The following is a 57,671-nucleotide window of genomic DNA, read 5'->3' as shown; positions in this document are numbered from 1 at the left end:
GACGAGGCCACCGGGGCGATCTACTCCTTCGACGCGGCAGGCAAGCTGGTCGAGACCATCCGGGGGCGCGCCAACGGGCCGCTGGAGCTGGAGGTCCGGGAGAACCACCTGTTCATCAACTCCCCCGACGCGGCGACCGCCCGGGTGGTGGACGACAAGCACCAGGTGCGCGAGGTCAACAAGTACGCCAACGACGTGCTCGGCGGCGACCCGCCGCCGGCTCCCCCGCCGCCGCCCCCGCCGAAGAAGCCCCGGGTGGGCAAGCCGAGCGCGCCGCGCAGCGTCACCGCCGCCGCCGGCAACGCCCAGGCGCGGGTGAGTTGGCGCCCGGCCGCCGCGAACGGCGCCGAGATCATCAAGTACGTGGTGGAGGGCGCCGGCCAACGCCTACAGGTGGGCGCGAACCAGCGGGCGGTGGAGGTCAAGGGATTGACCAACGGCGAGACGTACCGGTTCGCGGTGCACGCCGTCAACGCCAAGGGCGACGGGCCTCCGCGCACCAGCAACCCGGTGACGCCGACGGCGGCGGTGCCCGACCCGCCGGCGAGCGTCACCGCCCAGGAACGCCCGGACGGCACGGTCCTGGTCAAGTGGCCGGCGGCGAACGGGCAGGGCAACACCATCGCGAGGTACGCGGTGACGGCCAGTTCGGCGGGGACGAACGCGCCGGCCGGCGAGTCGACCAAGACCGAGCTGGTGGTGCCCGCCGGTGAGCTGGAGTTCGGCACCCAGTACGCGTTCACCGTGGTGGCGGTCAACAGCAAGGGCGCCGGGTCGGCGGCGTCGCCGGTCAGCAACACGGTGGTCCCGTTCGCGGCGCCCGGTCGGCCGCTGCAACTGCGCGCCGGCACGGTCGCCAACCAGCCGGGTGCGGTGACGGTGCAGTGGGCGCCGGCCGAGGCCAACGGCCGGCCGGTGACGAAGTACCTGGTGGACGTCGGCGGGCGGGTCAGCGAGGTGACCGACACCCGCACGACCGTCACCGGGCTGGGCAACGGCCAGAACGTCACGGTGAAGGTGAAGGCGGTCAACGAGGCCAGTCCGGGCCCGGAGGCCACCGCCACCGCCCGCACGGTCGCCGAGCCACGGGTCACCGTGACCGGTTCGTCGTCGACGGCCACCGGGGCGACGGTGACGTTCACCGTGGACGCCGGCGGCGGTCAGGCCACCTGCTCGCTGAGCACGACCGGCGAGCCGGCGAAGGCCGGGGCGTGCTCCAGCATCACGATGACCGGCCTGACCCCGGGCACCAGCTACACGTTCACGGTGACGGCGAGCAACGCCGCCGGCAAGGGCACGGTGACGAGGGCCCAGAAGACTCAGCCGCTGTACGGGATCGCGACCTGCAACAACGGGCCGGACGGTGACCAGCGCACCTACTGCGACCGGGACCGGGATGGTCGCAATGGCAACGAAGTCTTCAAGGTCACCCGGCAGGACAACGACGAACAGGCCGGCTGGGCGAAGCCCGGCAGGCGGTTGCAGGCGTACTGCAAGAAGTCCGGCGAGGACGTCGACTCCTGGATCTACAACAACCAGAAGCGCAGCACCTGGTGGGTGCGGGTCGAGTTCAACGGGAAGAACTACATCCCCTGGGCCTGGCTCAACCTGGAGGGCGGCGACACCATCAACGTCCTGCCCACCTGCTGAACCCTCAGGCGAGGAGCACCACCGACCGTGAACACCCACGAGCCGCTCACCCAGCCGGAGGTGCAGGGTTTCGCCGCCCTCGCCGCCCGGCTGGCCGAGAACGTCAACGCGGTGGTGCTCGGCAAGCCGCAGGTGGTGCGGCTGGCGCTGACCGCGCTCTTCGCCCAGGGTCACGTGCTGCTGGAGGACGTGCCCGGGGTCGGTAAGACCACCCTGGCGCGGGCCATCGCCGCCACCGTGAAGGGTGAGTGGCGGCGCATCCAGTTCACCCCCGACCTGCTCCCCTCGGACGTGTCCGGCGTGACCATCTTCAACCAGGCGACCCGGGACTTCGAGTTCCACCCGGGGCCGGTCTTCGCCAACATCGTCATCGCCGACGAGATCAACCGGGCGTCGCCGAAGACCCAGTCGGCGCTGCTGGAGGTGATGGAGGAACGAACAGTCACCGTGGACGGGGTCCGGCACCCGGTGCCGTCGCCGTTCCTGGTGGTGGCCACCCAGAACCCGGTGGAGATGGACGGCACCTACCGGCTGCCCGAGGCGCAGCTGGACCGGTTCCTGGTGAAGCTCTCCGTCGGCTACCCGGACGAGGCCGTCGAGGTGGAGGTGCTGCGCGGCGCGACGGTGCGCTCCCCCGAGGCGCTCGCCCCGATCACCGACACCGCCACCGTCGGGGAGATGGTCCGGATGGCCCGGCGGGTGCACATCGCCGAGCCGCTCTACGCGTACGCGGTCCGGCTGGCCGCGGCCACCCGCACCCACCCGCAGGTACGCGTCGGGGTCAGCCCCCGGGGCGTGATCGCGTTGACCCGCGCGGCGTGCGCGTACGCGCTCATCGACGGGCGGGGCTGGATCATGCCGGAGGACCTGAAGGCGCTCGCCGAGGCGGTGTTCGCGCACCGGCTGCTGCTCACCCCGGACGCCCAGGTGCGGGGGATGACCCCCGCGGAGGTGCTCCGCCAGGCCGTCGCCTCGGTGCCGGTGCCGCTGCCGTCGGGGCAACCCGCTCCGGTGCAGGGCTGACCGGCAGCAGCGCGATGGGGATCACCGCCCGTGGAGTCGGGCTGCTCGTCGCCGCCGTCCTGCTGCTGGGGGCGGGTTTCCGGTTCGCGTACCCCGAGTTGACGCTGCTCGGCGCGGCGGCCGGCGCGGCCGTCGGCTACGCCGCGCTGGTCGCCGCCTGGCGGCCCCGGCTGACGGTGACCCGCCACGCGGACCCGGACCGGGTGGCGCGCGGAGAACCGGCGAGCATGACCCTGACCGTGCGCAACACCGGCCGGCTGCGCTCGGCGAACCTGCTCGCCGAGGACCGGTGCGGCCAGCGGAGCGTGCCGGTGCCGGTGCTACGCCTGCGACCCGGGCGCGACACCGAGGTCCGCTACGACGTGCCGACCGACCGTCGCGGGGTCGTGCCGGTCGGGCCGCTGCGGGTGACCCGACGCGACCCGCTGGGGTTGGTGGCGCTGGCCCGCCCCTACGGTGCGGCGGTGCCGGTCTGGGTGTACCCCCGCATCCACCCGCTGACGGCGGTGCCGCGCGGCGCGGGGCGCAGCCTCGACGGCCGGGTGGACGGGGTCCCGCACGGGTCGATCACCTTCGACTCGCTACGGGAGTACGTGGTCGGCGACGAGCTGCGGCGGGTGCACTGGCGCACCAGCGCGCGGGTGGGTGAGCTGATGGTCCGGGAGAACGTCGACACCAGCCTGCCGCGCCTGGTCGTCCTGCTGGACAACCGCGCCGCCGCGCACCCGCAGCGCTCCGGTGGGGTCGCGGAGTCGTTCGAGTCGGCCTGTGAGGCGGCGGCGTCGGTCGTCACCGCCGCGCACCGCGCCGACCTGCCGGTGCTGCTGCTGTCGGTCGCCGCCGAAACCGTGACGTCCGACGGCGGGGCCGACGGCCCGCTCGGGCCACTGGACCGGCTCGCCGCCGCCGACCTGTCCGACGACCGCGACGCCGTGCGGGCGGCCACCACCCGGCTGCGGCAGGAACGGCTCGGCGACACGCTGATCTTCCTGACCGGGCCGGGCGGCCGCGACGAGCTGGGCCACGTCGGCGCGCTGCGCGGGGCGTACCCGTCGGTGGTGGTCGGGGTGTTCGGCGCGGCCGAGCCGACGCCACCGGGCACCGCCGGCCTGGTGGTCGTCGACGCCGCCGACGGCGCGCAGTTCGCCGCCGAGTGGGACGGGGTACGCCGGTGGTGAGCCGCGTCGTGCGGGCGCTGCGGGCGGCGGTCCTGCCGCTGGCCCTGATCGGGCTGACGGCGCTCGCCGGGGTGGTGCTCGGCCGGGTGTACGCCGGCGGCCTGCTGACCTGGCTGGTCGCCGGCGCCGCGGCGGGTTCGGTGCTTGTCAGCGTGGCCGCCCGACGGTTGCCGTCCTGGTTGGTGGCGCCGGTGTCGGTCGCCGCGATGGCCGGCTGGACACTGTGGTCGCTGCGGCTGGCCGCCACCCACGCCGAGCTGCCCGGCGGCCTGCTGGACGTCACCGTGGACGCCGCCCGCAACGGCATCCCCCGGCTGCTCACCGCGATGATCCCGGTGCAGCCCACCCCGGACACGGTGCTGGTCCCGGTCGTCGCCGCCTGGCTGGCCGGGCTGACCGGCGCGGAGGTGGCGCTGCGCACCGGCAGGGTGCTGCTGGGGTACCTGCCGGCGGCCGGGCTCTACGCCGCCACCCTCTACGTGGTCGGCCCGAACGCCGAACCGGCGCTCGCCCCGACGGTGGCGTTCGCCGCGATCGCGGCCCTCGGCCTGGCGACCCCCGCCACCGCGTCCGGCGGCGGCGATCCGACCGCCGACCTGACCCCCCGGGTACGCGCGGCGGTGCGGCTGCGGCTGACCGCAAGCGCGGCGCTCGGGGTGGCCCTGGTGATCGGGCTGGTCGCCCTGCTCGGCCCGGTCGTCGCCGGTCAGGTCGACGGCCGGCCGGTGGACCCACGCCGGTACGTGGAACCACCACAGGTGCAGACACTCGACGAGAATCCGCTGATCCGCATCTCCGGCTGGGCGCTGCACCCGGAGCAGAAACTGCTCGAGGTGAGCACGCAACGCGCCGACGCACCGCCTGACGGCGCCGCACCGGAGGCCGACCCGCCGAAGACCGACCCGCCGGCGGCTGACCCGGCGGCGGACAGCACCCGCAGTGTGCGGATCCGGTTGGCGGTGCTCAGCGACTACGACGGGGTGACCTGGCGGGTCGGCGCGACGTACCGCAACGCCGGCCGCATCCTGCCAGCCGCAGACCCGGCCCGCGACAGCACCGTGCAGACGGTCCGGCAGCAGATCAGCGTGGCGGAGCTCAGCGGCCGGCTACTGCCCGCCGTGGCGACACCCCAGCAGGTCAGCGGCGCGCGCGTCGCGTACGACCCGGCGAGCGGGACGCTGATCCGACCGGAAGGGTTGACCCCGGGGCTGCGGTACGCGGTGACCTCCACCGAGGAACGCCCCGACTCCAACCTGCTGCCCACCGCGAACGTACCCGCCGGCGACGAGGTGGCCCGGGTGCTACGGGTCGCGGACGGGGTACCCGACCCGATGCGTCGGCTCGCCACCCAACTCGCCGAGGACAACGGCGCGCCGTACGCGCGGGCGTCGGCGATCGAGCAGTTCCTCGCCGAGCACTACCGGGTGGTGGCGGACGCACCGAGCGGGCACGCGTACCCCAATCTGGGTTTCTTCCTGTTCGGCCCCCGCAACGGCGGCGGGCAGGAGGGCACCTCCGAGCAGTTCGCGGCGGCGTTCGCGGTCCTCGGCCGACTCTCCGGGCTCCCGACGCGGGTGGTGGTGGGCTTCCGGACCAGCGGGCAGGGGCCGGTGCTTGCCGGTGACGCGTACGCCTGGCCGGAGGTGCTCTTCGACGGGCTCGGCTGGGTCGCGTTCGACCCACTGCCCCGCCCGAACGACGAGCCGCGACCCGTGGAGGAGGACTTCCGCCCGACACCGGAGGACCCGCCACCGTCGGAGGCACCGGCACCGACCGCCGAGCCCAGCGCCTCACCGGAGCCGGAGGCCGCCGCCGACGCCTCGCCCGGCACCGACGGAATCTCCACGCCGGTGCTCGTCGCCGGCGGCAGCGGCGGACTGCTACTGGTGGTGGGGGCACTCCTGCTCACCCTGCTGGCGATGCGCCGCTCCCTGACCCGCAGCCGGCTCGTGCGGGGCGACCCCGGCCAGCGCATCGCCGGCGCCTGGCGGGAGGTCACCGACGCGCTCCGGCTGGCCGGCAAACCGATCGGGGACGACCTGGCGGCCACCGAGGTCGCCGGGCACGCCCGCCGTACTCTCGCCGACGCCCGAGCGGGCACCCGCCGCGACGAAACGGCCGCCGGTGCCGCCCGAGCAAGCACCACCAGCGGCGATGAAACTCCCGCCGGTGGCACTGCACCGGCGGACCCGTCCGCCCCGGCCGTTGACGAGCTGGCCACCCTGCTCAACCAGATGGGCTTCGCCCCCGGCGCCGCGACGCCCGACCAGGCGGACCGTGCCGCCGAGGTGGCCACCGCCTACGTGACCACCCTGCGCTCCGCCCGCCCCTGGTGGCGCCGCCTGCTCTGGTCCGTGCACCCCGCACCGCTGCGCCGCGCCCGCCGATGAGCGCGAGCGCACTCCCCCACGCAGGGGAGCGCGTTCCCGTCCGTGCGGGATGAGCCCGCCCCCTGCCCCATTGAAGACTCGAAGGCCGACCGACGACCAGGCTGGAGCGCTGATGAACCCGCACTACGACGGCTTTCTCGCCGACCACTACACCTGGATGTTCGGGATGCCCCACGCAACGCTCGTCGACGAACAGCTCGGTGCGCTGCGCGACGCCGGCGTCGCGGGACCGAACGGCACCGGCCTCGCCGTCGACCTCGGCTGCGGCTCCGGTTTCCAGTCGGTCGCACTGGCCCGAATGGGATACCCGAGCGTCCTGGCCGTCGACAGCAGCGCCAAACTCGTCGCCGAACTGGAACTGCACGCCGGTGAGCACCCGGCGATCCGCGTCGTCCACGACGACCTGAGCGAGGTCGCGGCCAGGCTCCCCGCCAGCACCGTCGAGCTGGCCGTCTGCATGGGCGACACCCTCACCCACCTGCCCGACCGGCAGGCCGTCACCCGACTCTTCGCCGACCTGTACGCCGCCCTCGCGCCGGGCGGACGCCTCGTGCTCAGCTTCCGCGACCTCACCACAATCCTCACCGGGACGGACCGGTTCATCCCGGTACGCGCCGACGCCGACGCGATCCTGACCTGCTTCCTGGAGTACGAGCCCGACGTCGTCACCGTCAACGACCTGCTCCACCAACGCAACGGTCAGCACGACTGGACGCTGTCCGCCAGCTCCTACCGCAAGCTGCGCATCGCCCCGCAGTGGGTCGCCGACCACCTCGGCGAAGCCGGCTTCGCCGAGGTGCGCCAGGCACCCGCACCCCGGCGCATGGCCCTGGTGACCGCCGTACGGGCATCCGTGACAGGCGAGGCCGACGGGTGAGATTCGAGGCGTAACGACTCAGGCGGTCAACCGGCGGATGAGTTTGCGCATGCCGGCCTGCCAGCCGTCCGGGTCCTCGGCGCGGCGGCGCGCGTAGTCGGCGACCTCCGGGTGCGGCAGGATCAGGAAACGCTCCTCGGCCAGCCCCGCGACGGCCGCCGCGGCGACCTGATCCGGGGTGAGCACCGCACCGGACGCGGCGACCACGCGCGCACCCAGGTGCCCCTCGGCGAGCCCGTCAGCGAGCATCGGGGTGTCCACCCCCTGCGGGCAGAGCGCGCTGACCCGGATGCCCCGGTCCCGGTAGGTGATGGCCAACCACTCCGCGAACCCCACCGAGGCGTGCTTCGTCGCCGTGTACGCGGCGTCGCCCACCGCCGTCAGCACACCCGCCGCCGAGCAGGTGTGCAGCAGGTGCCCACCGCCGCGGGCGAGCATCCCGGGCAGCACCGCGCGGGCCGAGTAGACGTGGGCGAGCACGTTGACCCGCCACGCCCGGTCCCATCCAGCGTCGTCGACCTCCACTCCCCCGCCGGTGGTCACCCCCGCGTTGGCGCAGAACAGGTCGACCCGGCCGTACCGCTGCTCGGTGTCGGCGACAAGCGCGCGGACCTGCTCCTCGTCGGTGACGTCGACGGCGCGGGCGTGCGCGACCGGGCCGATGCCCTCGGCCACCGCGCGGGCCGCCTCGGCGTCCAGGTCGGCGACCACCACGGCGGCGGCCCCCTCCGCGGCGAACCGGCGCGACAGCGCCGCGCCGATGCCGCCGGCCCCGCCGGTGACCACGACGATGCGGTCGGTGAGGTTCACGCGGCGACCTCCACCGAGGTGGCGCCCAACCGGGTGATGAGGCCGAGCAGCGCGTCCGCGCCGCCGGCCGTGACCTCGGGGGTGGGCAGCAACGCCATGATCGGCACATCCACCCCGGCGTCGGCGTAACGGCGCACCGCGGCGCGACACCGCTCCGGTGAGCCGTGCAGCACCAGCGCGTCGACCACCTCGTCCGGGACCGCCGCGTTGGCGCCGCGCCGGTCACCAGCGGCCCACGCCGCCCACATGGGCGCGAGCGCCTCGTCGCGGCCGAGCCAGCGGTGGAACTCGGCGTACGCCGGCACGGTGAGGTAGCTGGTGATGAGCCGGCGGCCCAGCGCCCGGGCGTAGGCGGTGTCCTCGGTGGGGCAGACGAAGATCCGGGCGGCGACCTCGAAGCCGGTCCGCCGCTCGCCCAGCTCGGCGAGGGCGCGCGGCACGTCGTCGGCGCCGAGCCAGTTGAGGATGACCCCGTCGGCCTCCGCACCGGCCAGCCGGAGCATCCCCGGGCGCAGCGCGGCCAGCAGGATCGGTGGCGGCACCGCCGGCGGCCGCTCCAGGGTGAACCGGCGGACGGCGAACGTGTCGTAGACCTCGTCGACGGTCTCACCGGCCAGCGCGGCGCGCAGGAAGCGCAGCACGTCGCGGGTGCGGCGGAACGGCTCGTCGAACGGCACCGCGTTCCAGTCCCGGACGAGCACCGGTGAGGACGCGCCGATGCCGAGCGAGAACCGACCCGGCGCGGCCTCGGCAAGTGCGGCCGCGCTCATCGCCAACAGCCCGGGCCCTCGGGTGAAGACCGGCGTGATCGCGGTGCCGAGCCGCAGCCCGGGCTGCCAGGCCGCGGCGAGCGCCAGCGGGGTGAACGCGTCGGCCCCGGCGACCTCGGAGGACCACACGTCGGTGAACCCGGCCCGGTCGAGGGCCGCGTAGGCCGCGTCGTGGTGCGCCAACGCGATCCCGCCCAGCGGCACCGTCATGCCCCATCGATTCGTCACCGATCGATCGTGCCCGTTGACGCGGGCCCCGGGCAAGATCCCCGGGTTGGGCAGAATCGCCGGCTTCCGGCCGTACGGGCCGGCGGGAAGTGCTACCACTTCGAGGTGGACCGCACCGACGGCGCAGGCCGCTGACCATGGGTTCCAGGGCGGCAGGACACCTGGAGCCGGTCCCCGGGGTGGCCACCCCGGGCCGGGCCACCTTCCTGGAACTCTTCTTCGACCTGGTGTACGTCTTCGCGCTCACCCGGATCTCGGCGCGGGCGTTCGAGGACCTGACCGAGGAGTCGGGCCGAACGCACATCTGGGAGGCGGTCACCGGCAGCGGCAAGACACTGCTGTTGCTGCTCGCGCTCTGGGCGGTCTGGCAGGGCACCGCGTGGACGACAAGCCGCTACGACCCCTACCGGGTGCCGCTGCAGACCGTGGTGATCACCGCGTTGGTGTGCAGCATGCTGATGGGGGTCGCGATCCCCCGGGCGTTCACCGAGACCGCGCTGATGTTCGCCGTGGCGTACGTCATCGCGCAGGTGACCCGGCCGGTGATCCTGTCGATCGCGCTGGGCCCGCACCCGTACCGCCGGCTGAAGGTGCGCATGGCGGTGATCTTCGCGGTGAGCGGAGTCCTCTGGATCAGCGGCGCGATGCTGAGCACCAACGCGCAGGTGGCGCTCTGGTCGACGGCGCTGGCGCTGGAGTACCTGGCGGCCCGCTGCGGCTGGCCGGTGCCGGGCCTGGGCCGCTCGACGATCTCCAAGTGGGAGATCGCCGGCGAGCACCTGGCCGAGCGGTACCAGCAGTTCTTCCTCGTCGCGCTGGGCGAGACGATCCTGGTGGCCGGTTTCGCGTACAGCAAGGGCCCGTACGAGGCGGGGCACGCGTGGGCGTTCGCGCTGGCACTTGCCACTTCGATCATGCTGTGGCGGATCTACGTGCAGCGGGCCGGGAGGATCCTGGGCGAGGCGGTGACGAAGGCACGGCACCCCGCCACCATCGGCCGATCCGCCGCCGACACCCACCTGGTGATGGTGATCGGTCTCGCCTCCACCGCGATCGGATACGAGCTGATCATCGAGGATCCGCTGGAGCGCATCCCCGGGCCGTGGCTGGTCATGGTGCTCGGCGGTCCGATCCTGTTCCTGGCCGGGCGGGCCCGCCTGGAGTACGAGGTGTTCGCCCGGGTCTCCCCGTCCCGGTGGATCGCCCTGCTGGTGCTGCTGGCGTCGGCCGTACCGCTGCGGCACCTGCCCGGGGTCGCCGCGACCGCGGTCGGAGCGGTGGTGCTGGCCGCGGTCGCGGTGATCGACGCCCGCCGGGCCCGTGGCGCCCCACCGGAGGCCGCCGCGCCACCGTTCTGAGCCCCGCGTACCCGCGTCACTGCGGCGCGGAGGGCTAATCTCGGCCGGTGACCTTCTCCCTCGTCGCCCGCTCCGCCGACGGCCGCCTGCACGGCGTCGCCGTCGCCAGCAAGTTCCTCGCCGCCGGGGCGTTGGTGCCGGCCGCCGCCGCCGAGGTCGGTGCGCTGGCCACCCAGGCCCACGTCAACCTCGCCTACCGCCCGCAGGGCCTCACCCTGCTGCGCACCGGGGTGGCCCCCGCCGACGTGGTGGCCGGGCTGATCGCCGCCGACCCCGAACGGGAGCACCGCCAACTCGGCGTCGTGGGGGCCAGCGGTGCCGGTGCCACCTGGACCGGGCCGGCGTGCCACCCGTGGGCCGGCGGGCGGACCGGCGACGGGTGGGCCGCACAGGGCAACATCCTCACCGGGCCGGAGGTCGTCGACGCCCTCGGCGCGGCCTGGCAGGCGGGAGCGGCACTGCCGTTCGCCGAGCGGCTCGTCGCCGCGCTGCGGGCCGGCGACGAGGCCGGCGGCGACCGGCGGGGCCGGCAGAGCGCCGGCCTGCTGGTGGTCGAGCGCGGCGGCGGGTACGGCGGCACCAGCGACGTGGTGGTGGACCTGCGCGTGGACGACCACCCGGACCCGGTCGCCGAGCTGGGCCGGCTGCTCACGGTGCACACCATGCTGTTCGGCCGGCCCGACCCGGCCACCCTGCTCGACCTGACCGGCACGGTCGCCGACGAGGTGGCGGCGTTGCTCACCGCGCTCGGCCATCCCGTGCACGCCGACGGCACCGAAGCGGCCCTGATCTCCTGGGCCGGTCTGGAGAACCTGGAGGAGCGGCTGGTGCCGGGGCGCATCGACCCGGTGGTGCTCACCCACCTGCGCGGTGTCGCCCCGCACGTCCCCGCCCCGCGCGCCGCGAGCTGACCCGGCGGGCAGCCCGGGTCAGCGGCCGAAGGAGAGCCACCGGAAGCCCGCGGCGTCGACCACGGTCCGCTCCGGGGCGGTCAACGCCACCCGGCCGGTGACCTTGCGGATCAGGGTCAGCCGGTCCCAGCCCAACCCGGCCGGCGCCGGCTGCCCGTCGGTGAGCAGGTCGCCGACGACCACCGCCGCCGCCGCGGTGAGCCACGCGGGTCGGCCCAGCGCGGCGGCCAGATCCAACCCGTGCACACCGACCTCGACGACCCGGGTCCGCAGGAACTCGCCGAGGAGCATCGCGTCGCCGTGCCGCGTTCGCACCACCCGGTCCGGCGGCGCGGCGGCGACCGCCGCCTCGGTGGCCCGCCAGGCCCGGTCGAACTCGGTCGCCAGCGCCGCCCGGCTCACCCGCAGCGCCTCCCGCTGCCCGCCGGCGATCCGGTCGGCGTCGACCTCGGCGGTGAACTTCGCGGCGCCGAAGTAGCCGGCGGCGTCCACCTCGGCGCGGGGCGGGGCCGGCGCGGCGAGCATGCCGGCCAGCCGGCCGACCCCGGTGCGGACGTGCGCGATCAGGTCCCGAACAGTCCACGGAGGGCAGTCGGTGGGTCGGCCGAGATCATCGTCGGTCAGCTCGGACAGGACCCCGCTGAGCCGCTCGCACTCGGCCGAGAACGCCGCCCGGACCGGCTCCACCGGACGACTCAGCCCTTGACCCGGGGCACCAGCCGGTGCACCACCGTGAGCGCCAACGCCATCACCACGGCCATCGCGCCGGCGATCCCGGCGGCGCTTCCCGCATACCCGACGAACAGCGGCCGGCGGGCCAACTCCTCCGGCCCGGTGTCGCGCAGGTCGAGCAGCCAGGCCAGGGAGAACCCGCAGGCGACCAGGGCGAGCACACCGCCGAGCCCGAGCACCAGCGCCGCGACCCGGTGGGCGTCACCCCTGGCGATCTCGGCCTGCTCCCGCTGGGTGACCAACAGGAGCAGCCCGGCCAACGCCGCCCACACACCCACCACGAGGTACGCGGCGGCCGCGTCGCTGGGCCGGTGCCAACCGGCGGAGAGGGTGGCGACCCCGGCCGCCGCGGCGTAGCCGGCACCGATGAAGGCACCGGCGGCCCGCACCTTGCGCGGCAGCACGAGCATCAACGCGACCGCCACCGAGGCGGCCACCGTGGCGTGCCCGCTCGGCAGGCTGTTGCCCACCGCGGCGCGTTCCGGGTCGACGCCGTAGTCGGGCCGGTTCAGCCCGTACTTGAGCAGCTGGGTCGTCACGTTCGCGCCGGCGATCAGCAGAGTCGCGGTGATCGCCAGGGCGATCCGCCCCCGCATCAACGCGATGAACCCGATCGTCGCGGTCGCGGCCAGCAGCGAGACCACCGACATCGCGTTGAGGATCCGGTCGACCGGACCATCGATGGTGTCCTGCCCGATCCGGTTACCGGTGAGGGCGACCGTGTCCACCCACTGACCGACCTCGGAGTGCACGGCCACCCGCCACACGGCAAGGAAGGCAGCCGCCTGGACGAGGGCCAGTACGACCAACCAGACCGCGGTCCAACCCCGTGCCGTCGCGCGCATCCGCACACCGTAGCGGCAGGTGTCGGCGCTTCGATCGGTGGCCCGCCGCCAATCGCCGGTTAGGTTGTGCCGGAGGCGAGGAGGCGGTGGTGAGCGGAGCACCGGAGCGCGACAGCGGCCCGGCCGAGCCCGGTCCGGAGCGACGGACGGGTGACGGTCCGGGGCAGGCGGAGCCGGCGCGGACCAGCGCCGACACCGATCCGGCAGGGCCGGCGCGGGCCGAGTCGTTGACGGACCTGCTGGGCGGGCGACGCGGTGCCATCGACGCCACCCTGCCGCCGTTGGCGTTCGCGGTGGGCTGGCTGCTGGGCGGCGAGTCGCTGTGGGGCGGGGTCGGCGCGGCGGTGGCCGTGGGCGCGGCGGTGGCCGGCGTACGGCTGCGCCGCGGCGACCGGCCGCGCTCGGTGCTGATCGGGCTGCTCGCCGTCTGCGTCGCGGCGTTGATCGCGGTGCGCACCGGGCGGGCCGAGAACTTCTTTCTGATCCAGGTGCTGTCCAACGCCGCCAGCGCTCTGGCGTGGACGGTCAGCATCGTGGTGCGCTGGCCGCTGCTCGGTGTGCTGGTCGGCGCGGTGCTGGGCCAGCGTGCCCGGTGGCGGCGCGACCCGGCGCTGCTGCGTGGGTACGGCCGGGCCAGTTGGGTGTGGACGGCGACCTACCTGCTGCGGGTGGCCGTGTTCGTGCCGCTCTACCTGAGTGGGCAGGTGCTCGCGCTGGTGGTGGCCCGGGTGGCGCTGACCTGGCCACTGGTCGCCGCGGCGCTGGCGCTGAGCTGGGTGGTGCTGCGGCGGTCGCTGCCGGCCGGGCACCCGGGGCTGCGTCACCCGGTCGCGCCGCCCCGCTGACCGGATGGGGCACGGCCACGGTCGGGGCAAAAAAGTGGAGAGGCCGCCACGGGGGGAGCGGCCTCTCCGGTGACGTACGTTACTCCGTCACAGTCCTCGGTGTGATCCCGCGACGGCCTGAATTTCTGGGCTTTTTCGCGGCTAGCTTCAGTCCGGGCGGTGGGGTGGGCCGACCGATCCGCTGCGTCGGCCAGATGGCCGGCCCACCCCGGCCTGACCGTGGGTGTCAGGCCGTCCGCCGGCCCCGGTCCGTCGTTCCCCGGACCGGGCCGGATCCCGGGGTGGGCGGTCCACGCCACCCACCCCGGGTCGTCTCAGCCGTTCGGGAACAGGCTGCCGTAGTCGGCGTACGCCATCGCGACGTCCGCCTGAGCCCAGAACCGGTGGTAGTTGAACTCGGGTTCCGGACCGCCGTTCAGGTACGCCTGCACCTTGGGCCAGTCCGGGTCGTTCTTGTAGAAGGACCGGATGTCGAGGAAGCTCTTGCCGGCGGCGATGGCGTCACCGTTCGGCATCTTCCCGGTCCAGCCGGACGGGACGTAGAGGCCCTGCCCGGTGGACGCGTTGTAGACGTCGTCGAAGCGCCGGTAGTCGCCACGCTTCTCGGTGGTGGAGACACCCTTGGCGTCGCTCGCGGCCGACAGCGCGTCGAGCAGACCCTTCGCGGTGGTCTTCGCCGCCGCGTTGCCCGACTTGGCGGCGTAGGCGATCAGGATCCGGGCGTAGGCGGCGGTGACGCCGACGTCCTGACCCTTGGTGATCACCTCGACGTGCAGGTTGGTGTTGGGCTGCGGGTTGGACGGGTTCCAGGTGGTCGGCTGACCGGTCCACGCCATGTCCGACGGGATCGACCAGTTGGTGCCGAGCGTGGTGTTGGCGATCGCCCACGGCACCCACTTGTCCAGCAGCGCCTTGGCCTTCGCGTTGCCGGTCTGCAGGTACAGCTCGGCGATGCGCTGCATCGACCAGGCCTGCATGCCGAACCACTGGTTCGACGGCGGGTCGTTGTAGACCGGGTCGACGTCGTAGAACATGCCGTAGAAGGTGCTGGTGCCCGACGGCGGCTGTGCGTAGCTGCCGTCCCAGCTGTTGGTGGCACCGCCGGCGATGCCGCCCTCGGCGGACTGCAGCCAGGTGTAGAACTCCAGCTGCCGCTCGAAGCTCTTGGTCCAGTCGCTGGCCGCGGTCGGCGACTTCGGCGCCAGCTCCGGGGTGTTGGTCAGCGCCCAGGCCGCGAACGGGTTCTGGTAGCCGAAGTGGTTGTGGCTGGAGCCGATCCGCCAGGACCAGTTCTGGCTGGTGTCGTACGCGCCACCCCAGGCGTAGTACCAGGACAGCAGGTAGTGCGCCGAATCCCGGCCGCTGCCGGCGGGGCAGGTGCTCGCCCCGACGCAGTTGCCGATCTTCTTGAAGTACTTGTCGAACATCGCGTACCGCAGGTAGTCGCCCATCTTGGCGGCCTTGGTGATGGTCGCCGCGACGTCGGCCTGCTTGTTCTGCGCCTTGGCCCAGGTCAGCGCCCAGTACGCGGCCTGCACGGCGCGGGCGTCGGCGTCCGGGGCGTTGGTGTACTTCCACTGCTTGGCGGGGGCGCCGGTGTCCTTGACGAACAGGTCGAGGTAGCCGTACTGACCGCCGTGCTTGAAGGTGTCGCAGGAGGGCTGCGGGATGGTCTCCCACACCGACTCCTGGGTGCCCCGCTGGAAGGTGTTGATGTAGGCGGGCTTGGTGGTGCCGTCACCGCAGCGGCCGAAGCCGTAGGTGTTGTCGACGTCCATCAGCCAGTGCATGCCGTAGATGTCGCCGGTGCCGTAGGTGGACTGCAGCTCCGAGCGGAGCGGGTCCTGCCCGACGGGGACGTTCGGGTTCAGCGCCGAGGGGTACTGGCTGGGCAGGTTGTACTCCGCCGCGTACTGCGGGGTGCCCGCCGAGCCGGAGGTCGGCTGGTCGGCGTGCGTCGGGATGATGTACTTCTCCATCACCGTCCAGGCGTTGTTGAACGGGGCCCAGTTCTGGGTGACCCGCCCGTAGTTCGCCTCCAGCCAGAGCCAGAAGCTGAACGCCTCGGAGGTGGTCTCGTGACCGTGGTCGGGTGCTTCCACGATCAGCGTCTCCACCGAGTGGTACGGCACGCCCTCGGGGCTGAAGTAGCCCGAGTTCTTGATCTTGCCGTACTGCTCGAGGAACTTCGCGATGTAGGTGTTGTCGCCGCCCGGGGTGTCGTTGTCGATCTCGGTGGCGGTGACCGCGAGCGAGGCGAGACCCGTGGCGGAGGCGGTGATGGTGGCGGCACCACCGGCGGTGTCGGCGTCCTCGGCCGCGGCGACCGTGACGGTGACCCCGGTGTTCCAGTTGCTCGAGGTCAGCGTGGCGCTTGTCGGCGAGACCGTGATGTCGGAGTCGCCGGTGCGGGTGAGGGTGACCGGCACGCTCGCCGTCGGCGCGGCGCTGAGCTTGAGGTTGAAGGTGGCGGTGCCACCCTCGGCGACACTCACCGCGGACGGGGTGGCCACGAGCGTCGGGCCGGTGGCGGCGCCGACGGTGAACGCCTTCTCGTCGACCCCGATGCCGTTGGCGTTGTCGTACGCCTTGGCCTGCACGGTGTAGCTGCCGGCCGGCAGGTCCTCCTGCGTGTAGGCGTACGGCGCGCTGGTGTCGGTGTTGATCAGCAGGCCGTTGCGGTAGAACTCGACCTTGCTGATCGTCCCGTCCGGGTCACTGGCGGTGGCGGTCAGCGGCACGTCGGCCGGCGCGGTGAACGGCCCGCTCGGCAGGCCCAGCGAGACCGTGGGCGGCTGGTTGGCCGGGGTGCCGTTGCAGGGCGTGCCGTTCAGGGTGAACGCGGCGGGCTTCGGGTTGCTCCCGGTGTGGGCGCCGTTGAAGCCGATGGTGGTGGATCCCCCGGTGCCGATGGTGCCGTTGTACGACTCGTTGGTCGCGGTGACCTCGCTGCCGGACTGGCTGAACCGGGCCGACCAACCCTGCGTGACCCGCTGGCCGCTGTTCGGGAAGGTCCACTTGAGCGTCCAGTTGGTGATCGGGTCGCCCAGGTTCTTGATGGTCACGTTTGCGGTGAAGCCGGTGTTCCAGTCGTTCGTCGCGTAGACCACGTCGCAGGCGGGCGCGGCCTGTGCGGCGCCGGCGGGCAGGGTCACCCCGCCGACGGCGAGCACGGCGGCGGCGACTATCGCCACTCGACGGCGTCGTGCCAGTTGTCTCATGTGCGCGGTGTCTCCTCGGGCCAGGCCGGGATGGTCCCGGCGGGGGCGCCTGCCCGCGAGGGTGGTGGTCCGCGGGGATGTCGAGGCGCCGGGAAGGTGGTCTCCCCCGGGCCCGGCCGGGGTACGGCGGTGCAGCCCGCACGGGAGGGGGTCCCGTCGGCCGATCGGGTGACCGTGACCGGAGCTGGTGCTGCCGGCTGCCCTCGGTGGACCCGCACTCACGCGGTGTGGCTCGTGCCGCGTCGAATCGACAGTGTGCCATGGAAGCGCTCCCACAACAAGCGCACGGAGCGCCGGATCAGCTCCTTGTTTCGATCTCGTTTTGGGGCTTTCACAAAGGCGTGACGGGCGTTACAGTCGCAACATCGGTCGATGGGAGCGCTTCCATCGACAAGGTTCCAACAAGAAGATCGCTGGGGTCGTCTCTGACGAGCCCAGGGACCAGACCGAGGGCCGACGACGGGCCAGCCCGGACGCCGTCGTCAGCCATCGTCCCGCCACTGGGAGGGAGGTGGAACCAGAGCCACTCGCGTGGCCCGGCTCCCGCGCGACACGCACGGCAGGACCCAAATCTCGCCCGTGTGTGTGCAGTTACGGTGGGGACGGGGGTTGCCCTCCCCCGTCCCCACACTAAACCCCCGTACACGATAGGAAAAGAGGCCGACGGGACAGGCGCGCTGCGCCGCCCGGACGGCCTCGTTCGCTGCTCGGGGCCACACCCGCCTCTCACCCGCCAGCGCCGGCCGTTCTGACGGCCGGCTGACCGGCTGGCAGCGCCTGCCCTATCATGGGAGCGCTCCCGAATCCTTCGGCGGTGGTCCCGTATCCATGAGGAGAATCCATGTCGATACCTACTGGGCCCGCCGGCCCGCTGCGCTTCCCGGACAACTTCGGCTGGGGCGCGGCCACCTCCGCCTACCAGATCGAGGGCGCCACCAAGGAGGACGGGCGCGGCGAGTCGGTCTGGGACACCTTCAGCCGCGTCCCGGGGCGCACCCGCAACGGCGACACCGGCGACGTGGCCATCGACCACTACCACCGCTACGCCGAGGACCTCGACCTCATGCGTGACCTCGGGTTGCGCAGCTACCGCTTCTCCATCTCCTGGCCCCGGATCCAGCCCGACGGCACCGGCACGCCCAACCAACGCGGCCTCGACTTCTACCGCCGCCTCCTCGACGGCCTGCACGAGCGCGGGATCACCCCGATGGCCACCCTGTTCCACTGGGACCTCCCCCAGGCCCTACAGGACGCCGGCGGTTGGGAGTCACGCGACACCGCCCACCGCTTCGCCGACTACGCCGACGTGGTCTTCCGCGCCCTCGGCGACCGGGTGCCGGCCTGGCTCACCATCAACGAGCCCAAGACCGTCGTGCAGAACGGCTACCTCACCGGCCACCACGCCCCCGGCCGACAGGACCCCGACGCCGCCTACCTGGTCGCCCACCACCTGCAACTCGCCCACGGGCTCGCCGTCGGCGCACTACGGGCCACCGGCAGCGACAGCCGGATCGGCCCCGCGTTCAACCTGCACCCCTGCTACCCCGCCGACGACTCTCCGCAGGCCGCCGCGGCCGCCCACCTCTACGACGGCTACGAGAACCGCCTCTACCTCGACTCCGCGCTGCGGGGCAGCTACCCGGAGGACCTGCTGGCCGACCTCGGCCCGCACAGCCGGATGGCCCAGGGCATCCGCGACGGCGACCTGAAGATCATCTCCGCGCCGATCGACCTGCTGGCCGTGCAGTACTACACCCCGATCTACGTCACCGGCGACGGCGGCACCGCACACCGTTGGGCGACCTCCGAGGCCGAATGGCAGCAGATCTACCCCGAGGGGATGTACGACCTCCTGACCCGGGTCACCCGCGACTACGGCCCGATCCCGCTCACCATCACCGAGAACGGACTACCCACTCCGGACACCCTGGGCGCGGACGACACCGTCCAGGACAGCGGTCGCATCAGTTTCCTGCGCGACCACCTCACCGCCGCGCACCGGGCCATCGCCGACGGGGTGCCGCTGGAGAGCTTCCACGTCTGGTCACTGCTCGACAACTTCGAGTGGGACCAGGGCTACGACCAGCGCTGGGGCCTCGTCTACGTCGACTACGCCACCCAGCGGCGGGTGCTCAAGAACTCCGCCATCTGGTACCGGTCCGTCATCGCCGACGGCGGCTTCTGACCGCGCCGCCACCCGGACGGCCGGGCCCGGACGGCTCGGCTCGGGTGAGCCGGTGACCGTCCGGGCCTTGGCCGGCGCACTCAGCGGGGCAGCGCCTGCTGCAACTCCGCCCGCAGGGCCGGGGTGAGCATCTCCCCGGCCTGCTTCGCCAACCGGGCCATCTCGTAGCCCACCACGCCGATGTCCGCGTCACCGGCGGCCAGCGTGGCCAGAATCGACCCGTCGCGGATCTGCATCACCAGGAAGTAGCCGCGGCCCATCTCGACCACCGTCTGCTTGACGACATCGCCGTCGAACATCTGCGCCGCGCCCGCGGTGATACTCATCAGCCCGGAGGTCACCGCGGCGAGCTTGTCCGCGTTGTCACGGGGCAGGTGGTCGGAGATCGCCACCAGCAGCCCGTCGGAGGAGACCACCACCGCGTGCGCCACACCCGGCACCCGCTCCGCGAACGCGCTCACCAGCCAGCTCAGGTCACGCGCCTCCTGGCTCAACGTCGTCACTGTCGTCGTCCCCCTTCGTCGTGCCCCCCGGACGGTGGCACGGGTATCTCGGTGGTGTCCTCAGCCTCGGCGCGCCGTACCCCGCTGTAGAGCCGCGAGAGCATGCCGCCGACCGCCTCCGGGTCCGGGTCGGTGCGGGTCGGTGCCGTCATCGGTTGTGCCGAACGGGTGACCGCGCTCAACTGCGCCATGGGCACCCGCACCGGCAACCCCCGCTCATTGGTGCCAGCCGTCACCGGGATGCTCGGCGGCGCCGCCGGGGCGGGGACCACCGGCGCGCTCGGGCCCTGCCGCGAATACCAGCCCCCACCGGCACCACGAGCGGCGGGCGGGGTCAGCACGTCCTCGGCGCGCACCGGCACCGGGCGACCCTGACGCGGCACACCGACGCCCGGCGGCCGGCCGGCCACCGGCAGATCCCGCACCACGCCGGCCGGCACCGGGGCAGCGGACTGCCGCAGCGCCCCCGACGGCGGCGCCACCCCCCGCGCCGCGCTGGCCGCAAGCATCCGCGCCGACGGGGGCGCGTCCAGCTCCACGGTGCCCGCCGGAGCCAGCAACTCCGCGGGCAGGGAGAGCCGGGCGACCAGACCGTCCTCGCCGCCGGCCAACCACACCCGTACGCCCAACCGGGCCGCCAGGTGGCTGACCACGAAGAGCCCCATCCGCTCCACCGCCGCGACGTCCGCGGCCGGCGGACTGGCAAGCACCTCGTTCGCCTGGACCAGCGCGGCCGGGCTCATGCCCAGACCACGGTCGACGATCTCGATCAGCGGAGCCTCCGCCTCGACCCGGGCGGTCACCACCACCACGGTGTCCGGGCGGGAGAAGGCGGTGGCGTTCTCCAACAGCTCGGCCAGCAGGTGCACCAACTCACCCACGGCGTGCCCGACCACGTACACGTCGGCCAACGACTCGTTGCGGACCCGCTGGTACTGCTCGATCTCGGCGGCGGCGGCCAACAGCACCGCACCGAGGCCGACCGGCCGGTTCCACCGGCGGGTGGAGTCGGTGCCGGCGAGCACCAGCAGACTCTCGTCGTTACGGCGCATCCGGGCGGCCAGGTGGTCGAGCTTGAACAGGTTCTCCAACTGGTCCGGGTCGCTCTCCTCGCGCTCCAGCTCGTCAAGCAGCTCCAACTGACGCTCCACCAGCACCTGGCTGCGCCGGGCCAGGTTGACGAACATCGCGTTGACGTTGCGCCGCATGAGCGCCTGCTCGACGGCGACCGTCACCGCGCTGCGGTGCACCGCCACGAACGCCTCGGCCAACTCACCGATCTCGTCGAGCGAGCGGACCACCGCCGGCGCGACCTCGATCCGGGGCACACCACCGGTCACGGTCTTCAGGCGGTCCAGCGCGTCCGGCAACTCGACCTGGGCGATCCGCAGCGCCTGGCTGCGCAGCCTCCGCAACGACCGGGCCACCGACCGCCCGATCAGCAACGAGATCAGCAGCGCGGCCAGCAGGACCGTGACGACCCCACCGACGACCAGCAGCGTCGTCCGCAGCTGATCATCGCTGGCCTCCTCGGCCTGCCGCACGGCGTCGTCGAGCACGCCCGCCTCCAGCTGGCGCAGCAACTCCTGACGCTGCTGGCTGGCCGACCACCACTGCTCCGACGGCAGCACCTGCGGCGACGCGCCACCAGAGGACAGGCTGCGCTCCTCCAACCCGGTGGCGACCAGGAACATCGGCGACACCGAGGTCTCGTCGTAGCGTTGGATCTGCTCGCTCGTCGCGGCCACCCGGAACGCGCCGAGCGCGGTCAACTGCTGACCACGCAGGTCGGCGAGGACCACCCGGTCCTCGGTGCCGTACCCACCGGCCCGGGAGGCGGCGTAGAGCTGGGCCCGCACCCGGGAGGACAGCTCCTTGACCCGGGCGAGCTGGACGTAGCGCAGCACCGCGTCGTTCAACGCCGGCTGGTTCTGACCCGGCTTCGGCTCCGCGAGCAGATCCAGCAACGACCCGACGGCCCGGTTGTAGTTGCCCAGGATGGTCTCGTTGCTGAGCACCGCCGGCGGAATCGCCGAGCGGATGTCGACCACCTGGTCGTACGTCTCCAACGCCTCGGAGAAGGCGACCCGCCAGGACGCGTCCGCGTCCGCCAACGGCTCGGCGGCCCGGCTCAGGTCCACGATGGCCTTGTCCGTGGCCGCCTGCAACGGCTTCAGGTCGTTCGCGGTGGCCTGCCGGTCACCACCCCTACGCAGCTGGGCCAGCTCCCCCGCCGAGCGGTCCCGCTCCTGCTGGAGCTGGTGCACCGCCGCGGTGATCTGCCGGCCGATGCCGACCTGACTGGAGAAGTCGTTCAACGCGGTCGTCCGCCCCACCAGGGTGCTGGTCTGCACCCCGGCGAGCAGGAGGAACGCCATCGACGGCACCAGCAGCACGGTGGCCAGCTTCGTGCTCATCCGCCAGTCGCGCAGCCGGAACGGCGAGCGCCGTCGATGCGGAACGACTCGGACATCGAAGCGGCGTCGGCGATGGTTCGACACCGCGCCGTTCGCCGGGTCGGGACCTGCCGCCACCCTGCCTCCTCCGTCCTACCGCGTCCACCGCGGTCGGGGGAGCGCAGTCCATCCAACCAGGCTCGGTACCGCTGTCAACGGCCCGGGCGAGGCTGAGGTTCAGGAAGGATACTGCGGGTGGGAACGTCCTGCCGTGGTCGGTAAAACAAGCTCGTCCGTCCGGCCGATGTCGGCGAGGTCGATCGCGTCACCGAAGCGTCCCAACGCCACCAACGCGGCCCCGGTGGCGCCGATTTCCGGGTTGCGCTGATGCGACACCGGCCGCGGTGCGAGCGCGGTGGCGAAGGCCTGCCGCCACCACACCGAAGCGGCCACCGCCCCACCGCCCAGCACCACACCGACCGGTTTGTCGATCGTGGACTCCAACACCCCGAGATCCTCGGCCACCAGGTCACACAACCCCTGCATCAGCCCGGCCAGGATGTCGACCGCGGTGGTGCTGAAGCTGAGGCCGCGCACCTCGCCGCTGCCCGCCGGCACCAGCCCGGGCGCCCGGTCGCCGCCGAAGCGGGGGTCCGCCGGCCGGCCACCGCCCGCCGGCACCAGCGCCAACGCCGCGTCCAGCTCGGCACCCCCGGGCAACCGCAGCTCCCGGTTTGCCCAGGCGAACAGGTTGCCCCCGTTGGCGTACGCGGCCCCGGTCACCACGTGGTCGTGGTCGACCCGGTACCGCCACAACCGCTCGGGCAGGCGGGGCATCGGTTCGCCCGCCGGGATCCGCTGCATCAGCCGTACGGCCGCGGAGGTGCCCACGGTGACGGCGGCCCGGCTCGGGTCGACGCAGCCCGAGCCGACGTTCGACGCCCCACCGTCGCCGACCGGCGGTGACCACCGGGCCTGCGCCAACTGCGGCCACCGACGGGCCAGGTCGACCCGCAGCCGACCGTGCCAGTTCAGCTCACCGAGGGTCGGCAGCTCCTCCGCCCGCACCTCGGCAAGCGTCAGCGCCTCCTCGTCCCACCGCAGCGTGCGCAGGTCCAACAGGCCGGTCCCGGACGCCTGGGAGATCGACATGGGCGCGGCGTCGAGCAACTCGCCGAGCACGTACTCGGGCAGACCCACGAACCTCGCGATCGGCGTGCCGGACTGCTCCCGCAACCACGGCAACCGCATCGACCAGTACGAACGGTGCCACCAGCAGCCGGTGCGCTGGTGGAAGCCGTCCGGGTCGGACGGCCCGGAGGTGCCGCCGACCGGGACGGGCCGGGTGTCCAGCCAGGTGACCACCGGGCCCAGGGGTGCGCCGTCACGGTCCAGGGGAAGCACCGAGTGCCACTGCGCGGAGACCGCCACCAGACCGACGTCGTGCAGGTGCCCCGCCTCGGCCAGCTCGTCCAGGCACTCGACAAGACTCGCCAGGTAGTCCCGACCCGACAGCGTGCCGGTGCCGTCGTCGCCCATGACGAGGTCGACCTTGCGACGGGCCAGGGCGCCGGGCAGCGGCTGGGTGTCCGCGTCCAGCACCAGCCCGCGTACCGAGGAGGTGCCCAGGTCGAGCGCGAGAATGTTCATCGCCGGTCAAGTTACCCCGTGCCAGGCGGGCGACGGGCGCGTAGGGTGGATCACATGCTCGCGCACCTGACCAGTTGGTGGCCCGCCGACCCGGCGGCCATCCCCCGCGCGTAGCTCCATCCACGCGGCCGCCATCGAGGCGGTCGCCGGATCTCCCGGTCGCAGGGCCGCCCGACGGCGGCACCGAGCCCGACGGAGACTCCGATGACCCACCTGACCGATCTGCTCGCCGCCGTCGCCGACGGCGACGACCCCGGCCCCTTCGCGCTGCTGCGCCGCGACGGCGGCGACGACCTGGACCTGTTCACCGGCCCGGTCGAAACCGTCGAGGCGCTCACCGACCTGCCGCTGCCACCCGGCCCGCCCGGTGCACGGACGCTGGCCCTGGTGCCGTACCGGCAGATCACCGAGCGCGGCTTCGCGTGCGTCGACGACGGCGCCCCGCTGGAGTTCCTCCAGGTCCGCGAGCACCAGCGCATCCCGCTTGCCGACGTCCTCGCCGCGCTGCCCGACGAACCGGTGCACACCGTCGACGTCGGCTTCGACGTCAGCGACGAGGAGTACGCGCGGACCGTGCAGCGGGTGCTGTCCGACGAGATCGGCCGCGGCGAGGGCGCGAACTTCGTCATCCACCGCTCCCTGCACGCCCGCGTGCAGGGCTCACCGCTGCGGGCCGCGCTCGCCGCGCTGCGCCGGCTGCTTGTCGCCGAGCGCGGCGCGTACTGGACGTTCGTGGTGCACACCGGCACCCGGACGCTTGTCGGCGCGAGCCCGGAGCGGCACGTCAGCGTCGACGACGGACTGGTGCTGATGAACCCGATCAGCGGCACCTTCCGCTGCCCCGGCGGCGTCGCGGACCGGGCGGCCCTGCTGCGCTTCCTCGCCGACCCGAAGGAGATCGAAGAGCTGTACATGGTGCTCGACGAGGAGCTGAAGATGATGGCCACCGTCGCCGAGCACGGCGGCCAGGTGATCGGGCCGTACCTCAAGGAGATGTCGCACCTGGCGCACACCGAGTACCTGCTCGCCGGGCGGGGCACCCGCGACGCCCGGGAGGTGCTGCGCGAGACCATGTTCGCCCCCACCGTGACGGGCAGCCCGATCGAGAACGCCTGCCGGGTGATCGCCCGCCACGAGCGCCGGGGCCGGGGCTACTACGGGGGCGTCCTGGCGCTGCTCGGCCACGACGAGGCCGGAAGGCAGACGCTCGACGCCCCGATCCTGATCCGGACCGCCGAGATCTCCCCCACCGGCCACCTGCGGGTGCCGGTCGGCGCGACCCTGGTCCGGCACTCCACGACGGCTGGCGAGGTGGCCGAGACCCACGCCAAGGCCGCCGGTGTGCTGGCCGCGCTCGGCCTCGCGCCCGCGGCGTCCGTCGGCGGCCGCGGGCCGGTCGCACCGCTGACCGACGACCCGGCGGTACGCGACGCGCTGGCCGCGCGCAACGCCCCGCTGGCCCGGTTCTGGCTCGACCAGCGCTCACCGGACGCGCCCGGACTCCCCGGGCTGGTCGGCCGCCGGGTGCTGATCGTGGACGCCGAGGACACCTTCACCGGCATGCTCGCGCACCAACTGGGCGCGCTGGGCCTCGCGGTGACCACCCGACCGTGGCACGCGAGCGGCCCGGTCGACGACTACGACCTGGTGGTGGCCGGCCCCGGGCCCGGCGACCCCCGCCACCTGGACGAGCCGAAGATGGTGGCACTGCGCACGCTGCTGACCGGGCTGCTGGCGACCGGGCGCCCCACCCTCGCGGTCTGCCTCGGCCACCAGGTGCTGGCTGGGCTGCTCGGGCTGACCCTGCACCGCCGGGAGGCGCCCTATCAGGGGCTGCAACGGGAGGTGCCGATGTTCGGCCGAACCCGCCGGGTCGGGTTTTACTCGACGTTCACCGCCCGCGCCGACACCGACCGGCTGGCCACCCCGTACGGGCCGGTGGAGCTGGCCCGGGACCCGGACGACGCCTCCGTGCACGCCCTGCGGGGGCGCGGCTTCGCCGGGGTGCAGTTCCACGCGGAGTCGGTGCTCAGCCCCGACGGCCTCGCCGTACTCAGCGAACTGGTGACCGACCTGCTGCCCGCCAGCCGCACGGATGAGCTGTCCACCACACGCCCAGGCGCATAGTCGCCCCGGCCCGGGGGTAGGGCTGGATCGACCGGTGGTGTGGACGGGCCGAGAGCCCCCGCCCGCGCCACCGGTCACCCTCGTCCGGTCGGTCGCCCACCCGGGTCAGCCGGCCATCCCGGCCTTCAGCGCGGTCCCCAGCAGCACCGCACGACGGGCGGTCAACGCGCAGGCCCCGAGCGCCACGGCGTCCGGGGCGATCTCCCCGTTGTTGCTGGTGTGCGAGGGGCCGTACGGGTTGCCGGCGATGAACTGGCTGCTGTCGGTGTAACCGGGGGTGACCACCACACCGCCCCAGTGGTAGAAGACGTTGAAGAGCGAGGTCAGCGTGGTCTCCTGCCCGCCGTGCGAGGTCGCCGTCGAGGTGAAGGCCGAGTAGACCTTGTTGGCGAGCGCGCCCTGCGCCCAGAGCGGACCCGTGGTGTCGATGAACTGCTTGAGCTGCGCCGCGATCATGCCGTAGCGGGTCGGCGCGCCGAGAATCACCACGTCGGCCCAGGCCAGGTCGTCGATCATCGCCTCGGGCACGTCCTGGGTCTCCAGGTGGTGCGCCTGCCAGCCGGAGTTGGAGCGGATCGCCTCGTCCGGCGCCAGCTCGCGCACCTTCCGCAGACGCACGTCGGCACCGGCGTCCCCAGCGGCCTCACACACGGCCTGCGCCATCTGGTAGGTGATGCCGGTGGCGCTGTAATAGATCACCGCTACCTTGGTCTGGGCAGCCATCAGAGTGTCCCCTTCTCGTCTCGGGTCAGCTCCCGCGACTACCCGCTGCCGGCGCGGTCTAACGACGGCGCGCGGCGCAGCCGCGTGTCGATCCGCCATCTCAAGTTTTCCGCAACTTCCCGGTCGTTCCGGCCCGACGGCGGGCGCGGACGGCGATCCTGATGCCATCGGTGCCGGTGGGATCGAGCCGCCGCCCCGCACCGGGCACCTGAACGGGGGATCGCGCTCCGCCGGCAACGGCGCTGGCGTAGCGCGGTCAGGGGAGAGCGCGCACCGCCCGCGTCAGCGGACCAGAGTCTCCATCAGCCGGTCCAGTTCGGCCGCCGGGTCACCGGTGAGACCGGTGTGCACCGGCCCGGTCTGGATCATCGTGCTGCGCGGTGCGGCCAGCCAGTGGAACCGCTCACCGAGCCGCATCCGGGTCGCCGGCCCGTCGCCGGAGCAGGTCCGGTCCCAGGAGTCGAGCACCGCCGCCACCGCTGGCAGGTCGACGTCGGGTGCCAGCGCGCGAACCCGGTCGGCGTCCAGGTGCGTCCGCGCGGCCAGGAAGTCGCGCTGCTGGCAGTAGAGCAACACCCCGACGTTGATCTGCTCGCCGCGCTCGATGCGGGGCACGAGCCGGATCACCGCGTACTCGAAGGGTTGTCTCATGCCCCGCTCCCCTGCGGCAGCCAGTCGGCCGGGCGGGCGACCCGGGCCGACAGGTGCCTGAGGTACGCGGCCCGCGCCTCGTCGGCGGACTCGAAGTCGGCGGCCGTCAGCCACTCGTCCGGCACCAGGGCCAGCACCTCGGTGAGCAGCTCCGGGGTGACCCGTGGGGCCAGGTCACTGTCGGCCTCGGCGAGCCGGTCGGCGTACGGGGCGAGCACGTGGTCCTCGGCCCGGTAGGCGCGGTGCACGGCGGCCTCGGCGCGCGGCCAGTTGTGGTGGAAGTAGAGCGAGGCGCCGTGGTCGATGAGCCACAGCTCCCGGTGCCACACCAGCAGGTTCGGGTTGCGCCAGCTGCGGTCGACGTTCTCCACGTACGCGTCGAACCAGAGCACCCGAGAGGCCAGCGCCGGGTCCACGGGGTGCGCGACCGGGTCGAAGCCCAGCGCTCCGGGCAGGAAGTCCATGCCGAGGTTCGCGCCGCCGCTGTTGCGCAGCAACTCCTGCACCTCCTGGTCGGGCTCGGCCCGCCCGATGACCGGGTCGATGTCGAGGACCACGAGCGGCGGCACCCGCAACCCCAACCGGCGCGCCAGCTCACCGCAGATCACCTCGGCGATCAAAGCCTTGGGGCCCTGCCCGGCGCCCCGGAACTTCGCCACGTAGGTGCCGAGGTCGTCGGCCTCCACCACGCCCGGCAGCGACCCACCCTCGCGCAGCGGGGTGACGTAGCGGATCGCGGTGACCTGGCGGAGCACGTGGCCCACCCTACTGTGATCTCCGAGGCCGGGTCAGCGTGGTCGCTGGAGACCACGCAGGAGCAGGTCTACCAGTCGGCGGGGGTCGTACCGCGGGTCGTTGTCGCGGCCGATGCAGAGGTTGCCGATGCCGCGCATCAGCTCGTAGGGGCTGGTGCCGGGGGTGATCTCGCCCGAGTCGACCGCGGCGTCGAGCAGCTGCCCGCAGACCGGCACGAGGCGGTCGACGAAGCAGGTGTGCAGCGCGTCGAAGCCGCTGGCGTCCGACTGCAGCGCGTTGGCCAGCCCGTGCTTGGTCACCAGGAAGTCGGTGAACTGGTCGACCCACTGGCGGAGTGCGTCCAGAGGTGAGGCGGCATTCGCCAGCAGGGTCGGGCCGGCCTCGGCGCAGGCCTCCACCTGATGACGGTAGACGGCGACGACGAGGTCCGCCCGGGTCGGGAAGTGCCGGTAGATCGTCCCGATACCGACCCCGGCGCGGGCCGCGATCTCCCGGATCGGCGCCTCGACACCGGAGGTGACGAACACGGCGGCGGCAGCGGCGAGGAGTGCCTGCTGGTTGCGCAGCGCGTCGGCCCGTCTGGCGCGGGCGGGCACCTCCGGGGACTGGCTCGTCGCCGACACTGACTCTCCTTCACGGGCGATTGCAAAACGGATCAGCGTTCCGTATATTAGTGGAACGGCGATCCGATTCGACTGTAGCGCAGGCAGGGCTGCCTGCCCGCCACCAGTCGTACCGGCACGCCCGAACCCGGGCAGGGGCCAGCGACACACCTGGCCCCCGCTCACCGGGTCGGTGTCAGTCGAGCTTGTCCCGCAGATTGTCGACCTGGGTCTGCAGGCGGTCCACCGCGTTCTCGTTGTTGACGAACGTGGTGATCCCCGCAGCCAGACCGAGCCCGATCAGCACGGCCAGGATGCTGAGCACCAGGCCGCCGATCGACACGCCACGACCGGTGACCCCGGGTCGACTCGCCATCTTCAGGCCGACGATGCCCAGGATGATCCCGATGATGCCGAGCACCAGCCCCAGCCAGGCGAGGATCGCCGTCAACACGCTGAACAGACCGGCCACCCCGAACACCAGGGCGAAGGTCGCCGCAGCGCTCGTCTTGGCGCGGGCGTCCCCCCGATGGGTCCGGGACCCGGCCGTCACGCCGGCGCCCCGGGCCGGCTCGCTTGCCGCAGTCATGAGGCTCCCCTCCGTACGCGCGGCGCGCGTACTTCCGGCGCCGCTTTCCCCCGACCACAGCGGTTACGCCTCCCACCAGCAGGAGTGTCGGTGGACGACCCTAGGCTGACCGCCCGGCCACGATGAGGAGCGCCCGATGCCCGTCGACCACAGCGCCGCCGACGCGCTCACGCTGCGGATGACCAGCCTGCTACTGCGCCCACACCCGGGCACCCGACCCGACACCGTCGCCGACGTGGTCGAGTGGTTCGGCGCGATGCAGGCACAGGACCTCGCCAGCGGGCTGTGGTCGCTGGGCGCCCGGTTACCCGGTCACGGCGTCGCCGACGTACAGGCGGCGTTGGAACGACGTGAGGCGCTGCGCACCTGGCCGATGCGGGGCACCGTGCACCTCGTCCCGCCCGCCGACGCCCGCTGGATGCTGGAGCTGACCGGCGTACGCTCGCTCGCCGGCGCGGCGACCCGGCGGGCGCAGCTCGGGCTCACCGAGACCGACGCGGACCGGGCGGTGGACGTCCTCGGCGCCGCGCTGGCCGGCGGCGGTCGACTCACCCGCGCCCAGTGCCTGGCCACCCTGCGGGCAGCAGGCCTGGGCACCGACGGGCAACGCGGTTACCACCTGCTGTGGTTTGCAAGCGTTCGCGGCGTGACCTGCGTGGCACCGAACATCGGCACCGAGCAGACCTTCGCCCTGCTCGACGAGTGGGCGCCCCGGCCGCGCCGGCTGGAGCGGGACGAGGCACTGGCCCTGCTGGCCCACCGCTACGTTCGTAGCCACGGCCCCGTCACCGACCGCGAGTTCGCCGGGTGGAGCGGCCTCACCCTGACCGACGCCCGGCGCGGCCTGGCCGCCGCCGGCGACGCGCTGAGCACCGTACGCATCGACGGTACGCCGATGTACGTCGACGCGTCGCTGGCCGACGCGCTCCTGGGCGACGCGGTCCTGGACGACGTGCTGGCGCTGCCCGGCTTCGACGAGTACCTGCTCGGCTACCGGGACCGCACCTTGATGCTCGACCCCGCCCACCAGGCCGCCGTGGTGCCGGGCAACAACGGCATCTTCCAGGCCACACTGGTCCGCGCCGGTCGGGTGGTGGGCGTGTGGAAACGCAAGATCGGCCGCACCGCCGTCACCGTGACCATCCAGCCGCTCACGGCGCTCGACGCTCCCGCGCGGGCACGGGTGGAGCAGGCGCTCGGGCGCTACGCCGACTTCCTCGGGCTGCCGGCCCGCTATGACTGGCTGACCTGACCGTCGATCGGCGTCACTGCTTCGGCGGCGCCGGGTCGGCCGGTCGGGGGCGGGCGGCGCTGAGCAGATCCACGATCCGGGTCACCCGGGGGTCCGCACGGATCTGCGCCACGCTTGCCGGCAGCGGCAGCCGCCAGTTCGGATACTCGTCCACCGTGCCCGGCATGTTGGGCTGGCGTACCTCGCCCAGCACGTCGTAGAGGGAGACGCCGAGCAGCCGGGTCGGGCTGGCCGCCAGCGCGGCGTGCATCGCCACCACCACCTCGCCGTCGTCGGCGGTCGCGGTGGCGTCAGGCAGCGCCGGCTCGACATCCGTCCTTTGCTCTGCACCCGCGGAAGCGCCAGTCACAGCCGGTAGCTGCGGTGCCGGCTCGGGCAGCAGGCTCTCGGCGCGCAACATGCCCAACAGCCGTTCCCGGTCGGCGGCGGCGCGGGCCCGCTCCACCGCCACGTCGGTGCCGAGAAGCTTCAACTCGTCGCGCACCCGCACGTGCTCACCGGTCAGGAAGCCCGCCGCGGTCGGCAGGTCGTGGGTGGAGATCGTGGCGAGGGCGTTGCGTGGCCACCGCGCCGGCGCCACGAAGTCACCTGCCTCGTCACGGGCGAACCACAGCACCGTCGAGCCGAGCATGTTGCGCCCCCGCAGCCCCCGGGTCACCGCCGGCTGGACCGTGCCGAGATCCTCACCGACCACCACCGCGCCGGCCCGGTGCGCCTCCAACGCGAGGATGCCGAGCATCGCCTCCGCGTCGTAGCGCACGTAGGTGCCCTCGGCCGCACCCCCGCCCGGCGGCACCCACCACAGTCGCCACAGCCCGGCGACGTGGTCGACCCGCAGGCCACCCGCGTGCCGCAGGCCACGGCGCAGCATGTCCCGGTAGGCGGCGTAACCAGTGGCCGCGAGCCGGTCCGGACGCCACGCGGCGAGCCCCCAGTCCTGGCCGAGCTGGTTGAAGTCGTCCGGCGGCGCGCCGACCCGCACACCCTGGGCCAGCACGTCGGCGAGCTGCCACCCGTCCGCGCCGCCCGGGTCGATGCCGACGGCCAGATCGTGCACGACACCGACCGGCATTCCCGCCGAGCGGGCCGCCGCCGTGACGGCGTCGAGCTGCTCGTCGCAGAGGTGTTGCAGCCAGGCGTAGAACGCGACCCGGTCGGCGAGCTGCCGACGCTGCTCGGCGACCGCCGGGCCGTCGGGGTGGTGCAGCTCCGCCGGCCACGCACGCCAGTCGTTGCCGTGCCGCTCGGCGAGCGCGCACCAGGTGGCGAAGCTGGTCAGCGCCGGGTCCGCGGCGAGGTCCACCGGCGGGGCGTACGGGTGCAGCAACTCCAGGGCGTGCCGCTTGGCGGCCCACACCTCGTCGTAGTCGATCAGAGGCCCCCGGTCGGGACGCAACGCGTCGACCACCGCACGGGTCGCCGGGTCCGCCGCACCGTACGCGGCGGTGGCACTGACCCGCAGGTAGAGCGGGTTGACGAAGCGTCGACTGGCCGGCGAGTACGGCGAGGCTGCCACGGGGTGCGCCGGCCCGACCGCGTGCAACGGGTTGAGCAGCACCAGCCCCGCCCCGGTCGCACCGGCCCAGCCGGTGAACTCGGCGAGGTCGCCGAGGTCGCCCATGCCCCACGAGCGCTCCGAGGTGAGCGCATAGAGCTGGAGCATCCACCCCCAGGTGCGCGGAGGCACGGGCAGCCGCCGGGGCACCACCACAACTGTCACCTCGCGGTCGGCGCAGGCCAGCCGGTGCCAACCCAGCGGCAGGTCCGCCGGCAGCTCACCGTCGACCGCGCGACGACCACCGTCCTCGAGGGTCACCACCCCCGGTCCGGGGAGCACCCGGCCTCGGCCGCGGGTGAGCACGACCGTCTCCGGTAGGGCGTTCCGGTCGACGGCACGGGCGGCGGCGAGCGCGTCGTCGATGGCGGACGGACTGCTCGCATCCACGCCGAGCAACCCCAGCACGCCCACCACGGTCTCCGGTGCGACCTCGACGCGCCGGTGCCGCCAGTCCTCGTACCAGGTGGAGACACCGTGCGCAGCGGCCAACGTGGTCAGTCGTCGATTCATGTGCCCCCCGCTCCACGACGCACCCACCACAACCCTGCCACGCAAAGCCCCACCCCGCAGAAAACACCCCCACGCCCCGCCTCCCCGCCGCGCCGATCTTGCACTTTCTGTCGCGATAAAAGGCGCATCCCACCCCTATCGACAACCGAAAGTGCAAGATCGGCGCGGGCTGCGGATCAGGCCAGGCCGCGCGGGCCTGGGGCGTCAGGCCCCGAGGGCACCCGCCGAGCGGCCCTCGTGCAGGGTCAGGTTGCGGCCGGTGCCCGGGTCGAACAGGTGGATCTTCTCCAGGTTGAACCAGACCCTTCGCGTCTGCCCCTCGGCGACCGGGGACTCGGCGGACAACCGGGTCACCAGGTGGCCGCCGGCACCGGCGAAGTCGGCGCCGCCCGCGTCGGCGGCCAACTCCTCCAACTCGGCGGCGCTGGCCTTCTCACCCTCGACGGTGAAGTAGACGTACTTGTCCGAGCCCATCGACTCGACGATGTCCACCGGCGCCTCGAACTCCAGGCCCCGGCGGCGGGTGTCGTCGTCGACGAGTTCGGCGTCCTCGAAGTGCTCGGGCCGGATGCCGAGGATCAGCTCGCGCGGCGCGTCGGCCGTCTCCAACTCGCGGCGGACCCGGTCGCCGAGCGGCACCGTGCCCAGGGCGGTGTGCAGCTCGCCGTCCTGCACGGCGGCGTGCAGGAAGTTCATCGACGGTGAGCCGATGAAGCCGGCCACGAAGAGGTTGCGGGGGTGGTCGTACAGCTCCTGTGGCGGCCCGACCTGCTGCACCGCACCCCCTCGCATGATCACCACGCGGTCGCCGAGGGTCATCGCCTCGGTCTGGTCGTGGGTGACGTAGACGGTGGTGGTGCCGAGCTGCTTCTGCAGGCGGGACACCACGGTGCGCATCTGCACCCGCAGCTTGGCGTCGAGGTTGGACAACGGCTCGTCCATCAGGAACGCCTTCGGTTGGCGGACGATCGCCCGGCCCATCGCCACCCGCTGACGCTGGCCACCGGAGAGATTGGCCGGCTTGCGGTCCAGCAGCGAGGTCAGCTCCAGCACCTTCGCCGCCTCGTCGACCTTGCGGTTGATGGTCTCCTTGTCGAGCTTCGCCAGCCGCAGCGGGAACGCCATGTTCTCCCGCACGGTCATGTTCGGGTACAGCGCGTACGACTGGAACACCATGGCGATGTCCCGGTCCCGGGGAGCCTTGTCGTTGACCCGCTGCCCGGCGATGCGCAGCTCACCGGAGCTGATGTCCTCCAGCCCGGCGATCATGTTGAGGGTGGTGGACTTGCCGCAGCCCGAGGGTCCGACCAAGATCACGAACTCGCCGTCGGCGATCTCCAGGTCGACGTCCTGCACGGCGACGGTCCCGTCCGGGAAGCTCTTGCTCACCTTGTCCAGCACGATGTCAGCCATGACTACCCACCTATCCCTTGACTGCGCCGGAGGTCAGACCGGACACGATGCGACGCTGGAAGAAGAGAACGAACAGGATGATCGGTACGGTGATGACCACGGCGGCGGCGCAGATCGCCCCGGTGGGGTCTTCGAACTGCGACGCGCCGGTGAAGAACGACAGCGCGGCCGGCACCGTGCGGGACCGCTCGGTCGAGGTCAGCGAGATGGCGAACAGGAAGTCGTTCCAGCAGAAGATGAAGACCAGGATCGCCGTGGTGAACAGCCCGGGTGCGGCCAGTGGCGCGATCACCCGCCGGAACGCCTGCCCCTGGGTGGCGCCGTCCATCTTCGCGGCCTTCTCCAGATCCCACGGGATCTGCTTGAAGAACGCCGACAGCGTGTAGATCGCCAACGGCAGCGCGAACGTGATGTACGGCAGGATCAGCCCCGGCCAGGTGTCGAAGATCTTGAGCTGGCGCTCGATCTCGAACAGCGGCGACACCAGTGACACCTGCGGGAACATCGCGATCAGCAGGGACACACCGACAAGCGCCTTCTTGCCGGGGAAGTCCAGCCGACTGATCGCGTACGCGGCCATCGCACCGAGCACCACCGCGATCAGCGTGGCGATCAGCGCGATGCCGATCGAGTTGATCAACGCCCGGACGAACTGGTCGGTGTCGAAGATGGTCCGGTAGTTGTCGAGCGTCCACTCCCGGGGGATGAAGTTCCCGTCGGTGAGGGTGGCCGGCGTCTTGAACGACAGCGACGCGATCCACAGCACCGGGACCAGCGCGAAGACGACCACGAGGACGTCGAGCAGACCCCAGCGCAGCTTTGCCCTGGTCGTGGTTTCGACAGCCATGTCAGCGCCTCTCCCCGTCGTCGCTGCCCGGAGCAGCGGTGCCGAACAGCTTCACGAAGACGAAGGCGATGATCGCCACGGTGATGAAGATCAGCACCGACATCGTCGAGCCGATGCCGAGGTTGAGACCCCGGATCAGGTTGTTGTAGGCGAGCATCGACACCGACGAGGTCTCGTTGCCCCCGGCGGTCAACACGAAGATGTTGTCGAAGACCCGGAACGCGTCCAGGGTGCGGAACAGCAACGCGACCAGGATCGCCGGCTTCATCACCGGCAGCATCACCTTCGTGAACTTCTGCCAGGCCGTCGCGCCGTCGGTGGAGGCCGCCTTGAGCAGGTCCTCCGGCACCAGCGCCAGCCCGGCCATCAGCAGCAGCGCCATGAACGGGGTGGTCTTCCAGATCTCCGCCAGCATGATGATCGCCAGGGAGCTGGCCCGCTCGGTGAGGGGCGCGCCGTCGCTGAACAGGTCGGCCAGGTAGCCGGTGCCGGGCGTCCAGGCGTACCGCCAGGAGAACGCCGCGACCACGGTGACGATCCCGTACGGGATCAGCGCCGAGGTCCGGACCAGCCCTCGGCCGACCAGGGTGCGGTGCATGATGATCGCCAGGCCCATGCCGAGCACCAGCTCGACGGCCACGGTGACCACCGTGATCAGCGCGGTCACCCCGAACGCCGTCCACCAGAACTCGTTGGTGAGCACGGTGACGTAGTTCTCCAGCCCGATGAACTCGCGCTGGTCGGGGAAGCGCAGATCGTAGCGCTGCAACGACAGCCAGACCGAGTAGATGATCGGGTACGCGGTCACCGCGACCATGACCAGCGCGGCCGGCGCGCAGAGCAGCAGACCGAGCCGGCGTTCGGCCTTCTTGTTCTCGCTCAGCGGAGCCTTGGCACGGCCGCCACGCTGGGTGGGCACGCTCGCGCGCTGACCATCGGTCTTCTCCGGTGTCTCAGTGGTGGCGGGCCGGGTCACGGTGCCACCTCCTCTCGCGACTGCGGGGCTCGCAAAACCGGCTCACTCCTCGCGCTCATGGCAGGACCCCCTTCGACTGGAGGGCGTCGGCGATGGCGTCGCGCAGCTCGTCGGCGGTCTGCTGCGGACGGATCCCGGACGGCGGCGACAGGATCGCCGACATCACGGTGGAGATGCTCTGGTAGGCGGGGGTCAGCGGACGCGTCGCCGGCTCCTTCAGCTCCTCCAGGATGGTGTCCTTCATCGGGTACGCCTCGGTCATCTCCGGGTCGTCGAAGACGGCCTCGATGGTGGGTGGCACGCCGTCGTTGATTGCGGAGAACTTCTGGTGCTCGGCGCTGCGGATGCACCGGGCCGCCTCGAAGGACTGCTCCGGGTGCTTGGAGTAGGAGCTGACGGCGAGGTTGACCCCGCCGATGGTGACCTTGCTGGGGGTGCCCTCGTCGATGCCCGGAATCCGGGCCCAGCCGACCTGCTTGGCCAGCTCCGGGTTCGCCTCCTGTAGGGCCGGGTAGACGAACGGCCAGTTCACCTGGAACGCGCCCGCACCGGACTGGAACTCCAACCGGACCGGGTCCTCGGTGGCGTTGCTGAACGACGGCGAGGTCACACCCGACGTGGCGAACGTCTTCAGCTGCTCCAACGCACGGACTGTGCCCTCGTCCATCACGGCCTTCGTACCGTCGTCGTTGAGGATCTTGCCACCGGCGCTCTCGGCCAGGGTGTTGTAGAGGACGACAAGGCCCTCGTACTGGGCACCCATGGTGAGCACCTGGTACGGCTTGCCCTGGTCCTTGAGCTGCTGCGCCGCGCTGATCATCTGGTCCCAGGTGGTCGGCGGCTGCGGCACCAGATCCTTGCGGTACCAGAGCAGTTGGACGTTCGTGTTCTTCGGCGCCGCGTACAGCTTGTCCTCGTAGCGGGCGGTGTCCAGCGGCCCGGCGAGGGTTCCCTGCTCGACCTCGGCCTTGTCCTGGCCGGTCCACTCGCGGATCCAGTCGGCGCTTGCGAACTCCTGGGTCCAGGTGACGTCCAACCCGAGCAGGTCCATCCCGCTGTCCTCGGCGGCCAGTCGGCGCACCATCTGCACACGCTGGTCGTCGGCCTGCCGGGGCAGCACCCGGTAGGCGATCTCGTACCGTCCCTGGGCCTGCGCGTTGCAGTCGTCGACGACCTTCTGCAGGTTCTGCTCGGGCGGGTAGTACAGGTTGATCGTCGGTGGGCCGCCGGCGTCGTCCGCGCCGCACGCGGCCAGCGGCGCGACGAGTGCCAGCGCGGCGGCCGCCGCCCCCAGCCGCGCAACCGGCCGGCGTCGGTGTCGAGCCGTTTCGGGGTCCGTCATCGCCCTCCCCCTCTCCTCGGCGAAAGACCGGGGAGGGCATCCGTGCCCCGGCGCACGGCGAGTCGACTCCGAGCCGGCAAGCTGCGCAAACGCCGGCCCGGATGCCTCTGTGCGGCTACTCTGCCCCACCCGTGGAGCCGCGAAACCTGACTGTCACAGCGAGCGTGCGCGCAGCGACCGGCAGTCGTCGCCCGGCGACCAACGCCTCCACTCGGCTTCCGGGAAGTCGTGCTGTCACCCCGCCGTGGGCTGGTGCGCGACGATTGCGGCCAGGCCAGGTCAAGGCCCGGTCGATCATGGAGTTGTGGTGCCGGGTTTGGTGTCCCGCGAGGACTTTGTCACCCACCACAACTCCTTGATCGACGAGGCGTCGGGCGGGACTGACTCCGCAACGTGCGCGGGCGCCCGCCCGGACCAGGCATGCTGGAGCCATGATCGCGCGCTTCAAGGACCTCTGCCTGGACGCCCCCGACCCGCTCACCCTCGGCGCCTTCTGGGCCCGGATGCTCGACGGTGACGTGGCCGACGCCGGCGACGGCGACACCCGGGTGGACCCCCGTTCGGCGCGCTCCAACGCCGAGTCGATCTGGGTGAACAAGGTGCCGGAGCCGCGGGTCGGCCGGACCCGCGTACACCTGGATCTGCGGTTGCCCGGCGCGGACCCGGCGCCGCTGCTCGCGGACGGCGCCCGGCTGGTCCGCGAGCCGAACGACGACGGCCGGTGGGTGCTGGCCGACCCCGACGGCAACGAGTTCTGCGCGCTCGCGGCCGACGCCGACAGCCGCCCGGGGCCGTTCCAACTGGTGGTGGACGCGCTCGACCCGCCCGCCCAGGCGACGTGGTGGGCCGGCGTGCTCGGCGGCACCGCCGAGCACGGATCGACCGACGCGTCAGTTGTCGGCGCGGCCGGTCTCCCGTGGCAGTACTGGGTGTTCGACGGGGTGACCGAACCCAAGACGGTCAAGAACCGCATGCACTGGGACGTCGAGTTGGCCGACCCGGAGCCGATGGCGCTGATCGCGGCGGGTGCGACGCTGCTGCGCGAGCCGCTCGACGAGGCGCACTGGTGGTGGGTGCTGGCCGACCCCGAGGGCAACGAGTTCTGCGCCTTCGCACCACGCCCCACCGGGTGAACGACCGACTACCGAGCGCGGGCGTCGTCGGCTAGCGTTTCCGTAGCGCCGTAGCTGGCGCGTTCGCCACCGCCGTCGACACGCCTCCGGCCGACCCCACGCCTGCCCGAACGGTTGGTAATCGCGGGAACGTCCCACCGCCGCTCCCCCGGTTCGGCAGGATCGTCCCAACGAGGAGGTGCCGACGTGCAGGACACCCGCGCTCTCGCCCTGACGTTCGAGGTGAGCGGCCTGCCACCGGTCAAGACCGAAGCGTTGTCCATCTTCGCCGCCGGGCACCGGCAGGCGACGAGGGTCCGCACCCTGCTCCAGGCTGCCCTCATCGCGGCCCAGCGCACCGGCTGGACGCCGTTGCCCGGGCCGATCGAGGTCGACCTGGTGCTGCGCTGCCCGCCCGGGCACCGTACGTCCGACGCCAGCACCCTGCTCGGCGGCGTCTGCGCCGTGTTGCAGGACAAGAAACGGGTGTCGAGCATCGGCCTCGCCCACCTCGGCGTGCTGGTGGACGTCGCTCTCTACGACGACGACCGGCAGATCCGCCGGCTGTCCTACCACGAGGAGCCGGCCGAGGACTTCTCGTACCAGGTGCGGGTCGCCGCCGTACCGACCGGGGTTTGACCGACGTCCGCGGTGGGGTATCGCGGACGCCGACGAAGGGAGCACCGATGTCGGAGCCACATGTCACGCTCGACCCCCGCGGGCTCGACCCCGTGCAGCAGAAGCTGCGCGGCCCGTTGGAGGAACAGCTGACCTCGGCGCTTCAGGCGGCCACCGACCGGGTCCGCGCCGACTACGCCGGCGAACCGGTCGAGCAGGTCTGCCAACGACTGTTGGAGGAGACCCGCTCCGGGTTGCACCCCGACATCGCCGCCGGGTTCAACCCGGACATGGACGAGTTCTGCCGGGTGGCAGTGGCGATCGTCCGGCGCGAGGCCAGCTGAGGCAAGGCCGCCTCAGTATCGACCAAGCTCGGCGTACGGGCTGAGCACGATCCTCGGTGACAGCGCCGGGTCCAGCCAGTTGAGCACGTCGACCAGGTGATTGTGGGCGAGGGAGACACAGCCGGCGGTGGCGTTGCCGGCGCTGGTGCTGAACTGGTGCAGGAAGATCCCGCTGCCCGCGTTCGGCACCGGCTTCGGCACGTTCGGCGGCATGTTGTAGGTGATCACCGCGAAGTGCGTGTACGCCGGGACCTCCTTCCACAGCGCCTCGCTCGCCCCGCCCGGGTTTGTCGCACTGTGCTGGAAGGTGTTGTACAGCGCCGACGACGGGTTCTCGTTCCACCAGTCACCGCTGACCAACCGGTGGTAGGGGAACCGCACGCCCGGGTTGGCGTCGATCCCGTACATGGTGGGGCCGATCGAGTAGACGCCTGTCGGCGTCGTCGGCACACCCTCCACGTGGTTGTCGCTGAAGCCCTTCGAGCCGATCCGGGCGGGCAACGTCGCCGCGGCCGGCTGCCAGCCGTTGCGCACCCGCACGTACGCCTCCAGCGTCGCGTACGTGGTGGTGTAGCTGGTGGCGCCGACGATGATCACTTGCTTCGTCTCCGGCGGTAGCGTCCGCAGTTCACTCGCCCGGTTGTGGCGCGGCAGCGCCGACCAGGAACCGGGCACGGGGGCCGTGCCCCAGGCCGGCCGCAGCGGCCCGCTCGCACCGAGTGCGGGCGCGGCCGGAGTGAGCACGGCCGGGGCGGCCAGACCCGCCGCCGCACCGAGCAGGAGAGATCTGCGCTTCATGCCGCCATCCTGACAGTCGATCTGACGTGCGGTCTGCCCCGCTCGCCACGGTGGGACGATTCACCGGCCGGGTCAGGACCGGGTCCGCAACTACCCGGCCCTGACCCTCGGCCGTCCGACAGGGGAGCGGACAGCTCCGGGCACCCCGCGGCGCGGGCATGCACGATGCCACGCGCCGTCATGGGATGAGCGGCCGCTCCGCACTCAGCTCCACGGTGCTCACCCGCCGAACGCCGACGCGCCCCGACACACCCCGAAGGGCCGTGAGCGCCGGCCCAGGCTAGGCGGGCTCCGACCGGCCGGACAAGCCGCGACGGCCGGGCGGCGGCAGAATGATCCCACGCTGAAAAACAGCCATCTCGGCGTAACGCGACCATGATCGCCGACGCTGTTTGCCTTCGGTACGGTCAGAAGTGCCCCAGCAGGTCACGGAACGCGGCGAGCCGCAGCACCCCGTCGTCGGTCGGGTCCAGCTCGTCGTCCTCGAGCACCCACGTGTTCGCGTTCGGGATGAACACCGCGTTCAACCCGGCCGCCCGCGCCGGCAGGATGTCGGACTTCGGAGAGTTGCCGATCATCCACGCGCCGGCCGGCGCGAAACCGTGCTGCCGGGTGAGCCACCGGTACGTGTCGACGTTCTTCTCGGCGACGATGTGTGCCGCCCCGAAGTGGTGCAGCAGGCCGCAGGCGTCCAGCTTGCGCTGCTGCTCCTCTTGGTCGCCCTTGGTGAGCAGCAGCAGTTCGTGCCGTCCGGCCAGCTCGTCGAGCGCGTCGGCCACCCCGGGCATCAGCTCCACCTGGTGCTCGACGAGGGCCAGTGCCAACCTGTCGATCTCCTGACGTTCGGAGTCGGTGGCCGGCCGCTCGCGCAGCCGCTCCAGGCACTCCGCCAGGCTCCGCAGGAAGACCTTGCTGCCGTACCCGTGCGCCACGGCGTTGGCCCGCTCGATGTCGTCGAGGACGGCCCGCAGCTCGACCCGGTCCAGGGTGGGGTGGTCCAGCCAGCCCAGGAAGTCGTCGATCACCCGCTCGAAGACCACGTTGTTCTCCCACAACGTGTCGTCCGCATCGAAGATCAACACTTGCGCCTGCCGCCGCGCCGCCACGCCGACCGTCATGCCGCCCCCTCCCCGCGCCCACCGCCCGGCGGGCAAGGAGACAGGATAGGCGGGGTACAAACGGCAGGGCCCATGATTTTCTCCGCTCGACAGGGTCCGGCACGGCTTTCGAGGAGTACGGCATGGTCACCATGAAGTGGGTCACCGGCGCGGCGATGCTTGCCTGCGCCAGCGCGCTGGTGGCGTGCCAGGGCGGTGCCGACAAGGCGCCGGGCACCGCGGCGGGCACGCCGACCCCGACGGGTGCGGTCACGAGCACGCCGACGCCGACGGGTGCGGTGACGAACACGCCGACGCCCACCGCGACCGACCCCCTGCTGTCCGGCAAGCGCGAGGTCACGATCACCCGGGTGCAGGGTTCGGGAGACGCGCTCGAGATCAGCGGGCGGCTCGAGGAGGGCGGTGACACCGGCGGTCGCACCCTGTTCGTGCCCACCCCGATCGGCGGAGACCAGTACGTGATCAGGGCATTCGGCGTGAAGGACGGCCACCCCGCCAACGACGACCCGTCCTGCTGGCAGGTGAACGGCCTGGACATCGAGCCCGAGCTGACCATCCGGGCCGTCGTCTGCGACGAGGACGACCCGATCCAGCGGTTCACCATCATCCCGAAGGGCAACGGCACGTACGCGATCGGCAGCGAGACCCGGTTCCTCCAGCACCTCCCCGGCAACGGCCTCGTCCTCAAGGAGTTGGGCAACGCCAAGCTGAACACCACGTTCCGCTTCACGGACAAGGGCGCGGCCGACCGCGAGCCCGTCAACTGACCACGATCACCGGCCGACGGCGCGGTGCTCAGGGCCACCGCAGCAACCCTTGCGCGATCAACGCCTCGCGCTCGTCCTGACCCTCCGGTCGGAGCCGACCACCACGGGTGAGCATCACCACGCCGTGCAGCAGGCTCCAACCCACCTCGGCGAGGGTGTCCGGGTCCCGACCCTCGGCCAGCGGCGTCAACGCCGCCCGCAACTCGGCGAAGACCGCCCGCGGCGCGGCCGGCACGCCATCCACGCCGAGGGCCAGGTCGGGGGTCAGCGCGAGCATCGCGTCATAGACCTCCGGATTCGTGTACGCGAAGTCGAGGTACGCGCTCGCGACCGCCGGCCAGACCCCCTCGGGGCTGCCGACGCTCTCCGCGTGCGCCTCGGCGAGATCGGCGGCCAGGTCGGCGAAAGCACACACCGCCACGGCGGCGATCAGCGCCTCCAGGTCAGGGAAGTGCCGATAGATGTCGCCCATGTCGATCTCGGTGCGTTCGGCGAGCCGGCGGGTGGTCAGACCCGCCCAACCCTCCGTCTCGGCCAACTCTCGCGCGACCGTGACGATGAGGTCACGCCGGTCCTGTTCAGTGGCCTTCTCGGCAGGTCCGGGCACGTCCACGAGCGTAAGGGCGTACACCTGCCGTAGCTGCCAGGTGACAGATTGGTGACTGATGTCGGTGGCCCGCCGCCCTCCCCACGTGCCGCCACCGCCCCCTGCCTCGTTAGGCGAGCGGATCACCACGACGGGAGGGCACGTGGTCGTTCGGCGGCACCGGCGCCTGGCGGGCCGATGAGCAGCACCCACGACGGGCTGGTGCGCGGCGACACGACCCGCCAACGGGCCACCTTCCTGGAACTCTTCCTGGACCTGGTCTTCGTCTTCGCCCTCACTCGGATCTCCGCGCGGCTGATCGTCGACTTCACCGACGGCCCACGCGGCGTGTACGCGGGCCTCGGACAGGCCCTGCTGCTGTTCCTGGCGCTCTGGGCGGTCTGGTCGGTGACGGTCTGGTCGACGAGTTGGCTGGACCCGGACGCGCCGATCGTCCAGACCGTCATCATCATGACGCTCGGCGGCTCCATGACGATGGCCGTCGCCGTGCCCGACGCCTTCGGTGAACGGGCCGCGCTCTTCGCCATCACGTTGGTGACCCTCCAGATCGGCCGAGTGCTCTACTTCCACATCGCCGGGCACGGCCGGCCGGACCCGCAACAGTCCATCCGGATCCTGTGTTGGTTCGGCTTGAGCGCGCCGCTCTGGGTCGTCGGTGGGCTGCTCGACGACAGCACCGTCCGTGGGGCACTCTGGACCCTCGCCGTGCTGACCGACTACAGCGGGCTGCTCCTCGGTTGGCCGACCCCCCGACTCGGCGCGCAACGGATCGGGGTCCAGATGCTCGCCGCCGAGCACCTGGCCGAGCGGTACCAACAGTTCTTTCTCATCGCTCTCGGCGAGGCGATCTTCGTCATCGGGCTCGCCTTCAGCGGCAGCGAGTTCCACGCCGACCAGACGGCCGGGTTCGTCCTGGCGCTGGCGTCCACAGTCCTGATCTGGCGGATCTACTTCCACCTGGCGGGAGGGCTGCTGGACATGGCCGTCGACCGCGCCCGCAACGCGGCCCGGCTCGCCTCCGACATGGCGATCGCCCACATGGTCATGATCGCGGGGATCGTACTGACCGGCGTCGGCTTCGAGCTGTTCATCACCGAGCCGCTCGGTCACCTCCCGGGGACCTGGCTCATCGCCATCGTCGGCGGCCCGGTGCTCTTCCTCGCCGGCCGAGCGGCGCTCGAGTACCAGGTCTTCGCCCGGGTCTCCCGGTCCCGGCTGGTCGGTCTGCTGGCCCTCGGTCTGTTGACCCTCGGCCTGCTGACGCCGGTGGGCCTGCACGTCGACCCGCTCACCGCAGGCGCGGCCGCCGCCCTGGTCCTGCTCGGCGTCGCCGGCGCGGACACCCGACGCGCGCACCGGCACCCATCGGAGACACCGTCGCCGCCGTACTAGGCCGCGCGGTCAGCGGCGCAGGGCTGTCGCGTGCCGCAGGTGCGACAACTTCTCCGGGTTGCGCTACGAGGACCTGAGCCTGCCTCCGACCCTCTTCGACCCCGCGTCCGTCTACGTGGGCGCCGACCCCAGAGCGGGCAAGCTGATCATCCACGTCGGCTACCAGTGAGCGCCGGGGCGGCGTCGCTGTCGCCGAGGGGCAAGGGGCCGACACGCAGCGCCAATCACTGAGGCCAACCAGCTGGCGAGGGGCGGCTCGCTGTCGTGACAGCACGACATAGACAGGTGGATACTGACCGATGCGCTTTTTCTCGCCGCACCCCTAGAGAAGAGACACCGATTTGACGAAACTCTCGAGCGTCGCCACCGTGCTCGCACTCTCAGTTGCAATCGCCATCGCCCCGGCAGCGGCTGCCTCCGCCGCTACCGACCGGAGTGGGGCGGTCCGGTTGGACATCCCCAACAGCAGTGCGTGCAAGGCCGGCCGCACGGTCATGCAGGGCATGGTCGCAGGGCCGGGCGGTCAGCTCTACATCGTCTTCACGAAGGCAGCCGGCGCGGAACCGGTCCTGTCCCGGTGGCTGCGTGACGGCTCGACCTGGGACAGCGCCAGCTGGGTCTGCTCCGGTGCCCCTACCTCCTTACCGACACTCGGCCACGGCAACGACCTCGCCTACAACGCGAACTATCTCGGCCAGGGCCCGGCCTTGATTGCCGCCCAGGGAAGCCAGTCCGCGTTCCTGAGCGACAAGGTGACAATCATTCGCCTGAACGCCAACGGAACCATCGGCACCACCGGTGAGGTGCGTCTGCCGATCGGCAACATCAGCGGATTCTGCTACGGCGCGACGGCTGCCGGCGGTGCGGGAAAATATGCGGCCCGCCGGTTGGGCAGCCTGTGGACCCATCCCGGCGCTGGCGCGCTCACCAGTGGATGGACGCTGGTCAAGAGCAACCTGACGAGTCACGACAATCGTTCCGACCAGGGCATCGACTGCTCGGAGAACTACATCTGGAACACCAAGTCGATCAACACCTCGACGCCTTCGACCGGATGGAACTGGTTGTATCAGTACAACTGGGCCGGGGGCGATGTGGAGAGCGACATCGGAATCCCGAGCAACAACCTCGTCGATGAGATCGAAGATGTCACCCATGTGGGAAGCGAGTTCTTCGTCGGCATCAACCGCAACGACGGGCTCGCCGACACCGTGAAGGTGCTCATCGAATAGCTCAAGGTGACGGGTGAGTTCGTACGTACCCGTGGTCGGGGGTCGCCCGCACGATCGTGCTCGATCCAGGATCGAGTGGCCTCAGTGCGTCAGCGACACCACTACAACATGGATCGAGCACGATCATGCCAAGGCCAGCGGCTCAAGGCCCGGGTGGCTCGGCAAGATCCGTGCAACTGTCCTGATGTTGCTGCCTCCGCAGCCCTTGAGACGGCAATGTCCGAGATGTTGCGCGAATCTTGCGGGCAGGTGGGGCAGGGTGTTGGCGCCGGTCAGTGAGCTTTGTGAACGGCTCACTCATCAGACAGCCCCTTGATGCCATGGGTTTTGAGCAGCTCGGGTAGGGGGTTCACCGCGCGCCGACGGCCGAGACGCCAGATGCGCCCCACATTTGTGGACGCGTTGGGTCCCGGTACGTCGTAGGGACCGCCTCGGGGGTAGACCGTCAGGCTGCTTCCCCACATCCCCATATCCACCCAGCCCATGCGCTCGATCTCAGCCCAGGTGTACGAGCGCCGCAGACCTGAGCGATCGCGGACCAGCAGACCCAGGTCGTCGGCGAATACCGCGTTTCGCGAGCTCGTGACGGCGACGACGATCGGGCCAGCGCCGAACACCAGGACGATCCAGCTGACCAGGTCGAAGAGCACCCCGACAGCGATCATCACGATCATGAGCACGCCCGGTATCGCGATGGCGGGCCAGAGCCGGGACTGATCGAGGACCTTCATCTCGCCCACCGGCTCCACCGACTCCCCCACGACCGATCACGATAGTGAGGGATGCGCACACTCGCTGCCCACGCAAACTGCCCGCAAGCTGCGGCCCACGCGCACTCGCGGCTCACGCGCTGCCACCTGCGCTCAATCTGCCACCCGCGCAGGCCGCCACCCGCACCGGGACCCGCATGATCGTGCTCGATCCTGGATCGAGTGGCCTCAGTGCGCCAGCGACACCACTACAACATGGATCGAGCACGATCATGCCGGCGGCAGGCAGGCGGCACGCGGGGCGGGCGGGGGTCAGCGGCGGAGGGTGAGGATCAGGTCGGCTACCAGGGCCGTCCAGCCGGTCTGGTGCCAGGCGCCCAACCCGGCCCCGTTGTCGCCGTGGAAGTACTCGGGGAAGGCGATCAGGTCGCGCCAGTCCGGATGGGTCTGGAACATCTGCGCGGCACCGTAGATCGGCCGTCGACCCCAGTCGTCCTGGGTGAAGAGCGAGATCAGCCGGGCGGAGAGGTCGTCGGCGATCTCGTCCAGGGTGCGCTTCACCCCGGAGCGGGTCGGGTATTCCACCTGGAGGTCGTCGCCGAAGAACGCCGCGTAGTCGCGCAGGGCGCTGATCAGCAGGAAGTTCGTCGGCATCCAGATCGGGCCGCGCCAGTTCGAGTTGCCGCCGAACAGGCCGCTCGTCGACTCGGCCGGCTCGTAGCCGACGGAGAACTCCTGACCGCCGAGGGTGACCGAGAACGGTTTGTCCAGGTGTGCGCGGGACAGCGTACGGAGGCCGAAGTCGGAGAGGAACTCGTCGGGGTCGAGCATCCGGGCGAGCAGGCGGACCACCTGCTCCGGGCCGACCATGGACAGCAGCCGTTGCTGGCGGCCGTCGGGGCCCAGGCGGCGGGTGCCGATCACCTGGGAGTACTCCGGCCGGTTGGTGAGGAACCAGCGCAGCCGGGCACCCAGCTCCGGTAGGTGGTGCAGGGTCCGGGCGGTGAGCCGCGTGGTGGCGGCCAACGGCAGCAGGCCGACGACGGAGCGGACCTTCAACGGCACCTTCGTGCCGTCGGCGAGGCGCAGCACGTCGTAGAAGAAGGCGTCCTCGTCGTCCCACAGCCCCTGCTCGTACGCGGCGGCGGCGATGTAGGCGAAGTGCTCGAAGAACTTGGTGGCGGTGTCCACCCAGGTCCGGTCGTGCTCGGCAAGCACGATCGCCATGTCCAGCAGGTTGAGCGCGTACATGCCCATCCAGCCGGTGCCGTCGGACTGCTCCAGCACGCCGGCCACGGGCAGCGCCGCCGAGCGGTCGAACGGCCCGACGTTGTCCAGCCCGAGGAAGCCGCCCTCGAAGACGTTGTTGCCGCCGGTGTCCTTGCGGTTGACCCACCAGGTGAAGTTGAGCAGCAGTTTGTGCATCACCCGGGCCAGGAACTCGTAGTCCCGGCCGCCGTCGATCTCGAACACCTTGAGCGCCGCCCACGCGTGCACCGGCGGGTTCACGTCGCCGAACGCCCACTCGTACGCCGGGATCTGCCCGTTGGGGTGCAGGTACCACTCGCGGAGCAGGAGCAGGATCTGCTCCTTGGCGAAGCCCGGGTCGACCCGGGCGATGCTCACGCAGTGGAAGGCCAGGTCCCAGGCCGCGTACCAGGGGTATTCCCACGGGTCGGGCATGGAGATGACGTCGAAGCTGGTCATGTGCCACCAGGCGCTGTTGCGCCCGTGTCGACGCCCGGCCGGCGGGGTCGAGCCCGGGTCGCCGTCGAGCCAGCGTTTGACGTCGAAGTGGTAGAACTGCTTGCCCCACATCAGCCCGGCGATCGCCGTCCGGGCGACAAGCGCCTCGTCGGGGGTGGCGGCCGGCGGGATCACCCCGGCGAAGAAGCGGTTCGCCTCGGCCCGCCGCGCCCACACCACGGCCTCGAAGCCGTCGCTGAGGTCGGCCGGGGGTGGCGGCGCGGCGGCCGGCGGCGACGCGGTACGGGTCAGCCGCAGCCGGATCTGGCGCTGCCCGCCGGCCGGCACGTCGAGCACGTAGTGCAGCGCGCCCTTGGTGCCCTCCCGGGCCGGGTTGACCGTGGCCGCGCCGTTGACGACGTGGTCGTTGATGCCGTCCTTCGGGTACGGCGAGCGGCCGGCGAGGCCCCAGAGCCGCTCGGCGTTGGTGTCGTTGTCGCAGAGCAGCGGCACCGGGCCACCGTCGCCCTCCAGCAGCAGCTGGCCGAGCACCCGGTGCTCGCCGACGAGCCGGGTGCCCTGGCCGGTGAGCCGGGGGATCCGGTCGCCGCCGGGCAGGCCCCAGGACCAGGTGTTACGGAACCACAGGGTGGGCAGGACGTGCAGGGTCGCCGGCTGGTCGCCCCGGTTGGCGACGGTCACCACCATGCACAGGTCGGTCGGGGACGCCTTGGCGTAGTCGACGGTCACCGCCCAGTACCTGTCGTCGTCGAAGATCCCGGTGTCCACCAGCTCGTACTCGGTGTCGTCGCGGCCGCGCAACGCGTTGACCGCGACGAGTTCGTCGTACGGGAAGGCGGCCTGCGGGTAGTGGTAGCGCCAGCGCATCCAGGAGTGGGTGGGCGTGGACTCCTCGTACCACCAGTACTCCTTGGCGTCCTCGCCGTGGTTGCCGCTGTCGCCGCCGAGGCCGAACATCCGCTCCTTGAGGATGGGGTCCTTGCCGTTCCAGAGGGCGAGGGCGAACGCGAAGGTCTGTCGTTCGTCGCAGACGCCGGCCATTCCGTCTTCACTCCACCGGTAGGCTCTGGACCGCGCGTGGTCATGCGGGAAGTAGTCCCAGGCCGTACCGTGCTCGCTGTAGTCCTCCCGTACCGTCCCCCACGCCCGTTCGGACAGATAGGGACCCCATGCGCGCCAGTCCTGCTCCCCCGAGTCGGCCTGGGCGAGCCGGAGCCGCTCAGCGTCGGGTGGCGAGGCGTCGGAGGACGATCGGTCAGTGATCACGTGCACATCTTTGACGTCGCCGCGGTACTTGACCACAGCGGCCATTCTCGTCGTGGCGTGTTACACGTTGCCGACGGTGGAGGAAAGTTGATCGACATTCACTTCGGCCCGCAGGTCTGTGGCGACCTGACCAGCGCGGCAAGCCGGGAGTGGCTGGTCCCCGACGGGCTCGGCGGCTATGCGATGGGCACCGTCGGCGGGCTGCGGACACGTCGCTACCACGGCCTGCTCGTGGTTCCCGGCGAAACGCCGGCCTCCCGCCAGGTGGGACTGGTCAGTCTCGATCCGGCGGTCACCCTGCCGTCCGGCGCACGGGTTCGCCTCGGCGCGCACGAGTGGGCCTCGGGCGACGTGGACCCGCGCGGCTTCGAGCTGTTGGAGCGCTTCGACCTCGTCGACGGGCTGCCCCGGTGGCGGTGGCGGATCGGCGCGGTGGTGATCGAACGGGAACTGGCCATGCTGCCCGGCCGTTCCTGCGTGGCGGTGGTGCACCGGCTGGTCGCCGGTGGGCCGGTGCGGTTGGAGTTGTCGGCCGCCTGCACCTGGCGCGACGCGCACGGCGAACGGCGCGCCGACGGCCCGGTCCCGCAGGTCGAGCCGGTGGCCGACGGCGCGGTGGTCGAGGGCGCGTACCGGCTCTCCGGCCCGGGTTGGTCGCCGGAGGGGCAGTGGTGGCTTGGCGTGCACCACCGGGAGGAGGCCAACCGGGGCCTGAACGCCGACGAGGACCTCTGGTACGCGGGCCGCTTCGCCGGTGAGCTGGAACGCCCCGGCGACACGGTGTCGGTGCGGGCCTGGGCCGGTCGACTCGACGAGGAGCCGCCCCCGGCCCCGGAGGTCGTGGCGACCGCGCGGGCGCGCAACCGGCGGGTGGTGGCGGCGGCGAAGCCCGCCGACGACACCGACGCCACCCTGGCGCTTGCCGCCGACGCGTTCGTGGTGCGCACCCACCAGGCGGCGGTCGACGTGGTCGCCGGCTACCCGTGGTTCGGGGCGTGGTCGCGGGACACGATGATCTCGTACGAGGGGTTGTTCCTCTGCACGGGTCGCGCCGACGAGGGCCGGGAGCTGCTGCGGGCGTACGCGGCGACGCTCTCCGAGGGGATGCTCGCCAACACGGCCGACACCGGTCGGGTGGAGTACAACACCGTCGACGGCACGCTGTGGTTCCTGCACGCGGTGAGCCGGCACGTCACCGTCACCGGTGACACCGACCTCGGCGACGAGTTGTTGCAGGCGCTGCGCGCCGTGGTCGACGCCCACACGGCCGGTACCCGGTACGGGATCCGCGTCGACCCGGCCGACGGGCTGCTCACCCAGGGCGCCGCCGGCACCGCGCTGACGTGGATGGACGCCCGGGTGTACGGGGTGCCGGTCACCCCGCGTACCGGCAAGCCGGTCGAGGTCAACGCGTTGTGGATCAACGGGCTGGCCGGGCTCGCCGAGCTGACCGAGCTGGCCGGGCAGAACGCCGACGAGCTGTGGCGCCGCCACGGGCAGGCCACCACCTCGTTCCGGGAGCGGTTCCCGGCCCCGACCGGCTGGCTGCACGACGTGCTCGACGCGCCCGCGCCGGCGTACCCGCTGGGGGGCGCCGCGCTGCACGACGACGACGCGTTGCGCCCCAACCAACTGCTCGCCTGGTCGCTGCCGTACGCGCCGATGGAGCCGGACGAGGTGACGCTGCGGCGGGTCGCGGGCGGCCTGCTCACCCCGCTCGGGCCGCGCAGTCTCGCCCCGGACTCCGCGGAGTTCGTGGGCCGGCACCGGGGCGGCCCGGCCGACCGGGACGGGGGCTACCACCAGGGCACGGTCTGGCCGTGGCTGCTCGGCCCGTACGTGGACGCCGCACGCCGAGGAAAGATGTCCGTCGATGACGTATTCGTCGGCATTGAGGCCCATTTGATGGAATATGGGATAGGCTCAGTAAGCGAAACGGCCGACGGCCTCGCGCCACACACCGCTACCGGGTGCCCGTTCCAGGCATGGTCGGTGGCCGAGCTGCTGCGGGTGCGGCGAAAGAGCCAGTAGCGCTTTACACGACCGCAACGGTGGTGTCGCCGCTGGTTATCGCGATCCCGGCAGGATTGGCCTCGATCCAGACGCGACGGCGACATCGACTCCGGTGTCGGTCGGCGCGCGCCCGGAGACAACTCAAAGGGGGCCGCATGTCACTCGATGCCCACGTGATCGACATCAACCCCGCCCGACAGCTGCGGGTGCTGATGCTCTCCTGGGAGTACCCGCCGGTGCTCGTCGGCGGTCTCGGCCGACACGTGCACGCCCTCTCCGTCGCCCTCGCCGCCGCCGGCCACGAGGTCACCGTCGTCACCCGCCACGCCGACGGCGCACCCCTGGAGGAGTACGCCGACGGCGTGCGCATCCTGCGCGCCCCCGAGGACCCGGTCGCCTTCCCCCTCGCCACCAGCAGCCTGCTGGCCTGGACGATGGCCTTCAACCACACCCTCACCCGCACCGCCCTGCGCGCCACCGAATCCGGCACCTACGACGTCATCCACGCCCACGACTGGCTGGTCGCGCACACCGCCATCACCCTCGCCGAGCACCTGGACCTGCCCCTGGTCACCACCATCCACGCCACCGAGGCCGGTCGGCACCAGGGCTGGCTGCCGGAGGAGATGAACCGCACCATCCACGGCGTCGAGCACTGGCTCAGCGGCTCCTCCATCCGGGTGATCACCTGCTCCGGCTACATGCGCGACCAGGTGACCGCGCTGTTCGACGTACCGGCCGCCCAGGTCGACGTGGTGCCCAACGGGGTCGACGACCGGGCCTGGCGGGCCCGCCCCCGAGCGGTCGCGTCGGCCCGCGCACGGTTCGCCGCAGACGGCCCCCTCGTCGGGTACGCCGGGCGACTGGTCTACGAGAAGGGCGTCCAGCACCTGGTACACGCCATCCCCCGGCTGCGCGAACGGCACCCGGGGCTGCGCGTGGTGATCGCCGGCGACGGCCCGTACCGCACCGAGTTGGAGGCGGAGGCCCGGCGACTGGCGCTCAGCTCGACCGTCCGGTTCACCGGGTTCCTCGACTCCACCCAACTGCCGGCCATGCTCGGCGCGACCGACGCGACAGTGGTCCCCAGCCTCTACGAACCGTTCGGCATGGTGGCGCTGGAGGCGGCAGCCGCCGGAGCACCGCTCGCCGTTGCCCGTACCGGCGGCCTCGCCGAGATCGTCGAACCCGGGGTGACCGGGGTGACCTTCCCGCACAGCGACCCGGACGCGCTCGCCGGCGCGGTCGGCCAACTCCTCGGCGACGAGGTCTTCGCCCGGCGGTTGGCCCGCCGGGCGCGCACGATGGTCGGCGAGCGGTACGGCTGGGCCACCATCGCGGCCCGCACCGCCGCCAGCTACGCCACCGCCCGCCGCGAACACGGCCCCGTGCGGGCCCGCCGCGCCGCCGCCAAACTGGCCGGCGGTCGGACCCAGATCGCCATCCCGGAGGGGAACCTGCTCACCGCCGTGCTGAAGTGAGTCGGCCGACCGATAGGTGACTTCCGATCCGCTGGTTAGGGTGTAGCCCGGACAGCGGCTGAGGAGGAGCGTGCACAGGTGCTGATCGCCGGTCGGTACCGACTGCTCGATCTGGTGGGTCGCGGGGGCATGGGTCGGGTGTGGCGCGCCCGCGACGAGATGCTGCACCGCGAGGTCGCGGTCAAGGAGATCGTTCCGCCGAGTTGGTTGACCGAGCACGAACGCGACGAGGTGCGCTCGCGCACCATGCGGGAGGCGCGCGCCGCCGCCCGACTCAACCACCCGGCCGTGGTCCGGCTCTACGACGTCGTCGCGGTCGACGGCAGCCCATGGATCGTCATGGAGTACGTCCCGTCCCGCACCCTCCAGGACGTCATGGACGCCGAAGGGCCCCTCGATCCGGCCCGCGCGGCCCGGATCGGCCTGGCCGTGCTCGACGCCCTGCAGGCCGCGCACACCGCCGGGGTGCTGCACCGCGACATCAAACCGCAGAACGTGCTCGTGGCGCACGACGGCCGGGTGCTGCTCACCGACTTCGGGCTGGCCACCTTCGACGGCGGCGACGGCGCGATGACCCGCCCCGGCATGGTCCTCGGCTCCCCGCAGTACGTGGCCCCGGAGCGGGCCGCCGAGGGTGCGTCCACGGTGGCGGCCGACCTGTGGTCGCTCGGGGCGACCCTGCACGCCGCCGTGGAGGGGCAGTCCCCGTACGCCCGCAGCACCGCCATGGCCACCCTGAGCGCACTGGCAGCCGGCCCACCGGACCCGGCCCCGCACGCCGGGGCCCTCGCGCCGGTGTTGGCGGGGTTGCTGCGCCGTCACCCGCGTGACCGCCTCGACCACGACGAGGCCCGTGGGTTGCTCAGGATGGCCGCGACCGGCCGTGCCGAGCCGCCATCGGCGACCGACCGGCTCCCGACCGACGGGCCGAGGCCGGGCCTGGTCGCCCAACCCGCCGCCGTCGACGACGACCAGGACGTCACCATCCCGCTCCCCGACCCGGCCCATAACCCCGCCACGGCCTCCCCCGCGCCGGGCGCAGACCGGGCGGCCCGGGGGCGCGCCCGCCGGATGGCACTGATCGGTGTGGCGCTCCTGGTGGCCGTCGCGGCCGGTGTCGGTACCGCGCTGACCTTCTCCGGCGACAAGCCCGACGACGTCGCCAGCTCGCCCTCCCCGCAGCCGTGGGATCGTCCGCCCGACGGCGGCCCGGGCGGCCCGGGCGGACCTGGCGGACCTGGCCCCGACGGGCCCGGGCCGCCGCCGAACGGGCGGGACGGCCCTCCGCCGCCGTTCGCGTGTGTCCGCCCGCACATCGCGGGCACGCCCGTGCTGGCCGGCGACCCGGCCCCCGGCGAACGGTTCCGACCGCCGCCGGGCTGGGTCTGGCACGCCGACACCACCGGCTTCCGGGTCTCCGTGCCGGCGACCTGGTACTACTCCCGCGACGATGGGGTGGCCTGCTTCCAGGACCCGGCGACAGGTCGGGCCTTCAGCGTCACCCCGGGCAACAGCGCCAAGCCGCTGGTCCGGCTGCGCGCGGCCCGAGACGCGGCCATCGGGGCCGGGGCCCTGCCGGCGTACGACGAGATCCGGCTCGCCACCGCCGACGGCGGGGCGGAGTGGGAGTGCCGGTGGCAGGCACCCCACGGCGGCCTGTGGCTGCACGCCCGGCAACAGGCCGTCGACACCGGCCGCTGGACGCTGGGGTGGATCACCCACGACCAGGACTGGGCCGGGGCCGCCACCGACTGGCAACCGGTGCGAGATAGTTTCCGACCACCCCGCTGACCTGCACCGTATGGCCATGATCCGGACCACCGTCCGGCGTGGATCGAGGCCGCTCAGTGGATGAGAAAGCCGCCTTTGGTGGCTATCGTGGATCCCGGGGTGACCAAGGGGGAGCGGCCGTGCAGCAGTTGCTGATCGCGGGTCGGTACCGGCTGCTCGACCTGGTCGGCACCGGCGGGATGGGCCGGGTGTGGCTTGCTCGCGACGAGATGCTGCACCGCGACGTCGCGGTGAAGGAGGTCGTGCCGCCGTCCTGGCTGGCCGAGACCGAGCGCGAGGAGTTGCGGCTCCGGACCCTGCGTGAGGCGCGCACCGCCGCCCGGCTCAACCACCCGAACGTGGTCCGCCTCTACGACGTGGTGCACGACCGGGAGAGCCCGTGGATCGTGATGGAGTACGTGCCGTCCCGGTCGGTGCAGCAGATCATCAGCGCCGAGGGGCCGCTGAGCCCGCAGCGTACCGCCCGGATCGGGCTGGCGGTCCTCGCCGCGCTGCGGGCCGCACACGCCGCCGGAGTGCTGCACCGCGATGTGAAACCACACAACGTGCTGGTGGCCGACGACGGGCGGGTGATGCTCACCGACTTCGGGCTGGCCACCTTCGACGGCGGCGACGGCGCGATGACCGGCCCCGGCACGGTGCTCGGCTCACCGCAGTTCGTCGCCCCCGAGCGAGCCCGCGAAGGGGTGTCCGACGCGCGGACCGACATGTGGTCGCTTGGCGCGACGCTCTACGCGACTGTCGAGGGGCAGTCCCCGTACGCCAGGTCGAGCGCGATGGCGACGCTCAGCGCGCTGGCCATCGAACCCCCGGATCCGATGCGTCGGGCCGGTCCGTTGCGTCCCGTCCTCACCGGCCTGTTGCAGCGCGACCCCTGGCGGCGGCTGACCGCCGTCGAGGCGGAGCCGCTGCTGCGCAGCGCGGCGACAGGCCACGACGAGCCCGGGTCCGTGCGGTCCGCGGCGGTCGCGGCGGTCCGCGGCGTCAGCCGGGCCGTCGCGCCCCACCCGACCCACCCGGAGGCCCCGCCGGGCGGCCCGGCGACGCCGACACAGCGCCCGCCACGCCGGCGACGGCGTCTGATCGCCCTGGGCGGCGCCGCCACCGCCCTGCTCGTCGCGGGAGGCGTCACCCTGGCGCTGCTCAACCGGCACGATGGGCGCACCCCACCGTCCGGCTCGGGTGGCGGCGCGTCGACCTCCCGGCCCGCGGCGTTCGCCTGCGCGTCGTTCCCCCCACCGTCGGCGACCCCGGTGGTGGCGATGTCACCACCAGCCGACGCGAAGTACGGGCTGCGCGAGGGTTGGACCTGGTACGACGACCCGACCGGGTTCCGGATCGCCGCCCCGGTGGGTTGGGCGCGCTGGACCGAGGGCCCGGTGACCTGCTTCCGGAAGTCCACCGGCTCCCGGGTGCTCAGCGTGGAGGCGGGGCCGGCCCGCCCGGACCCGGTGGCGCACTGGACGGCCGAGGAGGCTCGGCTGACCGCGAGTGGAGCCCTACCCGGCTATCGCAAGGTGGACATCTCCGCGATGGACATCTTCGAGGGTGGCGCGGTGTGGGAGTGCGGCTGGCAGAACGCCCTCGGCGTTCCGGTCCACAGCTTCCGGCTGCTCGCCAACACCTCGGCCGACCGCTCCTACACCGTCTCGTGGTTGACAGAAGAGTTCGACTGGCAGGTCAACGCGGCATACTTGCCGATGATTCGGCAGAGCTTCACCCCCACCCCGTGACCCGCTCCGATGTGGACCTTCCGGGTGATGCCCCTGCGGCGCCGACGCTGACTACAGTGGCGTAGTTTTGGGCGCTCAAGATCCCTGGGGAGGGTGAGCCGAGATGATGGGACCGCAACACGCGCTGTCCGGCGCGGCGGTGTGGCTGGCTGGCTCCTGGGCACTGGAGCAGTTCGCCGACTACCACCAGTCGCCGCTCGCGTTGGCAGTGGGCACCGCGGTGTGCGCCGGTGGCGCGCTCTTTCCCGACCTCGACATGTCGGGCAAGGTGACCAAGAACCAGGGCGGGGCCACCGTGGCCCGCACCTTCGGAGTCTTCTCACTCTTCGCCGCCGAGGTGATGGAGAAGATCTCCCTCGGGGTCTACTACGCCACGAAGCTCAGCAGGGACCCACGCCGCAACAACGGGCACCGGACGCTTACCCACACGCTGCCGTTCACCGTGCTTGTCGGGTGGGGCACCACCGCGCTCTGCGCCGCGTACGGCAAGTGGGCGGTGATCACCATCCTGTTCTTCATGTTCGGCCTGGCGCTACGCGGATTGTTCGACGAATGGGCCGAGCGGGCCGGCTGGGTGATCATCACCCTCGCGTCGGCCGGGGCGGCCTGGTTCACCTTCGCCAACCTGCCGGGCGGACGCGGCTATCCGCTGATCGGCACCGCGCTTGGCGTGGGCTGCTTCGTACACATCCTCGGCGACATGATCACGCGAGCCGGCGTGCCGATCCTCTGGCCGATCCCGATCAAACGACGCATGTGGATGATGATCGGCCTGCCGAACAAGATCGCGCTGCGGGTCGGCAGCAAGGCCGAAGTGGTCGGCATGCGCATCGCCCTGACCGTCGTCTCGGCACTCGCCACCGTCGGGCTGATCGCGCCCTCCGTGCTGAGCCGCTTCGACATCGACATATGACCGACCCCGCGCCGGTGCCGCGCCACACGGCCAGCGACCACCCGCCGGTCCCACCCGACGCGGACGAACGCGTACCGGAGTTCTCCCGCGCACTGGGCCTGCCCGGCCTCGCCGACGTGCACGTGCACTTCCTGCCGCCGCGACTACTGCGTCGGGTGTGGGCCTACTTCGACGCCGCCGGGCCGCTGGTCGGCACCGAATGGCCGATCCTGTACCGGTGGAGCGACGCCGACCGGGTCGCGCACCTGCGCCGGCTCGGCGTGAAGGCGTTCAGCGCCCTGGCGTACGCGCACCGGCCGGGCATGGCGGCGGAATTCAACCGCTGGACCCTGGACTTCGCCCGCGACACCCCCGGGTGCCTGGCCTCGGCCACGTTCTACCCCGAGCCGGACGCCCCCGACTACGTCGAGGCGGCCCTCGCGGAAGGCGCCCAACTGTTCAAGCTGCACCTGCAGGTCGGCGGCTTCGCGCCCACCGACCCGGCGCTGGACCAGGTCTGGGGGATGCTGTCCGACGCGGGTGTGCCGGTGGTGGTGCACGCCGGGCACGCCCCGGTCGGGACCGCCCACACCGGCCCCGACCCGTTCGCCGCCCTGCTCGCCCGCCACCCCCGGCTGACCGCAGTGGTGGCGCACATGGGCGCCCCGGACTACCGGGCCTTCCTGGACCTCGCCGAGACCTACGAACAGGTCCGGCTGGACACCACAATGGCGTTCACGCCTTTCTTCGAGCAGCTCATCCCCTTCCCCACCGACGAGTTGCCCCGGCTGCGCGAGTTGGGGCTGGCCGGCAAGGTGCTGCTGGGCAGCGACTTCCCGAACATCCCGTACCCCTACGCCGACCAACTGACCGGGCTCGCCCGGCTGGACCTGGGCGACGACTGGCTACGCGCGGTCTGCTGGGACAGCGCCGCCACCCTCTTCAACCTGCCCTGACCGGCACCCGCCACGCCCGCGCCCGCCACGCCCGCGCCCGCCACGCCCGCGCCCGTTGCGCCCCGCCGCCTCGCGCCCCACGGTGCCGAGCCGCGCCCTCGTCCCACACCGACGCCCTGTGCCGACGCCCTGTGCCGACCCGCCGTCGGTCCGCCGTGCGGCGCCGAGCCCTCGCGCCCCGCGCCCCGCGCCCCGCGCCCCGCGCCCCGCGCCCCG

46 protein-coding genes (1 of these 46 running past the window's edge) are annotated in these 57,671 nt (G+C 72.1%); 23 read left to right on the top strand and 23 right to left on the bottom strand.

The window, feature by feature from the left end; all coding sequences use genetic code 11:
• From ACWER9_RS15335 to ACWER9_RS15315, 5 genes are all read left to right on the top strand, one after another.
• Window positions 1–1,650: the 3' portion of a fibronectin type III domain-containing protein gene (locus tag ACWER9_RS15335; protein ID WP_452302428.1), read on the top strand. The gene continues 966 nt to the left of window position 1, outside the view; only the last 1,650 of its 2,616 coding nucleotides appear in the window; its start codon lies beyond the left edge, outside the window; the stop codon is at window positions 1,648–1,650.
• Between the two features lie 27 nt (window positions 1,651–1,677).
• Complete coding sequence (locus ACWER9_RS15330) at window positions 1,678–2,673, top strand: AAA family ATPase (protein ID WP_452302427.1); 996 nt, start codon at window positions 1,678–1,680, stop codon at window positions 2,671–2,673.
• 14 nt (window positions 2,674–2,687) lie between these two features.
• Window positions 2,688–3,851 carry a DUF58 domain-containing protein gene (locus ACWER9_RS15325; RefSeq protein ID WP_452302426.1) on the top strand — a complete coding sequence of 388 codons (1,164 nt, stop codon included), beginning with the start codon at window positions 2,688–2,690 and terminating at the stop codon, window positions 3,849–3,851.
• The gene (locus tag ACWER9_RS15320) at window positions 3,848–6,241 is read left to right on the top strand and encodes a DUF3488 and transglutaminase-like domain-containing protein (protein WP_452302425.1); all 2,394 of its coding nucleotides are present in this window, start codon (window positions 3,848–3,850) and stop codon (window positions 6,239–6,241) included. The genes ACWER9_RS15325 and ACWER9_RS15320 overlap by 4 nt, the downstream gene beginning before the upstream one ends.
• Window positions 6,242–6,353: 112 nt before the next feature.
• Window positions 6,354–7,118 carry a class I SAM-dependent methyltransferase gene (locus ACWER9_RS15315; RefSeq protein ID WP_452302424.1) on the top strand — a complete coding sequence of 255 codons (765 nt, stop codon included), beginning with the start codon at window positions 6,354–6,356 and terminating at the stop codon, window positions 7,116–7,118.
• Between the two features lie 18 nt (window positions 7,119–7,136).
• Here ACWER9_RS15315 and ACWER9_RS15310 read toward each other — a convergent pair whose 3' ends face one another.
• The gene (locus ACWER9_RS15310) at window positions 7,137–7,928 is read right to left on the bottom strand and encodes an SDR family oxidoreductase (RefSeq protein WP_452302423.1); all 792 of its coding nucleotides are present in this window, start codon (window positions 7,926–7,928) and stop codon (window positions 7,137–7,139) included.
• Complete coding sequence (locus ACWER9_RS15305) at window positions 7,925–8,908, bottom strand: LLM class F420-dependent oxidoreductase (RefSeq protein ID WP_452302452.1); 984 nt, start codon at window positions 8,906–8,908, stop codon at window positions 7,925–7,927. The genes ACWER9_RS15310 and ACWER9_RS15305 overlap by 4 nt, the downstream gene beginning before the upstream one ends.
• 155 nt (window positions 8,909–9,063) lie before the next feature.
• On the opposite strand from ACWER9_RS15305, the gene ACWER9_RS15300 reads away from it, so the two are divergent.
• Complete coding sequence (locus ACWER9_RS15300) at window positions 9,064–10,284, top strand: low temperature requirement protein A (RefSeq protein ID WP_452302422.1); 1,221 nt, start codon at window positions 9,064–9,066, stop codon at window positions 10,282–10,284.
• Between the two features lie 47 nt (window positions 10,285–10,331).
• Window positions 10,332–11,195, top strand: coding sequence for a DUF1028 domain-containing protein (locus ACWER9_RS15295; protein WP_452302421.1), 864 nt, complete (start codon window positions 10,332–10,334; stop codon window positions 11,193–11,195).
• 18 nt (window positions 11,196–11,213) lie between these two features.
• Here the strand turns inward: ACWER9_RS15295 and ACWER9_RS15290 are convergent, their stop codons facing one another.
• Together ACWER9_RS15290 and ACWER9_RS15285 are read right to left on the bottom strand one after the other, a co-directional pair.
• A complete protein-coding gene (locus tag ACWER9_RS15290; RefSeq protein WP_452302420.1) occupies window positions 11,214–11,882 on the bottom strand; it encodes a maleylpyruvate isomerase N-terminal domain-containing protein in 669 nt (222 codons plus the stop codon).
• A gap of 8 nt (window positions 11,883–11,890) precedes the next feature.
• Entirely contained in the window at window positions 11,891–12,778 is an 888-nt protein-coding gene (locus ACWER9_RS15285; RefSeq protein ID WP_452302419.1) for a phosphatase PAP2 family protein, read from the bottom strand.
• Window positions 12,779–13,008: 230 nt separating this feature from the next.
• Between ACWER9_RS15285 and ACWER9_RS15280 the strand changes: the two genes are divergently transcribed.
• Window positions 13,009–13,617, top strand: a complete 609-nt coding sequence (locus tag ACWER9_RS15280) for a DUF3159 domain-containing protein (protein WP_452302451.1) — start codon at window positions 13,009–13,011, stop codon at window positions 13,615–13,617.
• Window positions 13,618–13,931: 314 nt separating this feature from the next.
• On the opposite strand, the gene ACWER9_RS15275 is transcribed toward ACWER9_RS15280, so the two are convergent.
• Window positions 13,932–16,838: a glycoside hydrolase family 48 protein gene (locus ACWER9_RS15275; RefSeq protein WP_452302418.1), complete on the bottom strand. Its 2,907-nt coding sequence runs from the start codon at window positions 16,836–16,838 to the stop codon at window positions 13,932–13,934.
• Between the two features lie 841 nt (window positions 16,839–17,679).
• Here ACWER9_RS15275 and ACWER9_RS15270 point away from each other — a divergent pair.
• A complete protein-coding gene (locus ACWER9_RS15270) occupies window positions 17,680–19,023 on the top strand; it encodes a GH1 family beta-glucosidase (protein WP_452302417.1) in 1,344 nt (447 codons plus the stop codon).
• 80 nt (window positions 19,024–19,103) lie between these two features.
• Here the strand turns inward: ACWER9_RS15270 and ACWER9_RS15265 are convergent, their stop codons facing one another.
• From ACWER9_RS15265 to ACWER9_RS15255, 3 genes are all read right to left on the bottom strand, one after another.
• On the bottom strand, window positions 19,104–19,526 hold the full coding sequence (locus ACWER9_RS15265) for a roadblock/LC7 domain-containing protein (RefSeq protein ID WP_030328666.1): 423 nt from the start codon (window positions 19,524–19,526) through the stop codon (window positions 19,104–19,106).
• Window positions 19,523–22,060: a nitrate- and nitrite sensing domain-containing protein gene (locus ACWER9_RS15260; RefSeq protein ID WP_452302416.1), complete on the bottom strand. Its 2,538-nt coding sequence runs from the start codon at window positions 22,058–22,060 to the stop codon at window positions 19,523–19,525. The genes ACWER9_RS15265 and ACWER9_RS15260 overlap by 4 nt, the downstream gene beginning before the upstream one ends.
• Before the next feature lie 99 nt (window positions 22,061–22,159).
• Window positions 22,160–23,572 carry an FGGY family carbohydrate kinase gene (locus ACWER9_RS15255; protein WP_452302415.1) on the bottom strand — a complete coding sequence of 471 codons (1,413 nt, stop codon included), beginning with the start codon at window positions 23,570–23,572 and terminating at the stop codon, window positions 22,160–22,162.
• Window positions 23,573–23,776: 204 nt separating this feature from the next.
• Here ACWER9_RS15255 and ACWER9_RS15250 point away from each other — a divergent pair, with 204 nt between their 5' ends.
• Window positions 23,777–25,699 carry an anthranilate synthase family protein gene (locus tag ACWER9_RS15250; protein ID WP_452302414.1) on the top strand — a complete coding sequence of 641 codons (1,923 nt, stop codon included), beginning with the start codon at window positions 23,777–23,779 and terminating at the stop codon, window positions 25,697–25,699.
• A 105-nt stretch (window positions 25,700–25,804) separates the two neighbouring features.
• On the opposite strand, the gene wrbA is transcribed toward ACWER9_RS15250, so the two are convergent.
• From wrbA to ACWER9_RS15225, 5 genes are all read right to left on the bottom strand, one after another.
• Window positions 25,805–26,422, bottom strand: a complete 618-nt coding sequence (wrbA, locus tag ACWER9_RS15245) for an NAD(P)H:quinone oxidoreductase (RefSeq protein ID WP_452302413.1) — start codon at window positions 26,420–26,422, stop codon at window positions 25,805–25,807.
• Window positions 26,423–26,704: 282 nt separating this feature from the next.
• The gene (locus ACWER9_RS15240; protein WP_357347060.1) at window positions 26,705–27,073 is read right to left on the bottom strand and encodes a DUF3037 domain-containing protein; all 369 of its coding nucleotides are present in this window, start codon (window positions 27,071–27,073) and stop codon (window positions 26,705–26,707) included.
• On the bottom strand, window positions 27,070–27,828 hold the full coding sequence (locus ACWER9_RS15235) for a HipA family kinase (RefSeq protein WP_452302412.1): 759 nt from the start codon (window positions 27,826–27,828) through the stop codon (window positions 27,070–27,072). Before ACWER9_RS15235 ends, ACWER9_RS15240 begins: the two co-directional genes overlap by 4 nt.
• A 33-nt stretch (window positions 27,829–27,861) precedes the next feature.
• Window positions 27,862–28,452, bottom strand: a complete 591-nt coding sequence (locus ACWER9_RS15230; RefSeq protein ID WP_452302411.1) for a TetR/AcrR family transcriptional regulator — start codon at window positions 28,450–28,452, stop codon at window positions 27,862–27,864.
• Window positions 28,453–28,627: 175 nt separating this feature from the next.
• Window positions 28,628–29,020: a hypothetical protein gene (locus ACWER9_RS15225; RefSeq protein ID WP_452302410.1), complete on the bottom strand. Its 393-nt coding sequence runs from the start codon at window positions 29,018–29,020 to the stop codon at window positions 28,628–28,630.
• Window positions 29,021–29,156: 136 nt separating this feature from the next.
• Between ACWER9_RS15225 and ACWER9_RS15220 the strand changes: the two genes are divergently transcribed.
• Window positions 29,157–30,272, top strand: coding sequence for a winged helix DNA-binding domain-containing protein (locus ACWER9_RS15220; protein ID WP_452302409.1), 1,116 nt, complete (start codon window positions 29,157–29,159; stop codon window positions 30,270–30,272).
• Window positions 30,273–30,285: 13 nt separating this feature from the next.
• Here the strand turns inward: ACWER9_RS15220 and malQ are convergent, their stop codons facing one another.
• From malQ to ACWER9_RS15195, 5 genes are all read right to left on the bottom strand, one after another.
• Window positions 30,286–32,340 carry a 4-alpha-glucanotransferase gene (gene malQ / locus ACWER9_RS15215; protein ID WP_452302408.1) on the bottom strand — a complete coding sequence of 685 codons (2,055 nt, stop codon included), beginning with the start codon at window positions 32,338–32,340 and terminating at the stop codon, window positions 30,286–30,288.
• A gap of 204 nt (window positions 32,341–32,544) precedes the next feature.
• Window positions 32,545–33,753, bottom strand: coding sequence for an ABC transporter ATP-binding protein (locus ACWER9_RS15210; RefSeq protein ID WP_452302407.1), 1,209 nt, complete (start codon window positions 33,751–33,753; stop codon window positions 32,545–32,547).
• 10 nt (window positions 33,754–33,763) lie between these two features.
• A complete protein-coding gene (locus ACWER9_RS15205) occupies window positions 33,764–34,600 on the bottom strand; it encodes a carbohydrate ABC transporter permease (protein WP_357347046.1) in 837 nt (278 codons plus the stop codon).
• 1 nt (window position 34,601) lies between these two features.
• Window positions 34,602–35,576, bottom strand: a complete 975-nt coding sequence (locus tag ACWER9_RS15200) for a carbohydrate ABC transporter permease (RefSeq protein ID WP_452302406.1) — start codon at window positions 35,574–35,576, stop codon at window positions 34,602–34,604.
• A gap of 55 nt (window positions 35,577–35,631) precedes the next feature.
• The gene (locus ACWER9_RS15195; protein WP_452302405.1) at window positions 35,632–36,918 is read right to left on the bottom strand and encodes an ABC transporter substrate-binding protein; all 1,287 of its coding nucleotides are present in this window, start codon (window positions 36,916–36,918) and stop codon (window positions 35,632–35,634) included.
• A gap of 431 nt (window positions 36,919–37,349) precedes the next feature.
• Here ACWER9_RS15195 and ACWER9_RS15190 point away from each other — a divergent pair, with 431 nt between their 5' ends.
• The 3 genes from ACWER9_RS15190 to ACWER9_RS15180 all read left to right on the top strand — a co-directional run bounded on the left by ACWER9_RS15190 (window position 37,350) and on the right by ACWER9_RS15180 (window position 38,992).
• Window positions 37,350–38,051, top strand: coding sequence for a VOC family protein (locus ACWER9_RS15190; protein WP_452302404.1), 702 nt, complete (start codon window positions 37,350–37,352; stop codon window positions 38,049–38,051).
• 186 nt (window positions 38,052–38,237) lie between these two features.
• Window positions 38,238–38,669 carry a hypothetical protein gene (locus tag ACWER9_RS15185; protein ID WP_452302403.1) on the top strand — a complete coding sequence of 144 codons (432 nt, stop codon included), beginning with the start codon at window positions 38,238–38,240 and terminating at the stop codon, window positions 38,667–38,669.
• A gap of 47 nt (window positions 38,670–38,716) precedes the next feature.
• Window positions 38,717–38,992, top strand: coding sequence for a hypothetical protein (locus ACWER9_RS15180; RefSeq protein ID WP_269683309.1), 276 nt, complete (start codon window positions 38,717–38,719; stop codon window positions 38,990–38,992).
• A 12-nt stretch (window positions 38,993–39,004) separates the two neighbouring features.
• Here ACWER9_RS15180 and ACWER9_RS15175 read toward each other — a convergent pair whose 3' ends face one another.
• Window positions 39,005–39,790, bottom strand: a complete 786-nt coding sequence (locus tag ACWER9_RS15175) for a L,D-transpeptidase family protein (RefSeq protein WP_452302402.1) — start codon at window positions 39,788–39,790, stop codon at window positions 39,005–39,007.
• A gap of 407 nt (window positions 39,791–40,197) precedes the next feature.
• Window positions 40,198–40,908 carry an HAD family hydrolase gene (locus tag ACWER9_RS15170; RefSeq protein WP_452302401.1) on the bottom strand — a complete coding sequence of 237 codons (711 nt, stop codon included), beginning with the start codon at window positions 40,906–40,908 and terminating at the stop codon, window positions 40,198–40,200.
• A gap of 122 nt (window positions 40,909–41,030) precedes the next feature.
• Between ACWER9_RS15170 and ACWER9_RS15165 the strand changes: the two genes are divergently transcribed.
• Window positions 41,031–41,675 carry a hypothetical protein gene (locus ACWER9_RS15165; protein ID WP_452302400.1) on the top strand — a complete coding sequence of 215 codons (645 nt, stop codon included), beginning with the start codon at window positions 41,031–41,033 and terminating at the stop codon, window positions 41,673–41,675.
• A gap of 28 nt (window positions 41,676–41,703) precedes the next feature.
• Here ACWER9_RS15165 and ACWER9_RS15160 read toward each other — a convergent pair whose 3' ends face one another.
• Window positions 41,704–42,282 (bottom strand): TetR/AcrR family transcriptional regulator, encoded by a 579-nt coding sequence (locus ACWER9_RS15160; protein ID WP_452302399.1) that lies wholly within the window; start codon window positions 42,280–42,282, stop codon window positions 41,704–41,706.
• Between the two features lie 177 nt (window positions 42,283–42,459).
• On the opposite strand from ACWER9_RS15160, the gene ACWER9_RS15155 reads away from it, so the two are divergent.
• Together ACWER9_RS15155 and ACWER9_RS15150 are read left to right on the top strand one after the other, a co-directional pair.
• Complete coding sequence (locus tag ACWER9_RS15155) at window positions 42,460–43,674, top strand: low temperature requirement protein A (RefSeq protein ID WP_452302398.1); 1,215 nt, start codon at window positions 42,460–42,462, stop codon at window positions 43,672–43,674.
• Window positions 43,675–44,123: 449 nt separating this feature from the next.
• Window positions 44,124–44,906 carry a hypothetical protein gene (locus ACWER9_RS15150; RefSeq protein WP_452302397.1) on the top strand — a complete coding sequence of 261 codons (783 nt, stop codon included), beginning with the start codon at window positions 44,124–44,126 and terminating at the stop codon, window positions 44,904–44,906.
• A 293-nt stretch (window positions 44,907–45,199) separates the two neighbouring features.
• On the opposite strand, the gene ACWER9_RS15145 is transcribed toward ACWER9_RS15150, so the two are convergent.
• Both ACWER9_RS15145 and ACWER9_RS15140 read right to left on the bottom strand, forming a co-directional pair.
• Complete coding sequence (locus ACWER9_RS15145) at window positions 45,200–45,667, bottom strand: hypothetical protein (protein ID WP_452302396.1); 468 nt, start codon at window positions 45,665–45,667, stop codon at window positions 45,200–45,202.
• A 261-nt stretch (window positions 45,668–45,928) separates the two neighbouring features.
• Entirely contained in the window at window positions 45,929–48,634 is a 2,706-nt protein-coding gene (locus tag ACWER9_RS15140; RefSeq protein ID WP_452302395.1) for an MGH1-like glycoside hydrolase domain-containing protein, read from the bottom strand.
• 42 nt (window positions 48,635–48,676) lie between these two features.
• Here ACWER9_RS15140 and ACWER9_RS15135 point away from each other — a divergent pair, with 42 nt between their 5' ends.
• From ACWER9_RS15135 to ACWER9_RS15110, 6 genes are all read left to right on the top strand, one after another.
• Window positions 48,677–50,620: an amylo-alpha-1,6-glucosidase gene (locus ACWER9_RS15135; protein WP_452302394.1), complete on the top strand. Its 1,944-nt coding sequence runs from the start codon at window positions 48,677–48,679 to the stop codon at window positions 50,618–50,620.
• A 137-nt stretch (window positions 50,621–50,757) separates the two neighbouring features.
• On the top strand, window positions 50,758–52,083 hold the full coding sequence (locus ACWER9_RS15130; RefSeq protein ID WP_452302393.1) for a glycosyltransferase family 4 protein: 1,326 nt from the start codon (window positions 50,758–50,760) through the stop codon (window positions 52,081–52,083).
• 78 nt (window positions 52,084–52,161) lie between these two features.
• Window positions 52,162–53,874 carry a serine/threonine-protein kinase gene (locus tag ACWER9_RS15125; RefSeq protein WP_452302392.1) on the top strand — a complete coding sequence of 571 codons (1,713 nt, stop codon included), beginning with the start codon at window positions 52,162–52,164 and terminating at the stop codon, window positions 53,872–53,874.
• Between the two features lie 119 nt (window positions 53,875–53,993).
• The gene (locus ACWER9_RS15120; protein WP_452302391.1) at window positions 53,994–55,607 is read left to right on the top strand and encodes a serine/threonine-protein kinase; all 1,614 of its coding nucleotides are present in this window, start codon (window positions 53,994–53,996) and stop codon (window positions 55,605–55,607) included.
• 103 nt (window positions 55,608–55,710) lie between these two features.
• On the top strand, window positions 55,711–56,520 hold the full coding sequence (locus ACWER9_RS15115; RefSeq protein ID WP_425777369.1) for a metal-dependent hydrolase: 810 nt from the start codon (window positions 55,711–55,713) through the stop codon (window positions 56,518–56,520).
• Window positions 56,517–57,455 (top strand): amidohydrolase family protein, encoded by a 939-nt coding sequence (locus ACWER9_RS15110; protein WP_452302390.1) that lies wholly within the window; start codon window positions 56,517–56,519, stop codon window positions 57,453–57,455. Before ACWER9_RS15115 ends, ACWER9_RS15110 begins: the two co-directional genes overlap by 4 nt.
• The last annotated feature ends 216 nt before the right edge of the window (window positions 57,456–57,671 follow it).

This window comes from Micromonospora sp. NPDC003944, from assembly GCF_053605225.1.
This window is presented reverse-complemented; position numbering and strand designations above follow the sequence as displayed.

What these genes read in the sequence shown, in the direction of transcription:
- ACWER9_RS15325 (WP_452302426.1), top strand. Translation starts at nt 2,688, where the DNA reads ATGGGGATCACCGCCCGTGGAGTCGGGCTGCTCGTCGCCGCCGTCCTG.
- ACWER9_RS15315 (WP_452302424.1), top strand. Translation starts at nt 6,354, where the DNA reads ATGAACCCGCACTACGACGGCTTTCTCGCCGACCACTACACCTGGATG.
- ACWER9_RS15305 (WP_452302452.1), bottom strand. Translation starts at nt 8,908, where the DNA reads ATGACGGTGCCGCTGGGCGGGATCGCGTTGGCGCACCACGACGCGGCC.
- ACWER9_RS15300 (WP_452302422.1), top strand. Translation starts at nt 9,064, where the DNA reads ATGGGTTCCAGGGCGGCAGGACACCTGGAGCCGGTCCCCGGGGTGGCC.
- ACWER9_RS15275 (WP_452302418.1), bottom strand. Translation starts at nt 16,838, where the DNA reads ATGAGACAACTGGCACGACGCCGTCGAGTGGCGATAGTCGCCGCCGCC.
- ACWER9_RS15270 (WP_452302417.1), top strand. Translation starts at nt 17,680, where the DNA reads ATGTCGATACCTACTGGGCCCGCCGGCCCGCTGCGCTTCCCGGACAAC.
- ACWER9_RS15255 (WP_452302415.1), bottom strand. Translation starts at nt 23,572, where the DNA reads ATGAACATTCTCGCGCTCGACCTGGGCACCTCCTCGGTACGCGGGCTG.
- ACWER9_RS15250 (WP_452302414.1), top strand. Translation starts at nt 23,777, where the DNA reads ATGACCCACCTGACCGATCTGCTCGCCGCCGTCGCCGACGGCGACGAC.
- wrbA (WP_452302413.1), bottom strand. Translation starts at nt 26,422, where the DNA reads ATGGCTGCCCAGACCAAGGTAGCGGTGATCTATTACAGCGCCACCGGC.
- ACWER9_RS15240 (WP_357347060.1), bottom strand. Translation starts at nt 27,073, where the DNA reads ATGAGACAACCCTTCGAGTACGCGGTGATCCGGCTCGTGCCCCGCATC.
- ACWER9_RS15225 (WP_452302410.1), bottom strand. Translation starts at nt 29,020, where the DNA reads ATGACTGCGGCAAGCGAGCCGGCCCGGGGCGCCGGCGTGACGGCCGGG.
- ACWER9_RS15220 (WP_452302409.1), top strand. Translation starts at nt 29,157, where the DNA reads ATGCCCGTCGACCACAGCGCCGCCGACGCGCTCACGCTGCGGATGACC.
- malQ (WP_452302408.1), bottom strand. Translation starts at nt 32,340, where the DNA reads ATGAATCGACGACTGACCACGTTGGCCGCTGCGCACGGTGTCTCCACC.
- ACWER9_RS15210 (WP_452302407.1), bottom strand. Translation starts at nt 33,753, where the DNA reads ATGGCTGACATCGTGCTGGACAAGGTGAGCAAGAGCTTCCCGGACGGG.
- ACWER9_RS15205 (WP_357347046.1), bottom strand. Translation starts at nt 34,600, where the DNA reads ATGGCTGTCGAAACCACGACCAGGGCAAAGCTGCGCTGGGGTCTGCTC.
- ACWER9_RS15195 (WP_452302405.1), bottom strand. Translation starts at nt 36,918, where the DNA reads ATGACGGACCCCGAAACGGCTCGACACCGACGCCGGCCGGTTGCGCGG.
- ACWER9_RS15190 (WP_452302404.1), top strand. Translation starts at nt 37,350, where the DNA reads ATGATCGCGCGCTTCAAGGACCTCTGCCTGGACGCCCCCGACCCGCTC.
- ACWER9_RS15180 (WP_269683309.1), top strand. Translation starts at nt 38,717, where the DNA reads ATGTCGGAGCCACATGTCACGCTCGACCCCCGCGGGCTCGACCCCGTG.
- ACWER9_RS15175 (WP_452302402.1), bottom strand. Translation starts at nt 39,790, where the DNA reads ATGAAGCGCAGATCTCTCCTGCTCGGTGCGGCGGCGGGTCTGGCCGCC.
- ACWER9_RS15170 (WP_452302401.1), bottom strand. Translation starts at nt 40,908, where the DNA reads ATGACGGTCGGCGTGGCGGCGCGGCGGCAGGCGCAAGTGTTGATCTTC.
- ACWER9_RS15165 (WP_452302400.1), top strand. Translation starts at nt 41,031, where the DNA reads ATGGTCACCATGAAGTGGGTCACCGGCGCGGCGATGCTTGCCTGCGCC.
- ACWER9_RS15155 (WP_452302398.1), top strand. Translation starts at nt 42,460, where the DNA reads ATGAGCAGCACCCACGACGGGCTGGTGCGCGGCGACACGACCCGCCAA.
- ACWER9_RS15140 (WP_452302395.1), bottom strand. Translation starts at nt 48,634, where the DNA reads ATGGCCGCTGTGGTCAAGTACCGCGGCGACGTCAAAGATGTGCACGTG.
- ACWER9_RS15130 (WP_452302393.1), top strand. Translation starts at nt 50,758, where the DNA reads ATGTCACTCGATGCCCACGTGATCGACATCAACCCCGCCCGACAGCTG.
- ACWER9_RS15115 (WP_425777369.1), top strand. Translation starts at nt 55,711, where the DNA reads ATGATGGGACCGCAACACGCGCTGTCCGGCGCGGCGGTGTGGCTGGCT.
- ACWER9_RS15110 (WP_452302390.1), top strand. Translation starts at nt 56,517, where the DNA reads ATGACCGACCCCGCGCCGGTGCCGCGCCACACGGCCAGCGACCACCCG.